Source organism: Kitasatospora sp. NPDC058184 (assembly GCF_042883725.1).
Classification (GTDB): Bacteria; Actinomycetota; Actinomycetes; order Streptomycetales; family Streptomycetaceae; genus Kitasatospora.
On sequence record NZ_JBHVVE010000008.1, the window covers coordinates 270,749 to 328,419 of the forward strand.

General features: G+C 75.7%; 31 protein-coding genes, 2 pseudogenes and 1 riboswitch (2 of these 34 running past the window's edge). Of the genes and pseudogenes, 13 read left to right on the plus strand and 20 right to left on the minus strand.

Going from position 1 to position 57,671, the window contains the following annotated elements; genetic code table 11:
* A protein-coding gene (locus ACFVXH_RS18145) for a short-chain fatty acyl-CoA regulator family protein (RefSeq protein WP_387824762.1) crosses the window boundary here: on the plus strand, positions 1 to 30 show its final stretch. It extends 1,434 nt beyond the left edge of the window; 30 of the gene's 1,464 nt are visible here — the last part of the coding sequence; its start codon lies off the left edge, out of view; it ends in the stop codon at positions 28 to 30.
* 427 nt (positions 31 to 457) lie between these two features.
* On the plus strand, positions 458 to 1,069 hold the full coding sequence (locus ACFVXH_RS18150) for a polysaccharide deacetylase family protein (protein ID WP_241852960.1): 612 nt from the start codon (positions 458 to 460) through the stop codon (positions 1,067 to 1,069).
* Between the two features lie 21 nt (positions 1,070 to 1,090).
* On the opposite strand, the gene ACFVXH_RS18155 is transcribed toward ACFVXH_RS18150, so the two are convergent.
* From ACFVXH_RS18155 to ACFVXH_RS18165, 3 genes are read right to left on the minus strand one after another with little or no spacing between them, the layout of a single operon-like run.
* Entirely contained in the window at positions 1,091 to 2,227 is a 1,137-nt protein-coding gene (locus ACFVXH_RS18155; RefSeq protein ID WP_387824764.1) for a bifunctional 2-methylcitrate synthase/citrate synthase, read from the minus strand.
* A gap of 19 nt (positions 2,228 to 2,246) precedes the next feature.
* Complete coding sequence (gene prpB / locus ACFVXH_RS18160; protein WP_387824767.1) at positions 2,247 to 3,152, minus strand: methylisocitrate lyase; 906 nt, start codon at positions 3,150 to 3,152, stop codon at positions 2,247 to 2,249.
* Positions 3,152 to 4,657 carry an MmgE/PrpD family protein gene (locus ACFVXH_RS18165; RefSeq protein WP_387824770.1) on the minus strand — a complete coding sequence of 502 codons (1,506 nt, stop codon included), beginning with the start codon at positions 4,655 to 4,657 and terminating at the stop codon, positions 3,152 to 3,154. Before ACFVXH_RS18165 ends, prpB begins: the two co-directional genes overlap by 1 nt.
* Positions 4,658 to 4,934: 277 nt before the next feature.
* Between ACFVXH_RS18165 and ACFVXH_RS18170 the strand changes: the two genes are divergently transcribed.
* Complete coding sequence (locus ACFVXH_RS18170; protein WP_387824773.1) at positions 4,935 to 5,741, plus strand: adenosylcobinamide amidohydrolase; 807 nt, start codon at positions 4,935 to 4,937, stop codon at positions 5,739 to 5,741.
* A gap of 66 nt (positions 5,742 to 5,807) precedes the next feature.
* On the opposite strand, the gene ACFVXH_RS18175 is transcribed toward ACFVXH_RS18170, so the two are convergent.
* From ACFVXH_RS18175 to aceA, 3 genes are all read right to left on the minus strand, one after another.
* On the minus strand, positions 5,808 to 6,674 hold the full coding sequence (locus ACFVXH_RS18175) for a 3-hydroxybutyryl-CoA dehydrogenase (protein ID WP_387824776.1): 867 nt from the start codon (positions 6,672 to 6,674) through the stop codon (positions 5,808 to 5,810).
* A gap of 27 nt (positions 6,675 to 6,701) precedes the next feature.
* Positions 6,702 to 8,312 carry a malate synthase A gene (gene aceB / locus ACFVXH_RS18180; protein WP_387824779.1) on the minus strand — a complete coding sequence of 537 codons (1,611 nt, stop codon included), beginning with the start codon at positions 8,310 to 8,312 and terminating at the stop codon, positions 6,702 to 6,704.
* Between the two features lie 167 nt (positions 8,313 to 8,479).
* Positions 8,480 to 9,772: an isocitrate lyase gene (gene aceA / locus ACFVXH_RS18185; protein WP_387824782.1), complete on the minus strand. Its 1,293-nt coding sequence runs from the start codon at positions 9,770 to 9,772 to the stop codon at positions 8,480 to 8,482.
* A gap of 348 nt (positions 9,773 to 10,120) precedes the next feature.
* Between aceA and ACFVXH_RS18190 the strand changes: the two genes are divergently transcribed.
* Positions 10,121 to 11,524, plus strand: coding sequence for a short-chain fatty acyl-CoA regulator family protein (locus tag ACFVXH_RS18190; protein WP_387824785.1), 1,404 nt, complete (start codon positions 10,121 to 10,123; stop codon positions 11,522 to 11,524).
* Between the two features lie 23 nt (positions 11,525 to 11,547).
* Here the strand turns inward: ACFVXH_RS18190 and ACFVXH_RS18195 are convergent, their stop codons facing one another.
* From ACFVXH_RS18195 to ACFVXH_RS18245, 11 genes are all read right to left on the minus strand, one after another.
* Entirely contained in the window at positions 11,548 to 12,798 is a 1,251-nt protein-coding gene (locus tag ACFVXH_RS18195) for a cytochrome P450 (protein ID WP_387824788.1), read from the minus strand.
* A gap of 50 nt (positions 12,799 to 12,848) precedes the next feature.
* Positions 12,849 to 14,216: an NAD(P)/FAD-dependent oxidoreductase gene (locus tag ACFVXH_RS18200; RefSeq protein ID WP_387824791.1), complete on the minus strand. Its 1,368-nt coding sequence runs from the start codon at positions 14,214 to 14,216 to the stop codon at positions 12,849 to 12,851.
* Positions 14,206 to 14,469, minus strand: coding sequence for a ferredoxin (locus tag ACFVXH_RS18205; protein ID WP_387824794.1), 264 nt, complete (start codon positions 14,467 to 14,469; stop codon positions 14,206 to 14,208). The genes ACFVXH_RS18200 and ACFVXH_RS18205 overlap by 11 nt, the downstream gene beginning before the upstream one ends.
* Positions 14,470 to 14,721: 252 nt before the next feature.
* Entirely contained in the window at positions 14,722 to 15,465 is a 744-nt protein-coding gene (locus ACFVXH_RS18210; RefSeq protein ID WP_387824797.1) for a ferredoxin, read from the minus strand.
* The gene (locus ACFVXH_RS18215) at positions 15,462 to 16,277 is read right to left on the minus strand and encodes an ABC transporter ATP-binding protein (protein ID WP_380737900.1); all 816 of its coding nucleotides are present in this window, start codon (positions 16,275 to 16,277) and stop codon (positions 15,462 to 15,464) included. Before ACFVXH_RS18215 ends, ACFVXH_RS18210 begins: the two co-directional genes overlap by 4 nt.
* On the minus strand, positions 16,274 to 17,353 hold the full coding sequence (locus ACFVXH_RS18220) for a FecCD family ABC transporter permease (protein ID WP_387824800.1): 1,080 nt from the start codon (positions 17,351 to 17,353) through the stop codon (positions 16,274 to 16,276). Before ACFVXH_RS18220 ends, ACFVXH_RS18215 begins: the two co-directional genes overlap by 4 nt.
* Positions 17,350 to 18,363 (minus strand): ABC transporter substrate-binding protein, encoded by a 1,014-nt coding sequence (locus tag ACFVXH_RS18225; protein WP_387824803.1) that lies wholly within the window; start codon positions 18,361 to 18,363, stop codon positions 17,350 to 17,352. Before ACFVXH_RS18225 ends, ACFVXH_RS18220 begins: the two co-directional genes overlap by 4 nt.
* A gap of 85 nt (positions 18,364 to 18,448) precedes the next feature.
* Positions 18,449 to 18,655, minus strand: a riboswitch (cobalamin riboswitch).
* A gap of 112 nt (positions 18,656 to 18,767) precedes the next feature.
* Positions 18,768 to 19,661: a shikimate dehydrogenase family protein gene (locus tag ACFVXH_RS18230; protein ID WP_387824806.1), complete on the minus strand. Its 894-nt coding sequence runs from the start codon at positions 19,659 to 19,661 to the stop codon at positions 18,768 to 18,770.
* Position 19,662: 1 nt separating this feature from the next.
* Positions 19,663 to 20,727: a 3-dehydroquinate synthase gene (locus ACFVXH_RS18235; RefSeq protein WP_259316404.1), complete on the minus strand. Its 1,065-nt coding sequence runs from the start codon at positions 20,725 to 20,727 to the stop codon at positions 19,663 to 19,665.
* A gap of 69 nt (positions 20,728 to 20,796) precedes the next feature.
* Complete coding sequence (locus ACFVXH_RS18240) at positions 20,797 to 21,702, minus strand: ROK family protein (RefSeq protein ID WP_387824810.1); 906 nt, start codon at positions 21,700 to 21,702, stop codon at positions 20,797 to 20,799.
* A gap of 176 nt (positions 21,703 to 21,878) precedes the next feature.
* Positions 21,879 to 22,319, minus strand: coding sequence for a type II 3-dehydroquinate dehydratase (locus ACFVXH_RS18245; RefSeq protein ID WP_074003444.1), 441 nt, complete (start codon positions 22,317 to 22,319; stop codon positions 21,879 to 21,881).
* Between the two features lie 162 nt (positions 22,320 to 22,481).
* Here ACFVXH_RS18245 and ACFVXH_RS18250 point away from each other — a divergent pair, with 162 nt between their 5' ends.
* From ACFVXH_RS18250 to ACFVXH_RS18285, 8 genes and pseudogenes are all read left to right on the plus strand, one after another.
* A complete protein-coding gene (locus ACFVXH_RS18250) occupies positions 22,482 to 23,648 on the plus strand; it encodes a DegT/DnrJ/EryC1/StrS family aminotransferase (RefSeq protein WP_380737886.1) in 1,167 nt (388 codons plus the stop codon).
* 8 nt (positions 23,649 to 23,656) lie between these two features.
* Positions 23,657 to 24,763 (plus strand): Gfo/Idh/MocA family protein, encoded by a 1,107-nt coding sequence (locus tag ACFVXH_RS18255; RefSeq protein WP_107418813.1) that lies wholly within the window; start codon positions 23,657 to 23,659, stop codon positions 24,761 to 24,763.
* A 171-nt stretch (positions 24,764 to 24,934) separates the two neighbouring features.
* The gene (locus ACFVXH_RS18260) at positions 24,935 to 25,651 is read left to right on the plus strand and encodes an HAD-IA family hydrolase (protein WP_079272307.1); all 717 of its coding nucleotides are present in this window, start codon (positions 24,935 to 24,937) and stop codon (positions 25,649 to 25,651) included.
* A 442-nt stretch (positions 25,652 to 26,093) separates the two neighbouring features.
* Positions 26,094 to 39,800 (plus strand): SDR family NAD(P)-dependent oxidoreductase, encoded by a 13,707-nt coding sequence (locus tag ACFVXH_RS18265; protein WP_387824815.1) that lies wholly within the window; start codon positions 26,094 to 26,096, stop codon positions 39,798 to 39,800.
* Between the two features lie 35 nt (positions 39,801 to 39,835).
* Positions 39,836 to 45,151: pseudogene (locus ACFVXH_RS18270) on the plus strand (SDR family NAD(P)-dependent oxidoreductase); the annotation flags it as partial.
* Positions 45,152 to 45,434: 283 nt separating this feature from the next.
* Positions 45,435 to 48,530, plus strand: a pseudogene (locus ACFVXH_RS18275) (type I polyketide synthase); the annotation flags it as partial.
* Entirely contained in the window at positions 48,527 to 49,324 is a 798-nt protein-coding gene (locus ACFVXH_RS18280) for an arylamine N-acetyltransferase (protein WP_387824818.1), read from the plus strand. The pseudogene ACFVXH_RS18275 and the gene ACFVXH_RS18280, both read left to right, overlap by 4 nt.
* The gene (locus ACFVXH_RS18285; RefSeq protein ID WP_387824821.1) at positions 49,321 to 50,952 is read left to right on the plus strand and encodes a bifunctional 3-(3-hydroxy-phenyl)propionate/3-hydroxycinnamic acid hydroxylase; all 1,632 of its coding nucleotides are present in this window, start codon (positions 49,321 to 49,323) and stop codon (positions 50,950 to 50,952) included. The genes ACFVXH_RS18280 and ACFVXH_RS18285 overlap by 4 nt, the downstream gene beginning before the upstream one ends.
* A 122-nt stretch (positions 50,953 to 51,074) precedes the next feature.
* On the opposite strand, the gene ACFVXH_RS18290 is transcribed toward ACFVXH_RS18285, so the two are convergent.
* The 3 genes from ACFVXH_RS18290 to ACFVXH_RS18300 form a co-directional block, all read right to left on the minus strand.
* Positions 51,075 to 52,316, minus strand: a complete 1,242-nt coding sequence (locus ACFVXH_RS18290) for a 3-deoxy-7-phosphoheptulonate synthase (protein WP_387824824.1) — start codon at positions 52,314 to 52,316, stop codon at positions 51,075 to 51,077.
* Positions 52,313 to 55,171, minus strand: a complete 2,859-nt coding sequence (locus ACFVXH_RS18295; protein WP_387824827.1) for an AAA family ATPase — start codon at positions 55,169 to 55,171, stop codon at positions 52,313 to 52,315. Before ACFVXH_RS18295 ends, ACFVXH_RS18290 begins: the two co-directional genes overlap by 4 nt.
* Before the next feature lie 580 nt (positions 55,172 to 55,751).
* Positions 55,752 to 56,258: a hypothetical protein gene (locus ACFVXH_RS18300; RefSeq protein ID WP_387824830.1), complete on the minus strand. Its 507-nt coding sequence runs from the start codon at positions 56,256 to 56,258 to the stop codon at positions 55,752 to 55,754.
* Positions 56,259 to 56,270: 12 nt separating this feature from the next.
* On the opposite strand from ACFVXH_RS18300, the gene ACFVXH_RS18305 reads away from it, so the two are divergent.
* Positions 56,271 to 57,671, plus strand: partial view of a BTAD domain-containing putative transcriptional regulator gene (locus ACFVXH_RS18305; protein WP_387824832.1) — the 5' portion only. 1,305 nt of this gene lie beyond the right edge of the window; the window shows 1,401 of its 2,706 coding nt (coding positions 1-1,401); its start codon is at positions 56,271 to 56,273; its stop codon lies off the right edge, out of view.

Here is a 57,671-nt window from a genome sequence, read left to right on the forward strand (position 1 = left end):
CGTGACGGCGATCGGGAGGGGCGCCGCTGACCGGTGCCGCCGAGACGTCGCACCGGCGGCGGGCGGCGGGCAGCACCCGGGTGCCGCGGTCGGGCGACGGCGACGGACCCGGCACCGTGCCGCCGACCGTGTGGCCCTGGGGCCTTCCGGGTGGTGATGTGGGTCCCTCGGGGTGAACGCCGGGAGGGGGCGTCAGGCCCGGGGGGACACCCAGAAAATGTCAGATCATCAGATTGTCTCGCGAAGGCTGATCCTGGCCGCGGCCGGGTTGTCGGTCCTCGGCGCCGCAGGGTGCGGGGGAGCACGGCGGGCCGGGGAACCCGGTACCGCGCCGAGAGGGAACGCCGGGCCGCCGCCCGCGGCCGCGCCCCCGGCGGCCGCACCGGAAGCCGCACCGGCGGCCGCGCCTGAAACCGCCCCGGAAACCGCGCCGGAGGCCGCCCCGGAAGCCCCCAGGGTGCTGACCGAGGCGGAGAGCCGGCCGCTGTTCGAACTCGCGGAGGAGGGGAAGGTGGTGGCCCTCACCATCGACGACGGTCCCCATCCGCGCCACACCCCCGACGTCCTGGCGCTGCTGGAGAAGCACGGGATCCGGGCGACGTTCTTCCTGATCGGCGAGAACGCGGCCGCCCGTCCCGACCTGGTCCGGGAGATCGCGGCGCGGGGGCACCGCATCGGCAACCACACCTGGAGCCATCCGGACCTCCGTCACCTTCCCGACGACGCCCAGGTGCGGGAGGAGCTGACGCGCACCTCCGACCTCCTCGCCGGGATCACCGGCAAGTCGCCCGTCTGGTTCCGGGCCCCGGGCGGGGACTGGGCCCCGAGGACGCTCAGGACGAGCAGGGAGCTCGGGATGCGGCCGATGGGCTGGACGGTCGACCCGGAGGACTGGGCAGAGCCGGGGACGGACGTGATCCTCGGTCGGCTCACGAAGGAGATGCGCCCGGGAGCGATCGTGCTCACCCATGACGGCGGGGGCGACCGTTCGCAGACGGTGGCCGCTCTCACGCGCTTCCTCCCCTCACTGATCGACTCCGGCTACCGCTTCACCACCCCGCGGGCCTGACCGGACGGCGGTGCCGGTCTCCTACGCGGAGGCCGGCACCGGCCGCTGTTCCGGGCCGTCGTAGGAGGCGAGCGGGCGGATCAGGGCGTTGTGGGCGAGCTGTTCGGTGATGTGGGCGGTCCAACCGGTGACCCGGCTCAGCACGAAGAGCGGGGTGAAGACCGGGGTGTCGAAGCCCATCAGGTGGTAGGCGAGGCCCGCGGGGTAGTCGAGGTTGGGGTGGATGCCCTTGCGGTCCAGCACCGCCTCGCGCAGCGCCGCGTGCAGGGCGGCCAGCCGGGTCGTCCCGGGGTCGGCCGCCAGGGCCACCAGCTCGTCGAGGGCGGCCTGCATGATCGGGACGCGGGAGTCGCCGTGCTGGTAGACCCGGTGGCCGAAGCCCATGATCTTCCGCCGGGAGGCGAGGGCGTCGTCGAGCCAGTCGGCGGCGCGGGCCGGGTCGCCGATCTCCTCCAGCATGTGCATCACGGCCTCGTTGGCGCCGCCGTGCAGCGGGCCCTTGAGCGCGCCGATCGCGGCGGTGACGGCGCTGTAGAGGTCGGAGAGGGTGGAGGTGACGATGCGGGCGGTGAAGGTGGAGGCGTTGAAGCTGTGCTCGGCGTACAGCACCAGCGAGACCTCGAAGCAGCGGACCACCTCGGGGGCGGGCACGGCGCCGAAGCACATGTGGAAGACGTTCTCCGCGTACCCGAGGTCCGGGTCCGGGGCGATCGGGGCGAGGCCCCGGCGACGGCGCTGGTCGGCGGCGACGACGGTGGGCAGTTTCGCCAGCAGGGTCAGGGACTTGGCGAGGTTGGACGCCGGGCGGCCGTCGTCCTCGGTCGGGTCCTCGGCGCCGAAGAAGCTGACGGCGGTGCGCAGCACGTCCATCGGGTGGCAGGTCTCGGGCAGTTTCGCCAGCAGCTCGGCAGTGGTGCGGTCGAGCGGGCGCAGGGCGCGTTCGCGGGCCCGGAACTCGCGCAGCTGGGCGCCGTCGGGCAGTTCGCCGTGCCAGAGCAGGTAGGCGACCTCCTCGAAGGAGCGGTGGGCGGCGAGGTCCTGGACGGGGTAGCCGCGGTAGGTGAGGGAGTTGGTCTCCGGGATGACGGTGGAGATCCCGGTGGTGTCGACGACGACACCGGCGAGGCCGCGGTGGATCCCGGGTGCGGTGGTGGGCATGGCTGGTCTCCGGTGCGGGTCAGGTGCCGGGCGGGAGGGTGAAGTCGAAGACGGCCGAGTCGAAGGCCGCGTAGTCGGCGTAGCCGAGGAGTTCGTACAGCCGGGAGCGGGTCTGCATGCGCGGCAGGAGGGACTGCTGGGTGCCCTCGGTGGCGATGGTGCGTAGCCCGTCCTCGATCGCGCCCATGGCGAGCCGCAGCAGGGTGACCGGGTAGAGGGCGATGTTGTAGCCGAGGCTCTCCAGGGTGCGGGTGTCCAGCAGCGGGGTCCTGCCGAACTCGGTGAGGTTCGCGAGCAGCGGCACGTCCACGGCCTTGCGGAACGCCTCGTACTCGGCCTCGTCGGCGAGGGCCTCGGGGAAGATCGCGTCGGCTCCGGCGTCGACGTAGGCCTTGGCCCGGTCGATCGCGGCGCCGAGTCCTTCGACGGAGCGGGCGTCGGTGCGGGCCATCAGCAGGAAGTCGGGGTCGCGGCGGGCGTCGACGGCGGCGCGCAGCCGGCGGACCATCTCCTCGCGGGGCGCGATGGTCTTGCCGTCGAGGTGGCCGCAGCGCTTGGGGTTGACCTGGTCCTCCAGGTGCAGCCCGGCCAGGCCCGCGTCCTCCAGGAGCTGGACGGTGCGGGCGGCGTTCATCGGTTCGCCGAAGCCGGTGTCGGCGTCGATCAGCACCGGGAGGTCGGTGACCCGGGTGGTCTGCTGGGCGCGGGCGGCGATCTCGGCGGAGGTGGTCAGGCCGATGTCCGGCAGGCCGAGGTCGGCGGCGAGGACGGCGCCGGAGAGGTAGACGGCGTCGAAGCCGGTGTCCTGGACGAGCCGGGCGGAGAGCGGGTTGATCGCTCCGGGGACGCGCAGCAGCCGTCCGGAGGCGAGCTGTTCACGCAGCGCCCGGCGGCGTTCGGCGGCGGTGGTGCGGGTGTGCAGCATCAGAACAGGCCCTTCGGCAGGGTGCGGTCGAACTCGCGGACGGCCTCGAAGTCGACGGCCGGGAACAGTTCGTCGAGGCCGGCGGTCGTCAGCTCGGCGAGGCCGGCGGTGGCGGTGAGGAAGCGGTCCTGGTCGGTGGGGGTGACGACGCCCTCGGTGAGGGTGCGGAACTTCCGCTGGTACGCGGGGCGGTCGAAGGGGCGGGCGCCGGCCGGGTGGGCGTCGGCGACGGCCAGCTCGTCCTCGACGACGGAACCGTCGTCCAGGGTGATCACGATCCGGCCGCCGAAGGCCCGGCGCTGCGGGTCGGGGTCGTGGTAGCGGCGGGTCCACTGCGGGTCCTCGACCGTGCTGACCTTCCGCCACAGGGCGACGGTCTCCGGGCGGTTGGCGCGCTCGGGGGCGTAGGAGCGCTCGTGGTGCCAGCCGCCGTCCTCCAGGGCGACGGCGAGGATGTACGGGATCGAGTGGTCGAGGGTCTCCCGGCTGGCCGTCGGGTCGTACTTCTGCGGGTCGTTGGCGCCGGAGCCGATCACGTGATGGGTGTGGTGGCTGGTGTGCAGCACCACCGAGCGCACCCGCTCCAGCGGCCCGGTCTTCTCGCGCAGCCGCCGGGCCAGGTCGATGACCGCCTGGGCCTGGTACTCGGCGGAGTGCTCCTTGGTGTAGGTGTCCAGGATCGCCCGGCGTGGTTCGCCGGGCTCGGGCAGCGGCACGGTGTAGTCGGCGTCCGGGCCGTCGAGCATCCAGGCGAGGAAGCCGTCCTCGCCCTCGTAGACCGGGGAGGGCGAGGTCTCGCCGCGCATCGCCCGGTCCACCGCCTCGATCGCGGCCTTGCCGGCGAAGGCCGGGGCGAAGGCCTTCCAGCTGGAGATCTCGCCCTTGCGGGACTGCCGGGTCGCCGTCGTGGTGTGCACGGCCTGCTGCACCGCCTGGTACACCGTCTCCGTCGGCAGCCGCAGCAGCGCGCCGAGCCCGCAGGCGGTGGCCGCGCTCAGGTGCGCGACGTGGTCGATCCGGTGGGCGTGCAGGCAGATGCCCTTGACCAGGGAGACGTGGACCTCGTAGGCGGCGACGATGCCGCGCAGCAGGTCGGTGCCGGTGCGTCCGGCGTGCTGGGCGACGGCCAGCAGCGGCGGGATGTTGTCCCCGGGGTGGGAGTAGTCGGCGGCCAGGTAGGTGTCGTGGAAGTCCAGCTCGCGCACGGCGGTGCCGTTGGCCCAGGCCGCCCACTCGGGGGAGACCCTGGCCAGGCTGCCGAACACCCGGGCGCCGGGCGCCCCGTGGTGCGCGAGCGCCTGGGACCGGGCCACCGCCACCGGCCGGCGCAGCAGCGACGCGACCGCCACCGAGGCGTTGTCGACGACCCGGTTGACGGCCATGCCCACGGCGGCCGGGTCCAGTTCCTCGGTGGCGGTCGCGACGGCGGCCAGCTTCCAGGCCAACTGCTCCTCTCGCGGCAGCCGGTCGGCGCTGGGGTGGACGCGGACGTGGTGCTCGATCACGGGACTCCTCGGGAGCGTCGGGACCGCCCTGACGGGCTCGTACGCTCCAGGCTGCCGCGCCGGCGGGCGGGGATCCAGCAGGCCAATCCGCGGAATCCGGACAGCTCCGGGCTGCGAATCCGCGAATCCTGCGAATCCTGCGGATCTGTGGAGCCTGCTGAACCGCGAATCCTGTGGACCGGTCTCGCGGGCTAGGATCCTCAGGGCCTCCTCCGCCGGTGATCACCGCACCTCGCCGCCGGGACCGGGCCGGCCCCGACCGCCCCCTGCCTCTGAGGTGATCACAGCGAACAGCCTGGTGTCCGAGCCGCGGCGACCCGCCGTCCTCCGGTCCGCGCGGTCGGAGGACGGCTCGTGTCGTCACCTGCTGGTGTGGAAGGCCGGCCCGGGCTGGCGGATGGTCAGCAGCGGCGTGCTGGGCGGGGGGATCGGTGAGCGCGGCTGGGTGGTGAACGCCCAGGTCCGGCCCGGCTACAGCCGGATGGACCCGGAGCGGCACCTGGCGGAGCTGGCCGAGGCCGAGGGCCTGCGCGGGCCGGGTGTCGGGCTGATGACCGCCGCGGAGGTCGACGACTGCACCTGGGGTGAGGACGGCGGCGCCGTCGCCCTGGTGACGACCGGCATCGGTGTCCCGACCTGGGCCGCGGCAGCCGCGGCACCGACCGGTCCGTACGTCCCGGGGACGATCAACATCCTCGCGGTCGTGCCCGCGCCGGTGGCCGACGCGGGGCTGGTGAACCTGCTGGCGACGGCCACCGAGGCGAAGGTGCAGGCCCTCCTGGACGCCGGCTACTCGTGCTCGGGCACCCCGTCCGACGCCGTGTGCGTGGCCGTCCGCACCCCGGTCGACGGCGAGGCGGCCGACCCCTTCGGCGGCCCGCGGTCGGTCTGGGGCTCCCGGCTGGCCCGCGCCGTCCACCGAGCCGTCCTCGACGGGGCGGAACGCGACCGGGCCCGGCGGCGGGAGGGGCCGGGCGTACCGCACCAGGGGCCCCGGCCGGACTGCCACCGGGCGGACGTCCTTTCAGCCGAAGGGGCTGGAGTGCCCCGAGAAACTGGAGCGCCCGGACGCGTCACCGTCTGAAACCACGGCGCCCCGCCGGTTCCCGGCCCTCCGCGACGGGAGCCGGGCACCGGCGGGGCGCGCTCGTCACGCCGAGGCGTGCGCGTGGAACCCCCGTCCGCTCTTGCGGCCGAGCAGTCCGGCCTCCACCATGCGGGAGAGCAGCGGCGGGGGCGCGTACAGCGGCTCCTTGTACTCCTCGTACATGGACCGGGCGATCGCCTCGACGGTGTCCAGCCCGATCAGGTCGGCGAGTTGGAGCGGCCCCATGGGGTGGGCGCAGCCGTGGACCATCCCGGCGTCGATGTCCTCGGGGCTGGCGTGGCCGGCCTCGGCCATCCGGATCGCGGCGAGCAGGTACGGCACCAGCAGGGCGTTGACGACGAAGCCGGCCCGGTCGCGGGAGTGGACGACGTGCTTGCCGAGGACGTCCCGGGCGAAGCCCTCCACCCGGTCGAGGACGGTCGGGGCGGTGTGCAGCGAGGACACCAGCTCGACCAGCGGCATCACCGGGGCCGGGTTGAAGAAGTGCAGCCCCAGGACGTGGGAGGCGCGGCCCGTGGTGATGCCGAGGCGGGTGACCGGGATGGCCGAGGTGTTGGTGGCCAGGACGGCGTCCTCGGCGACGAGCACCTTGTCCAGGGTGGTGAGCACCTCGGTCTTGACCCGTTCGTCCTCGACGACGGCCTCGACCACCAACTGGCGGTCGGCGAGCGCCTCCAGGTCGTCGGCGAACAGCAGGTGGGCCCAGGCGTCGGTGCGCTGCTCCTCGCTGATCCGGCCGCGGTCGGCGGCGCGGTGCAGCGAGCGGTCGATCCGGGCCCGGGCGGTGCGCAGGGCGTCCCGGCCGGCCTCGCAGACGACGGTGTCGAGCCCGGCGCGGGCGAAGACCTCGGCGATGCCGGCGCCCATCTGTCCGGCGCCGACGACCGCGACGCGGCGGATGTCGTTCATGGTGCACTGCCTCCGTGGTGGGGCGGCTCAGGCCGCGGTGCGGATCCGCACGAGGTGGCGGGCGTAGGCCTCGGTGGTGAGGAAGGCGGGCAGGTCGGCGCCGAGGGCGGTGTCCTCCAGGATCCGCACCGCGTCGTCCACCAGCGTCGGGTCGGCGCCCTCGGCGAGCAGCGTGGCGCGCTCCCGGTCGATCAGGCGCCGCACCATGTCCGGGGTGACGAGCGAGCCGCCGGTCAGCCGGGTGCAGTGGTGCTGCCACTGCCAGATCTGGCAGCGGGCGATCTCGGCGGTGGCGACGTCCTCCATCAGCCCGAAGACGGCGACGGCTCCGGAACCGCCGAGCCAGGCGGTGAGGTAGCGCAGGGCGACGGCGATGTTGGAGCGCAGCCCCTGGTCGGTCGGCAGGCCGGCGGACAGCCTGTGCACGCCGAGCAGGTCGGCGGCGGTGACCTCGACGTCCTCGCGGGTGCGGTCGAGCTGGTTCGGCCGGTCGCCGAGGACGTCGTCGAAGGCGGTGCGGCAGGTGGCGACCAGGCCGGGGTGGGCGACCCAGGAGCCGTCGAAGCCGTCGCCGGCCTCCCGCTCCTTGTCGGCGCGCACCTTGGTGAGGGCCACCGCGTTGGCCTCCGGGGCGCGCTGGGGGATGGCGGCGGCCATCCCGCCGATGGCGTGGGCGCCGCGCCGGTGGCAGGTGCGCACCAGCAGGTCGGTGTAGGCGCGCAGGAAGGGCTGGGTCATGGTGAGGGTGGCGCGGTCCGGCAGGACGTAGCGCGGGCCGTGCTGGGCGAAGTTCTTGATCAGGCTGAACAGGTAGTCCCAGCGCCCGGCGTTGAGCCCGGCGGCGTGCTCGCGCAGCTCGTAGAGGATCTCGTCCATCTCGAAGGCCGCGGTGATGGTCTCGATCAGCACGGTGGCCCGGATCGTGCCGTGCGGGATGCCCAACTCGGCCTGGGCGAAGGCGAAGACCTCGTTCCAGAGCCGGGCTTCGCGGTGGTCCTCCAGCTTGGGCAGGTAGAAGTACGGGCCGCTGCCGCGCTCGGTCTGCCGCTTGCCGCAGTGGAAGAGGTAGAGCCCGAAGTCGACCAGCGCGCCGACGGCGGGGCGGCCGTCGACCAGCAGGTGCTGCTCGTCGAGGTGCCAGCCGCGCGGGCGGACGACGATGGTGGCGGGGGAGTCGCCGATGCGGTAGCGCTTGCCCTCAGGGGTGGTGTCGTCGATCCGGCGTTCGACCGCGTCGACCAGGTTGAGCTGCCCGGAGACCAGGTTGTGCCAGGTGGGGGTGGTGGCGTCCTCGAAGTCGGCGAGCCACACCCTGGCACCGGAGTTGAGCGCGTTGACGGTCATCCGGCGCTCGGGCGGGCCGGTGATCTCCACCCGGCGGTCGGCCAGGCCCGGCCCGGCGCCGGCCACGCGCCAGGTGCTGTCCTCGCGGACGGCGCGGGTCCCGGGGAGGAAGTCGAGGCTGCCGCCGTCCGCCAACTCGGCGCGGCGCCGGTCGCGTTCGGCGAGCAGCGCGGTGCGACGGGCGGCGAACCGGTCGTGCAGACGGGCGAGGAAGGCGAGCGCCTCGGGGGTGAGGATCTCGTCGAAGCGGTCCTCGTGTTCTCCGAGGACCTCGATGCGGCTGGGCTGGCTCATCCGGTGCTCCAGGGGCGGGTGGAAGGCGCCCGGGGCCTCGTCCCTCAACGAGGCCCCGGGCGGCGGGGTGGGCGGCGGCCGCTCCCCAAAGCGGCCGCCAGGGTGGCTCGGTGGTGCTGTCCTTCCGGCTCGGCGGCCCGCTTCGGGCCCGGCGGCCTCCTTCGGACTCAGTGGAACTGCTCGGCCTCGGTGGAGCCGGTCAGGGCGAGCGTCTCGGCGTTCGGGTTGAGCGCGGTGGAGACCAGGTCGAAGTACCCGGTGCCGACCTCGCGCTGGTGCTTCACGGCGGTGTAGCCGTCCGGCACGGCCGCGAACTCGGCCTCCTGGAGGTCGACATAGGCCGTCATCCCGTGCTCGGCGTAGCCGCGGGCCAGCTGGAACATCGAGTGGTTGAGCGCGTGGAAGCCGGCCAGCGTGATGAACTGGAAGCGGTAGCCCATCGCCCCCAACTCCCGCTGGAACTTGGCGATCTGGTCGTCGTCCAGCGCGGCCTTCCAGTTGAAGGAGGGCGAGCAGTTGTAGGCGAGCATCGTGTCCGGGTGCTCGGCCTTGACCGCCTCGGCGAACTCCCGGGCCTGCTCCAGGTCCGGGGTGCCGGTCTCCACCCAGAGCAGGTCCGCGTACGGGGCGAAGGCCAGGCCGCGCGAGATCACCGGCGCCATGCCGGGCTCGACCCGGTAGAAGCCCTCGGCCGTCCGCTCGCCGGTGCAGAACCGGGCGTCGCGCTCGTCCACGTCGCTGGTCAGCAGGTTGGCGGCGAGCGCGTCGGTGCGGGCGACGATCAGGGTCGGCACGTCGGCGATGTCGGCCGCGAGGCGGGCGGCGTTCAGGGTGCGGATGTGCTGGGCGGTGGGGACGAGCACCTTGCCGCCCAGGTGGCCGCACTTCTTCTCCGAGGCCAGCTGGTCCTCGTAGTGGATGCCCGCCGCGCCGGCCGCGATCATGCCCTTGGTGAGCTCGAAGGCGTTCAGCGGGCCGCCGAAGCCGGCCTCCGCGTCGGCGACGATCGGCACCAGCCAGTCCGGGCCGCCGTTGCCCTCCGCCGTGTCGATCCCGTCCGCCCGCAGCAGCGCGTTGTTGATCCGACGCACCACCTGGGGAACGGAGTTGGCGGGGTAGAGGCTCTGGTCCGGGTACGTCTGCCCGGCCTGGTTGGCGTCGGCCGCGACCTGCCAGCCGGACAGGTAGATCGCCTGCAGCCCGGCCTTCACCATCTGCACGGCCTGGCCGCCGGTCAGCGCGCCGAGCGCGTGGACGTAGTCCTGCTCGTGCAGCTGCCGCCACAGCCGCTCGGCGCCGCGCCGGGCCAGGGTGTGCTCCTCACGCACCGTCCCGGACAGCCGGACGACGTCGGCCGCCGTGTACGTGCGCTCGATGCCCGCCCACCGCGGGTCGGAGGCCCACCGGGCGGCGAGCTCCGCCGCCTGCTGCTCCTGCTGCTGCCGGACCGACTGAGTCATGGGTCTGCTCCCCAGGGGTGCTTGTTGCGAAGGATGTGACGCACCTCACCGCGAGGGCGAGTAAGCGGCCGGACGGTGCCGGGCTGCGGTGGCGCACCGCGGGACGTGGAGGCCCGGATAGCCCACCGGACCGCGAGCGACCTGGTGTTCTGCGGCTGTCCTGCACACCTCCCGGCCGCAGCACCGACTCTGGCACCCCCGCCGAGCCGCCGTCACCGGTGGACCGCGGCCAACTTCTGCGAACGCTTCCCGGTGAATCCGCGAAGGTTGCGAAGGCCTGACCGGCTGCCCTGCGGCTAGGCTGCCCGCGCCGGATCGACCGATGCGCACAGCGGGGAGAGCGACACCATGGGAAAGGCCTTCGCCGGTGCCAGGCTGCGCCGCCTGCGCGAGGAGCGCGGCCTCAGCCAGGCCGCCCTCGCCCGGCTGCTCGACCTCTCGCCCAGCTACGTCAACCAGTTGGAGCACGACGCCCGGCCCCTCACCGTGCCCGTCCTGCTGCGCCTCACCGAGGCCTTTGGTGTCGAGGCCGGCTACTTCGCCCCGCCCGACAGCGCCCGGCTCACCGCCGAACTGCGCGACGCGCTCGGCGAGGAGGTCACGGCCGGCCGGATCACCGGCGGGGACCTCGACGAGCTCGCCGCCCGACTGCCCTCCGTGGCACGGCTGTTGAGCGACCTGGCCCGCGGCCGCCGGGACGCCGCCGAGCAGCTCGCCGTCCTCGCCGGGGACCGCGGCCTCGGAGTCGACACGCACACCCCGCACGAGCAGGTCCGCGAGTTCTTCTACCGCCGCCGGAACTACCTCCACGAACTCGACACGGCCGCCGAGGACTTGGCGACGTCCATCGGCCTGCGGCGCGGCGAGGTCAGGACGGTGCTGGCCGAACGGCTCGCTACCGGGCACCGGGTCCGGATTGCCACCGGAGGCGGACAGCTGCACCAGTACGACGAGCCGACCCGGACCCTCCGGCTGTCCGACCGGCTGCGCCCCGGCCAGCAGGCCTTCCGGATGGCCACGCAACTGGCCTACCTGGAACACGACTCCCTGCTGTCCGAACTCTCCTCCCAGGACAGCCCGGAGGGCTCCACCACCTTCGCGCTCACCCGCATCGGCCTGGCCAACTACTTCGCCGCCGCCCTCGTCCTGCCCTACACCGCCTTCCACGCCCAGGCGGAGGCGGCCCGCTACGACATCGAGCACCTCGCCGACCACTTCGGCGTCGGCTACGAGACGGTCTGCCACCGGCTCAGCACCCTCCAGCGCCCCGGCCTGCGCGGCGTGCCGTTCTCCTTCGTACGCGTCGACCGGGCCGGGAACGTCTCGAAGCGCCAGTCCGCCACGCCCTTCCACTTCTCCCGCACCGGCGGCACCTGCCCGCTGTGGAACGTCTACGACGCCTTCGCCGCCCCCGGGCGCGTCCACGTCCAGGTCGCCGCCATGCCGGACGGCCGCCGCTACCTCTGGACCGCCCGCGCCGTCACCCGCTCGCCCGGCGGCTGGGGCCGCCCCGGCAAGACCTTCGCCATCGGCCTCGGCTGCGAGATCCGGCACGCCGGCCGACTGGTCTACTCCGCCGGCCTGGACCTCGGCGACGAGGCGGCCGCCACCCCGATCGGCCTCGGCTGCAAGGTCTGCGAACGCCCGGCCTGCCCGCAGCGCTCCGCCCCGGCCATCGGCCGACCGCTGGCCGTCGACGAGCACACCAGCACCTTCGTCCCGTACGCCGCGCTGCCCGGCCCCCGGGACTGAGGGCGCCCGGACGGCTGGCGCGCTCAGTCCCTGATGCCGGAGACCGCCAGCGGCAGGTGGCGGGGCCCGCGCAGGATCGGGCTGCGGCGGTACACGGGTGGGTCCTGGAGCAGGCGGGGGTCGTCGAGGCGGCGGACGAGCGCGGTGAGGGCGATCTGCCCCTCGACCCTGGCGAGCGGCGCGCCGAAGCAGCTGTGCACGCCGCTGCCGAAGCCGAGGTGCTGGTTGTCCTGCCGGGTCGGGTCGAAGCGGTCCGGGTCGCGGAACCGCCGCGGGTCCCGGTTGCCGGCGGCGAGGACCAGGACCAGCGGCGCGCCCTTGGGGATGGTGACGCCGTCGACCTCGACGTCGGTCAGCGCGGTGCGCTGCGGCAGCAGTTGGACCGGGGGCTCGTAGCGCAGCACCTCCTCCACCATGCCCGGCATCAACTCGGGCCGTTCACGCACCAGTCGGAGGGCCTCGGGGTGGCGCAGCAGGGTGAGCACGCTGTTGGTGACCAGGTTGACGGTCGTCTCGTGCCCGGCGATGAGCAGCAGGACGGCGGTGGCCATCAGCTCCGGCCGGGTGAAGCCGCCGTCCGGGCCGGGGTCGTTGACGAAGGCGGAGAGCATGTCGTCGGAGGGCCTGCCGCGGCGGCTCTCGGCGAGTTCGCCGAGGTACAGCCCCATCTCCGTCCGGGCCTGGAGGGCCACCCGCTGCCGCTCGGCCGGGTCGGTGCCGGGGGTGGGGTCGAAGCCCTCGATCAGGGTCTCGGACCAGGCGTGGAACCGGGGTTCGTCCTCGCGCGGCACCCCGAGCAGCCGGCAGATCACGGTGACGGGGAGCGGGTAGGCGAAGTCCTCGACGAGGTCGATCCGGTCGCGGCCGCGCAGCCCGTCGATCAACTCCCCGGCGATCGCGGTGATCTCGTCGTGCATGGCGTCGACCCGGCCGGGCGCGTGGGGCGGGCCGAAGGGCCGCATGGCCAGGTTGCGCAGCCGCTCGTGCTCGGGGTCGTCCCGGCCGATGAAGGCGACCGGGACGACCGGCACCTCGTCCGGGTCGGTGCGGTTGCGGCGGTCGGAGCTGATCCGCGGGTCGTGGAGCAGCGCGGCGACCTCGTCGTAGGTGCCGACCAGGTAGCCGCCGTCGTCCTGGCGGGCCACGCCGTGCTCGCGCAGTTCGGCGTAGAGGGGGTAGGGGTCGGCGCGGTTGGCGTAGTCGGTGATCCGGCGGTACAGGGTGCCGGCGGAACCGGTGCCGGTGCTGGTGCCGGGGGTGTCGGTGGTGGCCATGGCGGGCTCCTCGGGGGTGGCGGCGGCGGTCTGCGGCGCCGGGACGGTGCTCAGCCGTCCCAGCGCCGAAAGGTCAGCCGCCGGTCGGGCAGGTGACCGGTGAGCGCGACGGTGGGACCGTGCGAGAGCACCTTCGGATCGGGCACGTCGGACGGGACGGGGGCGCGGGAGGGCGGTGGCTCCACGCCGACCCAGTCGGGCGGGAACGGGGCGGCGGTCTCGATCAGCCCCTGGTAGTGCTCCAGCCACTTGGCCCGGTTCACGCTCACGGCGGCCGTGATCCGGCCCCGGTACCCGTAGACCGCGACGAACCGCCGCTCCTCCGGCGAGCCCTGGGCAACCACCACGTGGTCGGAGAAGGTCGGCACGCCGACGGACTTGATGTTGAGGCCGAACTGGCTGGACCAGAAGGCGGGCACGCTCAGGTGCGGCAGCCGGCGCGGCCCCGGGTTGACCATGTTGTGGGCCGCCACCGCGGCCTGGGCGACCGCGTTGCCCCAGTGTTCGAGGGAGAGCAGCTGGTACTCGAAGAGGGGGTGCGGGAAGCGGGCGACATCACCCGCGACGAAGACGTCGTCGGTGACGATCCCGTACATGTCGAAGGCACGGCAGCCGGCGTCGCAGGCGATGCCGCGTCGACCGGCGGCGAGCCCGGAGTCGGCCAGCCACTCGGTGTTGCGGACGGCCCCCAGGGCGACCACGGCGACGTCCGCCTCGATCCGGCTGCCGTCGGAGAGTTCGGCGCCGGTGAGCCGACCGTCCCGGCCGTGGAGCGCGGTGACGGTCACCCCGCAGCGCAGGTCGACCCCGTGGGCGCGCTGGACCCTGGCCGCGAAGGCGCCGAAGGCCCCGCCGAGGGCGCCGACCAGCGGGGCGGGGCCGCGCTCCGCGACCGTCACCGCCACGCCGCGTTCCCGGCAGGCGGAGGCGATCTCGGAGCCGGTGAACCCGGCACCGATCACCAGCACCCGCCGCGGGCCGGCCGCCAGCCGCTCGGCCAGCCCGGCCGCGTCGTCGGCGGTGCGCAGCGTGAACACCCCGTCGAGGGCGGCCTGCGCGGGGTCCGGCCAGGGCCTGGCCCGGGTGCCCGTCGCGATCAGCAGCCGGTCGTAGGGCAGCCGTTCGCCGGTCGCGAGCAGCACCTGCTTGGCCGCCCCGTCCACGCCGGTCGCGCGGACGCCGAGCCGCCAGTCCGCGTCCACCTCGCGGCGGCGCGGCAGCGCGGTCTCCTCGGCGCGCACCCGCCCGAGCAGCACCTGCTTGGACAGCGGCGGACGGTCGTACGGGGGGCGGCGCTCCTCGCCGACCACGGTCAGCCGCCCGGCGAAGCCCTCGTCGCGCAGCGTCTCCGCGGCGCGCAGCCCGGCCAGCGAGGCGCCGACGACGACGATCCGGCCACTCCGGAGGTCAATGCACACCGGACCGGCCCTCCCCGCCGGGGCTGTCTGGGCCGACGGCCCCGGCCCCGGCGAGGTCCTCGGCGCGGTCCTCGACCAGGATGGCCTGCACCGGACACGCCGCAGCGGCCCGCAGGACGCGCTCCCGCTGCTCGACGGCGGGCTGCGGGGTGTACATCAGGGCCTCCTCGCCGTGCAGCTCGAACACCCGGGGCGCGAGGAACACGCACTGCGCGTAGCCCTGGCAGCGGTTGAGGTCGACGACGATCTTCACGGACACTCCTCCCGGCCGGGTCCGTATCCGTCCTACCGCCGCCGCCCCGGCCGCGCGCCCGGGGGTGCTCCGCGGGAGCGGTCGCGGAGCGTGGCCGCCCGCGTCGGCGTGGCGTCGGCAACGACGGGTGCGACGGTCCGTACCACGCGGTACGGACCGTCGCTCCCGTCGTTGCCGTCGGCCGAGCCCGGCAGGTCGGCGCGGGCACGTCGCCGTGGGCCGGGAACGGAGGTCCCGGGCCGGTGGCCGCGATCAGTCGTCGTGGTGGTCCGCCCGCTCCCTCCGGTGGCGGGGGAGGCGGTGGGACGCGAGCGGTCGTCCGCCGGCGAGGTGCTCGGTGACGATGAGGGCGGCGGTGGCCGGGTCGACGTTGCCGTACCAGACGTCGTCCGGCTGGACGCTGACGACGGGGGCCTGGTTGCAGGGGAACTGGCAGCCCGTCTGGGTGACGAGCACGTCGTCGTCGCCGAGGCCCTGCTCGGTCAGTCCCTGGACCAGGGCGCGCAGTCCTTCCTCCACGCCCTTGGCCGCGCAGCGCGGGCCGCGGCACACCATGACCTGGTGCCGGTGGCCGGGCACGTCCTCCCAGGCCGCGGAGGTGAGGCCGGGCTCTGTGCCGGTGACGGCCTTCGTCGCCGCGGCCACCGTGGGGACCGCGTCCGGCGAGTCGGCGAGGCGGGTGGCGACGAGGAGTTCGGGACGGTGTCCCGCGCGCTCGCGCCACCAGTGCGCGGCGATCCGCCGGAGCCAGGACTGGCCCGGGCCGGAATCCGTGAGGCGGACGCCGACCAGCACCACGGTCCCGGTGCCCGCGTCGGCCAGCCTGGTCAGCTCGGCCGACAGGGAGGGGTCCGCCAGCTGCAGGAACGCGATCGAGGCCCGGTGCGACGCCGCCGCCCGGAGGAGTTCGTCACGGCGGACGGCCTCCCCGGCCGACATGCCGACCAGGACCACGGCACTGCGGTGGGCGGGGGCATCCGGGGCGGGGGAGGTCATGGCGTCGTCCTTTCGTGGAGCAGTCCGTTCCACCGGATGTGCGGTCTGTCGTGCCGGGGGTGCCGTTCCACGGTGACGTCGACGCCGTAGACCTCCGCGATCGTGCGCGAGGTGAGCACCTCGGAGCCGGGCCCGTGGGCGACCAGCCGGCCGTCGAGCAGGACGGCGACCTCGTCGCAGTAGGCGGCGGCGAGTTCGAGGTCGTGCAGCGCGGCGACCGTGGTGATGCCCAGCCCGCGGACGGTTTCGAGGAAGCCGAGTTGGTGGCGCAGGTCGAGGTGGTTGGTGGGCTCGTCGAGCAGCAGCACGTCGGGCTCCTGCGCCAGCGCCCGGGCGAGCTGGACCCGCTGCCGCTCGCCGCCCGACAGCGTCGGCCAGGAGCGGTCGAGCAGGTGGCCGACGTCGGCCGCGGCGACGGCGTCGGCGACCACGGACCGCTCGTGGGCGTCGGCGGCGGAGTCCGTCGGCACGGGCCAGCGGCCGCGGTGCGGCGTGCGGCCGAGCTCGATGACCTGACGAACCGTCAGCGACAGCCGGGTGTCCGCCTGCTGTTCCATGAAGGCCACCCGTCGTGCCCGCCGGCGGGCCGTGAGGGCGTGGAGGTCCTCGCCGTCCAGGAGGACCCGGCCCGCGCTCGGCCGGGTCAGTCCGGCGACCGCGCGCAGCAGGGTGGTCTTCCCGGCGCCGTTGGGCCCGAGCAGGCCCGTGATCCGGCCGGGGCGGAAGGCGATCGAGACCGCGTCCAGCAGGGTGGCTCCGCCGATGCGGACACCGAGTCCCTCCGCGCGCAGCCCGACAGGCGTCGTCGTCACTGCGCCCTCCCGTCGGCCCGCCCCTGGCGCCACAGCAGCCAGGCGAAGAACGGCGCTCCGAGCCCGGCCGTGACGACGCCGACGGGGATCTCCCGGTCGGGGAGGACCGAGCGCGCCACGACGTCGCTGCCCACCAGGAGGGACGCGCCGACCAGCGCCGACACGGGCAGCAGGAGGGCGTGGCGCGGGCCGCAGACGAGACGGACCACGTGCGGGACGACTAGGCCGAGGAACCCGATGACGCCGGTGTTGGCGACCAGGCACGCGGTCACCAGCGCGGCGGTGGCGACGAGGACCCAGCGGGTGCGCTCGACGTGGACGCCGAGGGAGCGGGCGGCGGTCTCGCCGAAGGCGAAGGCGTCCAGGTCGCGGGCCGAGGAGGCCAGGACCGTGACACCGACCAGCGCGACCGCCAGCAGGAAGACGGCGGTGGGCCACCGCACGCCGGCGACCGAACCCAGCGTCCACTCCATGACCCCGCGCGCCGCGTCGCGGTCCCCGAGGACCATCACGACGAACGAGGTGTAGGCCCCGCACATCTGGCCCACCGCGATGCCGGCGAGCACGGTCCGGGTGGTGGGCAGCGACCGGGTTCGGGCGCCGGCCAGGGCCAGGACGACGATGGCGGCGAGCAGGGCGCCGGCGAAGGCCGCCGTCGCCACCGTGCCGGTGCCCACGGCGCCGGACACGCCGACGCCGAGGACGATCACGGTGACCGCGCCGGCGGCGGCTCCGTCCGAGATCCCGAGTAGGAAGGGATCGGCCAGGTCGTTCCCGGTCAGCGTCTGCAGCACCGCGCCGCAGACCGCGAGGCCGGCGCCGGTGGCGGCCGCTCCCAGCACCCGGGGCAGCCGCAGCTGCCAGACGATCTGGTCGTCCAGCAGCGTCACGTGCGGGTCGCCCAGCCGGAGACGGCGCGCCACGACCTCGATCACCGTCCCGACCGACTCGTGCTGCGAGCCCACGGCCAGGCCGAGGAGCACGGTGCTCAGGAGCAGGGCCGCGGCGACGGCCAGGGCCGCCGTCGCGCGGCCCGGACCAGCGGGCCGCACGACGGGGTGGGGCGCGGCGGTCATGAAGCCGGGTGCAGTCGGCCCAGCCCGTCGGACACCCGGGCGGCACCGTCGGCGAGCAGCACGCCGGGCGTCGACTCGGAGAACGGCACCGTCACGAAGGCCTTGCGCTGTACGGCGGTGAGCTTGCTCAGGACCGGGTCGTTCTCCAGGTAGTCGATCTTGGACTGGGCGGTGTCCCAGTCGGCGTCCGCGACCACGATGGCGTCCGGGTCCGCCGCGACGACCTTCTCCCAGCTCACGTTCTGCCAACTGCCGGGCAGGTCCCCGAAGACGTTGCGGGCGCCCACGGCGTCGAGCACGAGTTGGGGCCCGCCCTGGCCGGCGCCGACGAACGGCGTCTTGGTGTCCGAGTCGAACCACAGGACCTTCAGGCCCTTGCCCGCGGCCGTCGCCGTGAACTGCGCCAGCTGCTGCTCCTGCTGCCGCTGGATCGCGGCGGCCCGCTCCGGGACGCCGAAGACCTTGGCGACGTCGTTCAGCTCGCCCCACGCCGCCTGCCAGGTCGTCGGCGGCACCTGGCTCTTGTCCGAGCAGCCGAACGGGGACAGGTACGACGGGACGCCCTGGCCGCGCAGCTCCTCCCGGGTGCCCGCGACCTTGTCGGTGAACGCGCTGGAGTAGGAGGCGTACAGGAAGTCGGGACGGGCCGCGAGGAGGTTCTCCTTCGTCGGGTACTTCTTGGAGAGCACCGGGACGGAGTCGTAGGCGGCCTTCCACTTCTCCGGGACGGAGTCGTCGAGGTAGGCGGTACCGGCCATGCGGGACTGCAGCCCGAGGGCCAGGGCCACCTCGGTGGCACCCTGGTTGAGCGTCACCAGCCGCTCGGGCGGCGCGCCGACCGTCACGGTGGTCCCGCAGTTGTCCACGCTGACCGGCGCGGCACTCCCGGTCGCCCCGCCGGACGCGACGGGCGCGGGGGCGCCCGCGCAACCTCCGAGCACGCCGACGAACAGCAGGGCCGCGACGGCCCGGCCGACGCGTGTCGGACCTGTGGGACGTACGGGACGCATGGAGCGCGCGGAGCGCGTGGAACGTATGGATCGGACCGGATGCGGGTACGGCTGACCGCTGGGCACGTGTTCTCCAAAACCCTCGTGGAACATGTCGCGCCGTGGCCGGTCTCCTGGCTTCCGCATCAACACGCCGCGACCGACCTTCCCGAGCGGCTCTCCCAGCCCGCCCAGTGGCCCTGACCGCTGGCGAAAGCCGGTCAGCGAGGGCCGCGGAACTCCGCGGCAACAGTGGCGAGGGCCGCACCGGACTCAGACCGGTTTCCCGAACACCACGGCGATGGCACGGTATCAGGCGTGGTCAGGTCGGTGGCGACCGGCCGGTGGGATGATCGTTTGGATCGTTCCCGGGGACGGGGGAGGGAGCGGCCACGGGGGTCGGCCGGCTCCGGAGGGACGGGGGATCACCCCGGAAGGCGGAAGAAGGAGCGGTAGAGCGGCAGCTGCTCGGCGAGCATGTGGATGCCGGGGTGGGTGGCGAGGCCGAGGGCGGCGGCGGTGCGCAGCAGCGGGGTCTCGGCGGGCGTCATGATGATGTCGGCGACCAGCGCGCCGGGCGCCAGCGGTGCCGGGTCGAAGGGGAGCGGGTCGGCCGGGTCCAGGCCCAGCGGGGTGGCGTTGACCGCGAGGTCGACGTCGGCGGGCGGGCGCGGGGCGGCGGCCACGCGGCCGGGCCAGCGGGTGCCGAGCCGCTCCAGCAGGGCGTCCACCCGGCCCCGGTCGGGATCGGTCACGGTGAGTGCGGCGGCCCCTTCGGCGAGCAGGGCGGCGGCGATGGCGAGCCCCGCGCCTCCGGCGCCGGCCAGTGCCACCCGCAGCCCGGCCGGGTGGTACCCGGCGGCGGCCAGGCCCCGGACGAACCCGGCGCCGTCGAAGTTGTCGCCGTACCAGCGGCCGTCCGGCTCGCGGCGCAGCGCGTTGGTGCTGCCCAACAGGGCGGCGGCGTCGCTGAGTTCGTCGGCGTGCCCGCACATCGCCAGCTTGTGCGGGACGGTGACCAGCAGCCCGTCCAGGTTGGCGACGGCCTTCAGCCCGCGGACGACCTCGTCCAGCCGGTCCGCCGGGGCGTGCACGGGGACGAGCACGGCGTCCACGCCGCTCGCCGCGAACAGCGGGTTGAGCAGGGCGGGCGCCTTGGCCTGTGCGACCGGGTCGCCGAGCACCGCGAACAGCCGGGTGCGGCCGGAGATCGGCGGACGGGCGGCCGGCGCGTCGGGGGCCGGTGCGTCGGGTGCGTCGGAGGCCGGTGCGTCGGGGGTCGGCAGGTCGGGGGTCGGCAGGTCGGGGTGAAGGGACATCTCAGGCCTCCCCGGCGGCGGCGCGCGGCATGGCGTCCAGCGTGCGGGCGACCAGCGACTCGGGGACGTCGCTGACGAGTTCGGCGCCGCGCGGGCCGTCCAGGACGAAGGAGAGCCCGTCGACGGCCTTCTTGTCCAGCCGCATGAGGGCGATCAGCGCCCCGGTGCCGACCTCGGGCGGCAGCGCGGTCGGCAGCCCGTAGTGGGCGACCACCTCGTGGTGCTCGGCGACCCGCTCGGGGCCGATCCGGCCGAGCGCGCCCGCCAGCCGGCCGGCGAAGACCGTGCCGACGCCGACCGCCTCGCCGTGGCGCAGCCGGAAGTCGGTGGCGCGTTCCAGCGCGTGGCCCAGGGTGTGGCCGTAGTTGAGGATGTGCCGCAGCCCGGTGTCGCGCTCGTCGGCGGCCACCACGGCGGCCTTGCGGGCGACGCTCGCGGCGATCTGCTCGGGCAGCGGCAGGTGGCGGAGGTCCCCGGCGCCGATGAAGTGGCAGCGGGCGATCTCCCCGTAGCCGTTGACGCGTTCGCGCGGCGGGAGGGTGTCGAGGTAGTCGGTGTCGCAGAGCACGGCGGACGGCTGCCAGTAAGCGCCCACCAGGTTCTTGCCCTCCGGGAGGTTCACCGCCGTCTTGCCGCCGACGCTCGCGTCGACCTGGGCCAGCAGCGAGGTGGGCAGGTGCACCACGGGCACGCCCCGGTGGTACAGCGCGGCGGCGAGCCCGACCGCGTCGGTGGTGGTGCCGCCGCCGCAGGAGACCACGGCGTCCGCCCGGCCCAGGCCGAACGCGGTGAAGCGGCTGCACAGTTCGGCCACCCAGGCGAGGGACTTGCCCTCCTCGCCGTCCTTCGCCTCCACCACCAGGGTGTCGAGGCCGGTGTCGGGCAGCCACTCCGCGGGCCGGGCGCTGACCACCGCGACCCGGCGGGCGCCGATCCCCGCGAGCACCCCGGCCAGCCGGTGGCGGGCGCCGGGGCCGATCAGCACCGGGTAGCCGCGCTCACCCAGCTCCACGTCGATGCGCCGCAGCCCTCCGTCCGTACGGACGAGGGTTTCTGTCGTGGTCAACTCGGCTCCCAGGGCTGGTCGGTGAGGTGGTGTGCGGTGTCGCTCGATGGGGGTGTGGCCGGGTGCGCTTCAGGCCGCGGGCTGCAGTCGCGCCAGCGCGAGGGCGCCGTGCAGCGAGGACAGCCCGCCGAGCACGGCCGGCCGGATCGCGGGGACCGGGCCGCCGGGGCGGGCCAGCGCGGCGGCGTGCGCCTCCACCCGCGCCGTGAAGCCGGGCAGCCCGTCCGCGAACCCGCCGCCCAGCACGGTCAGTTCGGCGCGGAACAGCTCGCCGAGCGAGACGGCCGCGGCCGCCAGCGCGGCGCAGGTCTCCTCGACGGCCTCCACCGCCCACGGCGCGCCCTCGGCCAGCCCGGACCGCAGCTCCGGGTACTCGACCGGCGCGCCGCGCAACAGTTCCGCGCGCCGCAGGGTCGCCGGACCGGAGGCGGTGGCCTGCAGGCAGCCGCGCCGTCCGCAGTCGCAGACCGGGCCCCGGCGGTCGACGATCAGGTGGCCCGCCTCGCAGGAGCCGCGTCCCGGGCCCGGCAGCGGCGCGCCGCCGTGCACGACGCCGCCGCCGATGCCCGTCCCGACACCCAGGTAGACCACGTGCCCGGACCCGGCGTGCACCGCCTCGGCGAGCGCGGCGAGGTCGCCGTCGTCCGCCCAGGCCAGGGCGGCGGCGGGGAAGAGCCGCCGCAGTGCCGGGACGAGGTCGAAGCCGCGCCAGTCGGGGCGGCCGGGCCAGGCGAGCACCCGGCCGTCCGGGCCGAGGGTCGCGGGCACGGCCACCCCGACCGCCGCGAAGTCGCCCTCCCAGCGCTCGCGCAGGTCGGCGACCGTGCCGGCCAGCGCCGTCCAGTCGGCGTAGGCGCCGGCCACCCGGGCGCCGGGCCAGCGCAGCACGGCCTCCTCGGTGCGGACCGGCCCGCCGGGCGGACCGTCCTCGGCGCGCAGCGCGACCTTGGTGCCGCCGATGTCGATGCCGAGCACGCCCCGGGCGGCCGTCGGGGCCTGAGCCGTGGGGGCCTGAGCTATCGGGGCCTGCGGCGTTGGGCCCTGAGCCGCGGGGCCCTGAGCCGTCGGAGCCTGAACCGCGGGACCCGGCGCCGCCGCGGCCCGCGTCGTCGTGGTGGTGCCCCCAGCCGGGGCGCCCGTCGCGAAGCCCATCAGGACGCCGGGACCTTCGCCAGCAGCGCCTGCGCGGCGAGCCGGTAGCCGAGCGCGCCGAGCCCGACGATCACGCCCGAGGCGATCGGCGCCAGTACCGACTCGTGCCGGAAGGACTCGCGCGCCCAGACGTTGGACAGGTGCACCTCGACGAACGGCCGCGGGTAGGCGGCGAGCGCGTCGCGCAGGCCCCAGCCGGCGATCATCAGCGCGCCCGGGTTCACGATCGCCCCGACGGAGCCGTCCCAGGCGTCCTGCACCGCCTCGATCAGCTGGCCCTCGGACTCGCGCTGGACGGAGACCACCTTCCAGCCCCGGCCGGCCACCTCGGCGGCGACCGCGGCCTCGATGTCGGCCAGGGTGTCGGTGCCGTAGACCTCCGGCTCGCGGCGGCCGAGAATCCCGAGATTGGGGCCGTTCAGCAATAGCAGTTCGCTCATATTCCGGTTATAGCAGCGAATTCCCCGGACGAAACCGGAGAGGGTTGCCGAACTGCAGGACAAGGGCTTTGTAGGGGGGTGCGTAGGGGAGGTGACGGGCCGGATTTCCTGGGTTAGCGTCCCGTTCCACGGTCCCCCCGACAGGAAAGGCTGCGCGGAATCATGAGTGCCCAAGGACGTCCGGCCCCGGAGTTCCCGGTCTGGCCCCAGTACGACGATGCCGAGCGCGAAGGACTGCTCAGGGCCCTGGAGCAGGGCCAGTGGTGGCGGATGGGCGGCAAGGAGGTCGACACCTTCGAGCAGGAGTTCGCCGAGTACCACGGCGCCGCCAAGGCGCTCGCCGTCACCAACGGCACCCACGCGCTGGAGATCGCCCTCCAGCTGCTCGGTGTCGGCCCGGGCACCGAGGTCATCGTGCCCGCGTTCACGTTCATCTCCTCCTCCCAGGCCGCCCAGCGGCTCGGCGCCACCGCGGTGCCGGTCGACATCGACCTCGACACCTACAACCTGAGCCCCGAGGCGGCCGCCGCCGCGATCACCCCGCGGACCCGGGCGATCATGCCCGTCCACATCGCCGGCCAGATCGCCGACCTGGACGCCCTCGACAAGCTCGCCGCCGACTCGGGCGTCTCGATCGTGCAGGACGCCGCGCACGCCCACGGCGCCCGCTGGCGCGGCCGCCGGGTCGGCGAGCTGGGTTCGATCGCCGCGTTCAGCTTCCAGAACGGCAAGCTGATGACGGCCGGCGAGGGCGGCGCCGTCACCTTCCCGGAGACCGCCCAGTACGACGAGGCGTTCCTGCGGCACAGCTGCGGCCGCCCGCCGACGGACCGGAAGTACTACCACCAGACCTCCGGCTCCAACTTCCGGCTCAACGAGTTCTCCGCGAGCGTGCTGCGCGCCCAGCTCGCCCGCCTGGACGGCCAGATCAGCGTCCGAGAGGAGCGCGCCAAGCTGCTCAAGAGCCTGCTGACGGAGATCCCCGGCGTGGTGCCGCAGGGCCACGACGAGCGGGCCGACCGCGTCCCGCACTACATGGCGATGTTCCGGGTGCCCGGCCTCGGCGAGGACCGGCGCAACGCCCTGGTCGACGACCTGATCGCGCGCGGCCTGCCCGCCTTCGTGGTCTTCCGCGCCATCTACCGCTCGGACGGCTTCTGGGAGTCGGCCGCGCCCGACACCACCGTCGACGCGCTGGCCGAGGCCTGCCCCAACAGCGAGGCGCTCACCGCCGACGGCATCTGGCTGCACCACCGCACCCTCCTCGCGAGCGAGCGGGCGATCGAGGACACCGCCCAGATCATCGCCGACGCCCTGGCCGCGGTGTGAACGCGCGGGTGAGCACCGCCGGACGGGGGCCGGACGCCCCGGTACGGGTGGCCGTCGTCGGCCTCGGCTGGGCGGGCCGCACCATCTGGCTGCCACGCCTGACAGCCCACCCGGCCTACCGGGTCACCGCCGTCGTCGAGCCCGGCCCCGGCGGCGCGGAGCACGTGCCGGCCGGCGCCGCGCTCCTCGCCGACGCCGACCTGCTCGGCCCCGACGTCGACCTCGCGGTCGTCGCGGTGCCCAACCACCTGCACACCCCCGTGGCCGAACGCCTGCTCGCCCGCGGCATCCCGGTGTTCCTGGAGAAGCCGGTCTGCCTCAGCTCCGCCGAGGCGGACCGGCTGGCCGCCGCCGAACGCGCCGGCGGGACCGTCCTGCTGGCGGGCAGCGCCGCCCGCTACCGGCCGGACGTCGCCGCCCTCACCGAACTGGCGGCGGACCTCGGCCCGATCCGGCACGTCGACCTCGCCTGGGTCCGCGCCAGCGGTGTCCCCGACGCCGGCGGGTGGTTCACCAGCCGGCGGCTCTCCGGCGGCGGCGCCCTGGTCGACCTCGGCTGGCACCTGCTGGACACGGCCCAGGCCGTGCTCGGCGGCGACGTCCGGTTCCCGTCGGTGCTCGGCTCGCTCTCCGCCGACTTCGTCAACGACGGCAGGCGCGGCGCCGGCTGGCGCGGCACCGAGGGGCCGGACGGCGCGGGCGACGTCGAGGACACCGCCCGCGGCTTCCTGCTCACCGACACCGGCGTCTCGGTGGCGGTGCGGGCGAGCTGGGCCTCCCACGAGTCCGTCGACACCACCCGGATCACCGTGGAGGGCGCCACCGGTTCCGCGACCCTGGAGTGCACCTTCGGCTTCAGCCCGAACCGCCGGGTCCCGCGCCTCACCCGGACCCGCGACGGCGTCACCACCGAGGTCCCGCTGCCCGGGGAGAACGTCGGCACCGAGTACGTGCGCCAGCTCGACGAGCTGCCCGCCGTGCTCGCCGACCCGGCCTCGCGCGGCGCGGCCGTGAAGCGAGCCCACCACACCATCTCGGTCATCGAGCGGCTCTACGCGGCGGCCCGCGCCCCGCGGCCGCGGCTCGCCGACGAGGCCGCGGCACTCGCCGTCTGACCGTCGTCGGCGTCCGACCGCCGTCCCCGCCGTCCCCGCCGTTCCCCGCCGAGCCGCGGCTCCACCCGAGCAGCCCCGTGCCCCGGCCCCGGAGGCCGTGCCCATCCCCTCGGCCCCGGGGCGCCAGGCCCGGTCACCCGTCCGGGCAGCCCCTCGTCCCATGGAGATCCCATGCCGATCGACCAGCTCGCAGCCACCGCCCCGACCACCGGGCCCGACGGCCACGCGCTCGCCGCCCGCTCCCCGCTGCGCGCCGTGGTCTTCGACCTCGACGGCGTCATCGTCGACAGCTTCGACGTGATGCGCCGGGCGTTCCTCACCGCCTACGAGGAGGTGGTCGGCGACGGCAACCCGCCGTTCGAGGAGTACTGCCGCCACCTCGGCCGCTACTTCCCGGACATCATGCGGATCATGGGGCTGCCGCTCGCCCTGGAGGAGCCCTTCGTCCGGGAGAGCTACCGGCTCGCCCCCCAGGTCACCGTGCACGCCGGGGTGCGGGAGCTGCTCGTCGACCTCAACCGGCGCGGCATCCGGCTGGCCGTGGCCACCGGCAAGAGCGGCCCCCGGGCCCGCTCGCTGCTCGACCAGCTCGGCCTGCTGCACCACTTCGACCACGTGCTCGGCTCCGACGAGGTCCCCCGGGCCAAGCCCGCGCCCGACATCGTGCTGCGCGCCCTGGAACTGCTCGACGTGCCGGCCGAACGGACCGTCATGGTCGGCGACGCCGTCACCGACCTGGCGAGCGCCCGGGGTGCCGGGGTCGGCGCGATCGCCGTGCTGTGGGGCGAGAGCGACGAGGCGGCGCTGCTCGCCGAACGGCCCGACGCGGTGCTGCGCCGGCCCGACGACCTGCTCGCCCTGCTGCCCGAACCCGTCCCGGCCCACTGACCGGCCGCGAGCCCGCCCCACCCGGCCGCCCCACCGGCCGGGCCGGGCCGGTCCGCCCTCCCCGCCCCGCCGCGCCCACGCCCGGCGGGGCGGCGCCGTTCCCACCCACCGCTCAGCCGCCGGCCGTGCCCGCTACCCCTGCCCCGTCCACCGTGATTAGGGCCCGTATAGGGGGTCGGATAGGGGCGGCCCGGAGCCCCCGCCGCACGAGACTGTGACCGGCGGGAATTCGCGTACGGCCGCCCCGGAAAGGCCGCCCGGCAATTGCGCCGGCCCCGTACCGCGACATTCCGGCCCGGAAATGCCATCCCATTCCGCCGCCGCCCACCCCCGGTGCCGGGCGGAAATCGAATTCCCCCGCCCGAGGCCCGAACCGGGCCGACCGGAACAGACCCCGAACCGACCCCGAACCAGCCCTGAACCGACCCAAGGAAGTGACGGCATGTTGCGCACCGAGCTGATCCGGCCGCTGCCCGAACTGCTGGCCGAGCACGCCCGCGACAGCTCGGACAAGACCGCGTTCCGCGACGCCGTCCGCGGCGTGACCTACGGCGAGCTCCACGCCCGAACCGGCCGGATCGCCGGCCACCTCGCCGACCTGCGCCTCCAGCCCGGCGACCGGGCCGCGATCCTGCTCGGCAACAGCGTCGAGGTGGTGGAGGCCTACTTCGGCATCCTGCGCGCCGGCGCCATCGGCGTCCCGCTCAACCCGCACGCCACCGAGGCCGAACTCACCCACCTGCTGGACGACAGCGGCGCCCGCGTCGTCATCACCGACGCCGCCCGCGCCGCCGGCCTGGACGCCCTCGCCCGCGGCCGGGCCGACCTGCGGGTGATCGTCACCGGCGAGGGCCCCGTCCCGGCCGGCACCCTCTCCTTCGAGACCCTGGCCGGTACCGACCCCGCCACCCCCGCACGCGACGACCTCGGCCTCGACGACCCCGCCTGGATGCTCTACACCTCCGGCACCACCGGCCGGCCCAAGGGCGTGCTGTCCACCCAGCGCAACTGCCTCTGGTCGGTCGCCGCCTGCTACGTGCCGGTGCCCGGCCTGAGCGCCGAGGACCGGGTGGTCTGGCCGCTGCCGCTGTTCCACAGCCTCTCCCACATCGCCTGCGTGCTGAGCGTCACCGCGGTCGGCGCCACCGCCCGCATCCTCGACGGCTTCGCCGCGCGGGACGTCCTGGAGGCCGTCCGCGAGGAGTCCGCGACCTTCCTGGCCGGCGTGCCCACCATGTACCAGCAGCTGGTGCGCGCCGCCCGGGAGGACGGCTTCACCGCGCCGGCCCTGCGGATGTGCCTGGTCGGCGGCGCCATGACCACCGCCGCGCTGCGGCGCTCCTTCGAGGAGGCGTTCGGCGCGCCGCTCATCGACGCCTACGGCTCCACCGAGACCTGCGGCTCGATCACCGTCAACTGGCCCACCGGCGCCCGCGTCGAGGGCTCCTGCGGCCTGCCCGTCCCCGGTCTGGGCGTGCGCCTGGTCGACGTGGAGACCGGCCTGGACGCCGCCGACGGCGAGGAGGGCGAGGTCTGGGTGCGCGGCCCGAGCGTGATGCTCGGCTACCACAACCAGCCCGAGGCCACCGAGCAGGCGCTGCGCGGCGGTTGGTACCACACCGGCGACCTCGCCCGGCGCGACGGCTCCGGCTACTTCACCATCACCGGCCGGATCAAGGAACTCATCATCCGCGGCGGCGAGAACATCCACCCGGCCGAGGTCGAGGAGGTGCTGCGCGGCGTGCCCGGCGTCGCGGACGTCGCCGTCGTCGGCAAGCCCCACGAGGTGCTCGGCGAGGTGCCGGTGGCCTTCCTGGTGCCCGGCCCCGGCGGCCTCGACCCGGAGGCCCTGCTGGCCGCCTGCCGGGAACGGCTCTCCTACTTCAAGGTCCCCGAGGAGCTGTACGAGACGGAGCGCATCCCGCGCACCGCCTCCGGCAAGATCACCCGGCACGTGCTGCTCGACGCGCCCGCCCGGCTGCGGGCCGCCGGCGGCAGCCACTACGAGCACCTGTTCCGCGTCGACTGGCTGCCGCTCTCCTCCGTCCCCGGCGCCCGCTCCGCCGCCGGCACCTGGGCGGTGCTCGGCGCGGACGCCTTCGGCCTCGCCGACGCCCTCGGCGCCGCCGCCCACCCCGACCCGGCCGCGCTGGCCGCGGCCGGCCCGCTGCCCGATGCCGCCGTGCTCGGCGTCGGCGCCGGCCTGCGCACCCCCGGGCCGCTCGCCGCCGACGTCGAGGAGGCCGTGCGCGCCCTCGACGGGCAGCTCACCGCCTGGCTCGCCGAGGAACGGCTCGCCGACACCGCGCTGGTCGTCGTCACCCGGGGCGCCGCCGGACCGGGCGGCGCCACCGACCTCGTCCAGGCCGCGCTGCGCGGCGTGGTCCGCGCCGCCCGGGTGGCGAACCCCGGCCGGTTCCTGCTGGTCGACCTCGACGCGGAGGAGAACGCCGCCGACGCCCTGGCCACCGCCGTCGCCTCCGGCGAACCCGAACTCGTCGTCCGCTCCGGCGTGGCGCTGCGCCCGCGCGCCGCCCGGGTGTCCGCCGCGCTCGCCCACGGCGAGCCCGGCGCCCGCTTCGACCCGTGCCGCACCGTCCTGGTCACCGGCGCCGACGGGCCGGCCGCCGCCGCCGTCGCCCACCACCTGGTGGCCGGACGCGGCGTGCGCCGGATCCTGCTCACCAGCCCCCACGGCCCCGCCGACCGGGCCGCCGCCGAACTCGCCGGGCGGCTCACCGCCGCCGGCGCCGAGACCACCCTCAGCGCCCTCGACCTCGCCGACCGCGACGCCCTCGCCGACTGGCTGGCCGGCCCGGGCACGCGCTTCAACGCCGTCGTCCACACCCCCGGCGCGGCCTTCCCCGGCCTCGGCGCCGCCCTCGCCGCCGCCGTCAACCTGCACGAACTGACCGCCGGCACCGAGCTGTCCGCCTTCGTCGTGCACACCCCCACCGTCGGACCGCTCGGCACCCCCGGCGCCCCCGGGGAGGCCGCCGCCGCGGCGTTCCTGGACGCCCTCGCCCACCACCGCAGCCGCCACGGCCTGCCCGGCCTCGCCCTCATCACCGGCCCCGCCGACGGGGACGGACGCCCCGTGCCGCCCGGCCTCGGCCGGCTCACCGCCCAGGAGAGCGCCGCCGCCTTCGACGCCGCCCACCTGGCCGACCACACCTCCCTGCTGCTGCTCCGGCTCGACCCCGAAGGGCTGGACGCCCTCGCCCCGCAGGACGTCCCGGCCCTGCTGCGCGACCTCATCGACACCCCGGCCGGCCCGAGCGCCCCGGACACCGCGACCGCCGCCGCGCTGCGCCGCCGGCTGGCCGGCCGCCCGGCCGCCGACCGGCAGCGCGAGCTGCTCGACCTCGTCCTCGCGGAGACCGCCGGGCTGGCCGGCGACGGCCCCGACCCGATCCGCCCGGACGGCCCGTTCAAGGACCTCGGCTTCACCTCCGCCACCGCCGTCGAACTGCGCGGCCGCCTCACCGCCGCCACCGGCCTGCGGCTGCCCGCCACCCTCGCCTTCGACCACCCCAACCCGACCGCCGTCGCGGCCTTCCTGGTGAACGCGCTGACCGGCCGTCCGGCCACCGCCGCCCGGCCCGCGCCCGTACCGCGCACCGTGCCGCCCGCCGAGGACCCCGTCGTCATCGTCGGCGCCGCCTGCCGGCTGCCCGGCGGCGTCGCCTCCCCGGCCGACCTGTGGCGGCTGGTCGCCGAGGGCACCGACGCGATCACCCCCTTCCCCGCCGACCGCGGCTGGGACCTCGACGCCCTCTACGACCCGGACCCGGCCGTCCCCGGCACCTCCTACGCCCGCCACGGCGGATTCCTGCACGACGCGGGCGAGTTCGACGCCGCCTTCTTCGGGATCTCCCCGCGCGAGGCGCTGGCGACGGACCCGCAGCAGCGGCTGCTGCTGGAGACCTCCTGGGAACTGCTGGAGCGCGCGGGCATCGACCCGACCTCGCTCAAGGGGCAGCCGGTCGGCGTCTACGCGGGCCTGATGTACCACGACTACGCCACCGACCTCGCCGAGGTCCCGGACGGCCTGGAGGGCTACCTGGGCACCGGCAACGCCGGCTCGGTCGCCTCCGGCCGCATCTCCTACACCCTCGGTCTCGAAGGCCCGTCGGTGACGGTGGACACCGCCTGCTCCTCCTCCCTGGTGGCCCTGCACCTGGCCGCGCAGGCGCTGCGCGACGGCGAGTGCACGCTCGCCCTGGCCGGTGGCGCCGCGATCATGGCCCGGCCCACCTCCTTCGTCGAGTTCTCCCGCCAGCGCGCGCTCTCCGCCGACGGCCGGGCCCGGGCCTACGCGGACGGCGCCGACGGCACCGCCTGGGCCGAGGGCGTGGGCCTGGTGCTGCTGGAGCGGCTGTCGGACGCCCGGCGGCTGGGGCACGAGGTGCTGGCGGTCGTCCGGGGTTCGGCCGTCAACCAGGACGGCGCGTCCAACGGTCTGACCGCCCCGAACGGCCCCTCGCAGGAGCGGGTGATCCTCGCCGCCCTCGCCAACGCCGGGCTGACACCCGCGGACGTCGACGCCGTCGAGGGCCACGGGACGGGGACCTCGCTGGGCGACCCGATCGAGGCGCAGGCGGTGCTGGCCACGTACGGGCAGGGCCGTCCGGCCGAACAGCCGCTCTGGCTGGGGTCGTTGAAGTCCAACATCGGCCACGCCCAGGCCGCCGCCGGCGTCGCCGGCGTGATCAAGATGGTCGAGGCGCTGCGCCACGGCGTGCTGCCGAAGAGCCTGCACATCGACGAGCCCAGCACCAAGGTGGACTGGGAGTCCGGCGCGGTCGCCCTGCTCACCGAGGAACGGGCCTGGCCCGAGGTCGACCGGCCGCGCCGGGCCGCCGTCTCCTCGTTCGGCGTCAGCGGCACCAACGCCCACGTCGTTCTGGAGCAGGCCCCCGCCCAGGAGCCGGCGCACCGGGCGGTGCCCGCCGGACTCGACGGCGAACCCGACGCCGGCTCCGGCACCCCGGTGCCCTGGCTGCTCTCCGCCCGTTCCCCCGAGGCCCTGCGCGAACAGGCCGAACGGATCGCCGGGTTCACCGAGGCCAGGCCCCTCGCCGAGGCGCCGGCCGTCGCCCGCGCGCTCGCCGGCTCCCGGGCCGCGCTGGAACGGCGGGCCGTCGTGGTCGCCGCCGACCGGGCGCGGGCGCTGAGCGGGCTGCGGGCCCTGGCCGAGGGGGAGGCCACGGCCGGGCTGGTGTCCGGGCGGGCGGAGGTGAGCGGTCGGTCGGTGTTCGTCTTCCCGGGCCAGGGTTCCCAGTGGGCCGGGATGGGGCGTCGGCTGCTCGCCGAGTCCGCGGTGTTCGCGCGGGCTCTGGAGGAGGCCGCGGAGGCGCTGAAGCCCTATGTCGACTGGTCGTTGCTCGATGTGGTGAACCAGGTGCCGGGTGCCGCTTCGCTGGAGCGGGTGGACGTGGTACAGCCGGTGTCCTTCGCGGTGAACGTCGCGCTGGCGCGCCTTTGGGCGTCGCTGGGCGTCGTCCCTGACGCGGTGGTCGGCCACTCCCAGGGCGAGATCGCGGCGGCGCATGTCGCCGGGATCCTCTCGCTGGACGACGCCGCCGCTGTGGTGGCGTTGCGGTCGCAGGCCATCGCCCGCGGTCTGGCCGGACGCGGCGGCATGGTGTCGATCGGGCTGCCGCTCGCCGAGGTGGCCGACCGGCTCCCGGCCGGGGTCGAGGTCGCGGCCGTCAACGGCCCCTCCTCGGTCGTCGTCGCCGGTGACCCGGCCGGCCTCGACACCGTGGTGGCCGCCTTCGAGGAGCGCGGTGCCCGGGTGCGCCGGATCCCCGTCGACTACGCCTCCCACACCGCCCACGTCGAGTCCATCGAGGCCGAACTCGCCGAGCTGCTGGGTTCGGTGAAGCCGCAGCCGGCCGTCGTCCCGTTCCTGTCGACGGTCGAGGGCCGCTGGTTGGAGGGCCCGGAGTTGGACGCCGGGTACTGGTACCGCAACCTGCGGCAGACCGTCCGCTTCGCCGAGGCCGTCGAGACCCTGGCCGGTGACGGTTTCCGGGCGTTCGTCGAGGTCAGTGCGCACCCCGTGCTCGCCCACGCCGTCGTCGAGGCCCTGGAGGAGGCCGTCCAGGCGCCGACCGTCGTCACCGGGACCCTGCGCCGCGAGGACGGCGGCTGGGACCGCGTCCTGCTCGCCGCCGCCGAACTCCATGTCCGCGGCCTGCCCGTGGACTGGTCCACGGCCCACGCCGGGGCCGACACCGTCCGCCCGTCCGAACTGCCCACCTACCCCTTCCAGCACCAGCGCTACTGGCTCCGGCCGGGCCGCTCCGCCGGCGACCTCGCCGCCGTCGGCCTGGACAAGGCCGGCCACCCGCTGCTGGAGACCGAACTGCTGCTCGGCACCGAGGAAGGCGCCGTCTTCACCGGCCGGATCACCGAACGCACCCTGCCCTGGCTGGCCGACCACCGGGTCGGCGGCGCGACGCTGCTGCCCGGCACCGCGCTGCTCGACGCCCTCGCCCACGTCGGCCACCGGCTCGGCGCGCCCACGGTCGAGGAACTGACCGTCTCCGCCCCGCTCGTCGTCCCGGACGGCGGCGGCCTCGACCTCCAGGTCCACGTCGGCGAGGCCGAGGACGGCCGCCGCGCCGTCCGGCTGCTCACCCGCACCGGCCCCGGCCTGCCGTGGCACGCCAACGCCACCGGAACGCTCGCCCCCGAGGGCCCGGAGCCCGCCACTGCCGACGACCTGACGGTCTGGCCGCCCGCCGGAGCCCGCCCGCTCGACACCGACGGCCTCTACGACCGGCTCACCGTCGCCTACGGCCCCGCGTTCCACGCCGTCGAGGCCGCCTGGCTCGCAGACGGCCGCCTCTACGCCCAGCTCCGCCTCCCCGACACCACCACCGACGCCGCCGCCTACGGCCTGCACCCCGCCCTGCTGGACGCCGCCCTCCACCCGCTCGGCGAGGCCTGCCTCCTCCCGGGCGCCGACGTGCCCAGGCTCGCCTTCTCCTGGGCCGGCGTGCGCCTGCACGCCACCGGCGCCGAGGCGCTGCGCGTGGTCGTCACCCCCGTCGGCCCCGACACCCTCACCATCCGGGCCGCCGACGACACCGGCGCCCCCGTCGTGGACGTCGAAGCCCTCACCGTGCGGCCGGTGGACCCGCGCGGCCTCACCGCCGGTCCGGCGGACGACGCGGCCCTGTTCGAGGTCGACTGGGTCCCCGCACCCGAGACCGCCGACGCGCCCGCCGACACGCCCGCGGACTGGACCCTCCACAGGGACCTGCCCGAGGACGGCGCCCTGCCGCCCCTCGTGGTCCTCCCCGCCGGCGTGGGCGCGCCCTCCGACACCGTGCCCGAGCGCGCCCACGCCGTCGGCCACGACGTCCTGCGGGCGCTCCAGGCCTGGCTGGCCGACGACCGGACGGCCGACTCCCGGCTCGTCGTCGTCACCCGGCGCGGCGAACTCGTCCAGGAACCCGTCCGGGGCCTGGTGCGCACCGCCCAGTCGGAGAACCCCGGCCGCTTCGTTCTCGTCGAGGCCGACGACCCGGCCGACGCCGCCCGGGCGGTGGCCGCCGCACCGGACGACGAACCGCAGCTGGCGCTGCGCGACGGGCGACGGCTGGTCGCCCGCCTGCGCCGCCCGGCCGCCCGGCCCGCCCCCGCGCAGGACGCGCCGTCCCCGCTGGCCGGCGGCACCGTCCTGGTCACCGGCGCCAACGGCGGCCTGGGCCGCCTGGTGGCCCGTCACCTCGCGGCGGTCCACCGCGTCGCGGAACTCGTGCTCCTCTCCCGCTCCGCCGTGCCCGCCGACCTGCTCGAAGAACTCGCCGCGCACGGCACCCTGGTCCGCGCCGAGGCCGTCGACACCGCCGACCGCACCGCGCTGGCCGCCGTCGTCGACACCCTCGCCGACCGGCTGACCGGCGTCGTCCACGTCGCCGGGATCGTCGACGACGGCGTCATCGAAGCGCTGGACGCCGCCAAGTGGCACAGCGTGCTGCGCCCGAAGGTCGACGCCGCCTGGCACCTGCACGAGCTCACCGCCGGCCTCGACCTGGCCGCTTTCGCGCTCTACTCCTCCGCCTCCGGCGTCCTCGGCGGCTCCGGCCAGGGCAACTACGCGGCCGGCAACGCCTTCCTCGACGGCCTGGCCGCCCACCGGCGCTCGCTCGGACTGCCCGCCGTGTCGCTCGCCTGGGGCCTGTGGGCCGAGGCCGCCGGCATGGGCGGCCGGCTCAGCGACACCGACCTCGCCCGGATGGCCCGGGTCGGCACCCGCCCCCTCTCCGCCGACCAGGGCCTCGCCCTCCTGGACGCCGCACTCACCGGCGAGCCCGCGGCCGTGGTGCCGATCAGGCTCGACGTCACCGGCGTCCGCACCGAGGACCTCCCGCCGCTGCTGCGCGACCTGGCACCCGCCGCCCGCGCACCCCGCGCCCTGCGCCGGGCCGCCGCCCGCACCGCCGCGGACGGCGCCGGCACCCTCGCCCGGCGGCTCGCCGGACTCTCCGCCGCCGACCGCGACGAGCTGCTGACCGCCCTCGTCCGCGACACCGCCGCCGCCGTCCTCGGCCACGGCTCGGCCGCGGCACTGGACATCGACAAGGCGTTCAAGGAGCTCGGCATCGACTCGCTCACCGCCGTCGAACTCCGCAACGCCCTCGGCACCGCCACCGGCCTGCGCCTGCCCGCCACCCTGGTGTTCAACTACCCGACGCCCAAGGCCCTCGCCGCCCACCTCGCGACCGAACTCGTCGGCGAGGAACCGGCCCCCGCCGCCCCCGCCGCCCCCGCGGCACAGGCCGCCGGGACCGAGGACGACCCGATCGCGATCGTCGCCGTCGGCTGCCGCTTCCCCGGCGGCCTCGACTCCGGCGAGGACCTCTGGCGCTTCGTCGCCGCCGGCGGCGACGCCGTCACCGGCCTGCCCGCCGACCGGGGCTGGGACCTCGACGGCAGCTACGACCCCGACCCCGACGCCCCCGGCCGCACCTACGTGCGCGGCGGCGGATTCCTGCCCGGCATCGCCGACTTCGACGCCGCCTTCTTCGGCATCAACCCGCGCGAGGCCCTGGCGATGGACCCGCAGCAGCGCCTGCTGCTCGAAGTCGCCTGGGAGACCCTGGAGCGCGCCGGACTCGACCCCACCGCCCTGCGCGCCACCCCGACCGGCGTCTTCATCGGCACCCACGGCCAGGACTACGGCACCCAGGGCACCGGCGGCGCCGCCGACGAGGGCTACCTGGTCACCGGCAACGCGGGCAGCGTGCTCTCCGGCCGCCTCTCCTACGCCCTCGGCCTCGAAGGGCCCGCGATCACCGTCGACACCGCCTGCTCCTCCTCGCTGGTCGCCCTGCACCTCGCCGCCCAGGCGCTCCGCGCCGGGGAGTGCACGCTGGCCCTGGCCGGCGGCGCCTCGGTGATGTCCACGCTCGAAGGCCTGGTCGGCTTCTCCCGGCAGCGCGGCCTCGCCGCCGACGGCCGGAGCAAGGCCTTCGCCGACGCCGCCGACGGGTTCGGGATGTCCGAGGGCGTGGGCCTGCTGTTGCTCGAACGGCTCTCCGACGCCCGGCGGTTGGGGCACGAGGTGCTGGCCGTGGTCCGGGGTTCGGCCGTCAACCAGGACGGTGCGTCCAACGGTCTGACCGCCCCGAACGGTCCCTCGCAGGAGCGGGTCATCCGGGCCGCGCTCGCCAACGCCCGCCTGACGGCCGCCGACGTCGACGCCGTCGAGGCGCACGGCACCGGCACCCCGCTCGGCGACCCGATCGAGGCACACGCCCTGCTCGCCACCTACGGCAAGGACCGTCCGGCCGAACAGCCGCTCTGGCTCGGGTCGGTGAAGTCCAACATCGGCCACACCCAGGCCGCCGCCGGTGCGGCGGGCGTGATCAAGATGGTCGAGGCGCTGCGCCACGGCGTGCTGCCGCAGACCCTCCACATCGACGCGCCCTCCTCGCACATCGACTGGTCCTCGGGCGGCATCGCCCTGCTCACCGAGCAGCGGGCCTGGCCGGAGGCCGACCGCCCGCGCCGGGCCGGCGTCTCGGCGTTCGGTGTGAGCGGGACGAACGCGCACGTGATCCTGGAGCAGGCGGAGCCGGCCGGCGGCGCCGAGCCCATCGACGGAGCCGCAACGCCCGTCGGTGCCGGGGAGAACGTGGTTCCCTGGGTGGTCTCGGCCGCCTCGGAGGCGGCGCTGCGTCAGCAGGCCGCGCGGCTGGCGGCCTTCGCGGAGGGGCAGCCGGCGCCGGACCTCGCCGCCACCGCCCGGGCACTCGTCACCGCGCGCACCCGGTTCACCGAGCGTGCCGTGGCCGTCGGCGCCGACCGGGCCGCGCTCGTCGCCGCCCTGAAGGCCCTGGCCGAGGGGGAGGCCGCGGCCGGGCTGGTGTCCGGTCGGGCGGAGGTGAGCGGTCGGTCGGTGTTCGTCTTCCCGGGGCAGGGTTCCCAGTGGGCCGGGATGGGGCGTCGGCTGCTCGCCGAGTCCGTGGTCTTCGCGGAGGCGCTCGGTGAGGTCGACAGGGCCTTGAAGCCCTATGTCGACTGGTCGTTGCTCGATGTGGTGAACGAGGTGCCGGGTGCCGCTTCGTTGGAGCGGGTGGACGTGGTGCAGCCGGTGTCGTTCGCGGTGAACGTCGGCCTGGCGCGCCTCTGGGCGTCGCTGGGTGTGGTGCCGGACGCGGTGGTCGGTCACTCCCAGGGGGAGATCGCGGCGGCGCACGTCGCCGGCATCCTCTCCCTGGAGGACGCGGCGGCGGTGGTGGCGTTGCGGTCGCAGGCCATCGCGCGGGGCCTGGCCGGACGCGGCGGCATGGTGTCGGTCGGGCTGCCGCTCGCCGAGGTGGCCGACCGGCTCCCCGCCGGGGTCGAGGTCGCGGCCGTCAATGGCCCCTCCTCGGTGGTCGTCGCCGGTGACCCGGCGGGCCTGGACACGCTCGTCGTCGCGTACGAGGAGCAGGGCGTGCGCGTGCGGCGGATCGCCGTCGACTACGCCTCGCACACCTCGCACGTGGAGTCGATCGAGGCTGAACTCGCCGAGCTGCTGGGCTCCGTGAAGCCCCAGCCCGCCGCGATCCCCTTCCTCTCCACCGTCGAGGGCCGCTGGCTGGAGGGCCCGGAGCTGGACGCCGGGTACTGGTACCGCAACCTGCGGCAGACCGTCCGCTTCGCCGACGCCGTCGAGACCCTGGCCGGCGAGGGCTTCCGGGCCTTCGTCGAGGTCAGCGCGCACCCCGTGCTCGCCCACGGCATCGTCGAGGCCCTGGAGGAGGCCGTCCAGGCGCCGACCGTCGTCACCGGGACCCTGCGCCGCGAGGACGGCGGCTGGGACCGCGTCCTGCTCGCCGCCGCCGAACTCCACGTCCGCGGCCTGCCCGTGGACTGGTCCACGGCCCACGCCGGAGCCGGCACCGTCCGTCCCTCCGAACTGCCCACCTACGCCTTCCAGCACCAGCGCTTCTGGCTGGAGCCCGTGGCCGCCACGGGTGACGTGACCGCGTTCGGGGTCGCCGCCGCCGAGCACCCGCTGCTCGGCACCCTGGTCGAACTGCCCGACGGGGGTGAGGTGTTCACTGGGCGGCTGTCGATCCGATCGCACCCGTGGCTGGCCGGCCACGCCGTTTCCGGGACGGTCCTGCTGCCCGGCGCGGCCTTCCTCGAACTCGCCCTGCGGGCGGGGGAGCGGACCGGTCTCGGCCGACTCGACGAGCTGGTCGTCGAGGCGCCCGGGATCCTGCCCGAGCGCGGTGGCCTCCAGGTCCGTGTCACGGTCGACCCGGCCACCGCCGACGACGACCGCCGGGCCGTCCACGTGCACTCGCGGCCCGAGGACGCGGAGGGCGGCGGGTGGACCCGGCACGCCACCGGCTTCCTGGCGGCCGAGACCGCACCGGAGTTCGGCTACGAGGCGTGGCCGCCGGCCGGCGCGGAGCCGGTCGCCCTGGACGGCTTCTACGAGCGGCTGGCCGAGGCGGGCTACGAGTACGGCGACGCGTTCCGGGGCCTGCGGGCCGCCTGGCGGTCGGGCGAGGAGGTGTTCGCCGAGGTCGCGCTGCCGGAGGAACTGACGGACTCCGCCGGGCGGTTCGGACTGCACCCGGCCCTGCTGGACGCGGCCCTGCAGTCCGCCAACCTGGGGGCGGCGCCGGTGGCCGGACCGGGGGAGGTGCTGCTGCCGTTCGCCTGGAACGACGTGGCCCTGTACGCGTCCGGGGCCACCGCGCTGCGGGTGCACTCCCGCCGGGAGGGCCCGGACAGCGTCTCCTTCGCGCTGACCGACCCGGTCGGCCGGCCCGTCGGTGCCGTCGGGGCGCTGGTCCTGCGGCCGGTGGCGCCCGAGCGGCTGTCCGCCGCCCGGGACACCGCCGCCGAGCACCTGTACCGCGTCGACTGGGCGCCCGCCGACCTGCCGCGGGCGGCGGACCGCCCGTCCGGGGACGATGTGCTCGACCTGACCCGCGTCCCCGAGGGGCTGTCGGTGCCGCGGGCGGCCCGGGCGCTCGTCGGCGCCGCGCTCGGCGGGATCCAGGAGCACCTGGCCGGTGACTCCGCCGGCCCGCTCGCGGTCCTGACCGCGCACGGCGCCGGGGACCCGGCGGCGGCCGCCGTCCGGGGCCTGGTCCGCACCGCGCAGCTCGAACACCCGGGCCGGATCGTCCTGGTGGACACCGACGGCTCGGCGGTGCCCGCCTCACTCGTGGCCGACGCGCTCGCGTCCGGCGAACCCCATGTCGCCTGGCGCGACGGGACCGCGGTGGTGCCGCGCCTGGCGCGTGCCGAGGCGCCCACCGGCACCGGCCCGGTCCTGGATCCGGCGGGGACGGTGCTGGTGACCGGTGGTACGGGGACGTTGGGCGGGTTGGTGGCCCGGCATCTGGTGGAGTCGCACGGGGTGCGGCGGCTGCTGTTGGTGAGCCGTCGCGGCGTGGCGGCGCCGGGTGCGGCGGAGTTGGTGGCCGGACTCGAGGCGCTCGGTGCCGAGGTGGAGGTGGTGGCCGCCGATGTGTCGGACCGTTCGGTGGTCGACGACCTGGTGCGTCGGGTCCCGGTGGAGCGTCCGCTGACGGCGGTGGTGCACACCGCCGGCACGCTGGCCGACGGCGTCTTCGAGACGCGGTCGGCGGAGGAGCTGGGGGAGGTGTTCGCCCCGAAGGCGGACGCGGCCTGGCACCTGCACGAGGCGACCGCGGGCCTGGGTCTGGCGGCCTTCGTTCTCTTCTCCTCCGGCGCGGGCGTGTTCGGCAGTGCCGGGCAGAGCCTGTACGGGTCGGCGAACGGCTTCCTGGACGGCCTGGCCGGGTGGCGCCGTGAGCGCGGTCTGCCGGCGGTGTCGCTGGCCTGGGGCCTGTGGGCGCAGGCCAGCGGCCTGACCGGGCACCTGGACGAGGCCGATCGCGCCCGGCTGGCCCGGGGCGGCCTGGCGGCCATGGCGACGGAGGAGGCGCTGGCGCTGTTCGACGCCGCGCTGCGTTCTCCGGAGGCGCTGCTGGTCCCGACCCGGCTGGACCGTGAGGCGCTGCGCGGGCAGGCGGCGGGCGGCGAGTTGAACCCGCTGCTGCGCGGCCTGGTCCGCACCCCCCGCCGCACCGCCGCCACCGCCGGGGCACCGGCCGGCGACGGCCGTGAGGTCCTGTTCCGCAGGCTCTCCGCGGTGGGCGAGGCCGAACAGCTCCGGCTGCTCCTGGACCTGGTCCGGGCCAGCGCGGCCAAGGTGCTCGGCCAGAGCATCGACGAGACGGTGAAGCCCGCTCAGGCGTTCAAGGACGTCGGCTTCGACTCGCTGACCTCGCTGCGGATCCGCACCAGCCTCACCGAGGCCACCGGTGTCCGGCTCCCGGCGACCCTGGTCTTCGACCACCCGACCCCGGCCGCCGTCGCCGAGCACCTGCGGGACCGGCTGGGCCTGGCGGGCTCGGTGGCCGTGCCGCCCGTCCTGCTCGAACTCGACCGGCTGGAGCAGGCGTTGGCGGCCACGACCGGGACGGCCGGGGCGCCCGACGGGCTGCGCGCCCAGGTGGCCGCCCGGCTGGAGGCCCTCACCGCCCGCTGGGCGGAGTCGGGCGAGGAGCCCGAGGCCGAGGGCGTCGACCTGGGCGCCGCCTCGGACGACGAGCTCTTCGACCTGATCGACAACGAACTCGGCCTTTCCTGATGACGGATACGAGGAAGAACCCCATGTCGAACGACGACAAGCTGCGCGACTACCTCAAGCGCGTCACGGCCGACCTCCAGCAGACCAGGCGCCGCCTGCGCGACGTCGAGGCCCGGCGCACCGAGCCGATCGCCATCGTCGGGATGGCCTGCCGGCTGCCCGGCGGCGTCGCCTCCCCGGCCGACCTGTGGCGCCTGGTCCACGACGGCACCGACGCCATGGCCCCGTTCCCCCGCGACCGGGGGTGGGACGTGGACGGCCTGTACGACCCCGACCCGGACGCCGCCGGGAAGACCTACGCCGAGGAGGGCGGCTTCCTCGCCGACCCGGGCGGCTTCGACGCCGCGCTCTTCGGGATCTCCCCGCGCGAGGCGCTGGCGACGGACCCGCAGCAGCGGCTGCTGCTGGAGGCCTCCTGGGAGGCCCTGGAGCGGGCCGGCATCGACCCGGCCTCGCTCAAGGGGCAGCCGGTCGGCGTCTACGCGGGGCTGATGTACCACGACTACGCGCACCACGTGCTCAACCTCCCGGAGGGCCTGGAGGGGTACTTCGGGATCGGCAACTCGGGCTCCGTCGCCTCCGGCCGGGTCTCCTACACCCTCGGCCTCGAAGGCCCGTCGGTGACGGTGGACACCGCCTGCTCCTCCTCGCTGGTCGCCGTCCACCTGGCCGCGCAGGCGCTGCGCGACGGCGAGTGCACGCTGGCCCTGGCCGGCGGGGTCGCCGTGATGGCCACGCCGGAGGTGTTCGTCGACTTCGCCACCCAGCGCGGCCTGGCGCGCGACAGCCGCTGCAAGGCGTACGCGGACGGCGCCGACGGGACCGGGCTCGCCGAGGGTGTCGCCGTCCTCCTGCTGGAGCGGCTGTCGGACGCCCGGCGGTTGGGGCACGAGGTGCTGGCCGTGGTCCGGGGTTCGGCCGTCAACCAGGACGGCGCGTCCAACGGCCTCACTGCCCCGAACGGCCCCTCGCAGGAGCGGGTGATCCGGGCGGCCCTCGCCAACGCCCGGCTGACGGCGGCGGACGTCGACGCCGTCGAGGGCCACGGGACGGGGACCTCGCTGGGCGACCCGATCGAGGCGCAGGCGGTGCTGGCCACCTACGGGCAGGGCCGTCCGGCCGAACAGCCGCTCTGGCTCGGGTCGTTGAAGTCCAACATCGGCCACACCCAGGCGGCGGCCGGTGCGGCCGGTGTCATCAAGATGGTGGAGGCGCTGCGGCACGGCGTGCTGCCGAAGAGTCTGCACATCGACACACCCACCTCGAAGGTCGACTGGGACTCGGGCGCGGTCGCGCTCCTCACCGAACGCCGTGACTGGCCGGAGGTCGACCGCCCGCGCCGGGCCGCCGTCTCCTCCTTCGGCGTCAGCGGCACCAACGCCCACGTGATCCTGGAGCAGGCCCCGGTCGGGGACGCCCCGCAGCCGGACGCCGAACCGACCGGTGCCGCACTGCCGTTGGTACTGTCGGCCGCCTCCGAGGACGCCCTGCGGGCCCAGGCCGGCGCCTGGGGCCGGCTCCTGGCCGAGCAGCCGGACACCGGCCTGGCCCGTACCGCCCGCACCCTCGTCACCGCGCGGGCCGCGCTGGAGCAGCGCGCCGTGGTGGTGGCCGCCGACCGCGCGGACACGGTGGCGGCGCTGGACGCGGTGGCACGGGGGGAGGAGGCGGCGGGTGTCGTCTCGGGTCGGGCGGAGGTGAGTGGTCGGTCGGTGTTCGTCTTCCCGGGGCAGGGTTCCCAGTGGGTGGGGATGGGGCGTCGGCTGCTCGCGGAGTCGGCGGTGTTCGCGGAGGCGCTCGGTGAGGTCGACAAGGCTCTGAGGGTTTATGTCGACTGGTCGTTGCTGGATGTGGTGAACGAGGTGCCGGGTGCCGCTTCGTTGGAGCGGGTGGATGTGGTGCAGCCGGTGTCGTTCGCGGTGAACGTCGGCCTGGCGCGCCTCTGGGCGTCGCTGGGTGTGGTGCCGGACGCGGTGGTGGGTCACTCGCAGGGGGAGATCGCGGCGGCGCACGTCGCTGGCATCCTCTCGCTGGAGGACGCGGCGGCGGTGGTGGCGTTGCGGTCGCAGGCCATCGCCCGTGGTCTGGCCGGACGCGGCGGCATGGTGTCGATCGGGCTGCCTCTCGCCGAGGTGACCGGCACGCTGCCGGACGGTGTCGAGGTCGCCGCGGTCAACAGCCCCTCCTCGGTGGTCGTGGCCGGTGACCCGGCCGCGCTCGACACCCTGGTGACCGGGTACGAGGAGCAGGGCGTGCGCGTGCGGCGGATCGCCGTCGACTACGCCTCGCACACCTCGCACGTGGAGTCGATCGAGGCCGAACTCGCCGAGCTGCTGGGTTCGGTGAAGCCTCAGCCGGCCGTCGTCCCGTTCCTGTCGACGGTCGAGGGCCGCTGGCTGGAGGGCCCGGAGCTGGACGCGGGGTACTGGTACCGCAACCTGCGGCAGACCGTCCGCTTCGCCGAGGCCGTCGAGACCTTGGCCGGTGACGGTTTCCGGGCGTTCGTCGAGGTCAGCGCCCACCCCGTGCTCGCGCACGCCGTCGTCGAGGCCCTGGAGGAGGCTGTCCAGGCGCCGACCGTCGTCACCGGCACGCTGCGCCGCGAGGACGGCGGCTGGGACCGCGTCCTGCTCGCCGCCGCCGAACTCCACGTGCACGGCCTGCCCGTGGACTGGTCCACGGCCTTCCCGGACGCCGCCCTCCTTCCCGCCTCCGAGCTGCCCACCTACCCCTTCCAGCACCAGCGCTACTGGCTGGAGACCCGCCCCGCCACCGACGTGGGCGCCGCCGGGCTGGCGCCCGTCGGGCACCCGCTGCTGGGCGCGGCGGTGCAGCTGCCCGAGGGCGGGGCGCTCCTCACCGGGCGGCTCGACCCGAAGGACCACCCGTGGCTCGCGGACCACGCCGTCGCCGGTACCGTCCTCGCCCCGGGGGCCGCGCTGCTGGAGCTGGCCTCGCGGGCCGGCGACGAGGCGGGCACGCCCACCGTCGAGGAGCTGGTGATCGAGGCCCCGCTGCTCGTCCCCGGGCGCGGCGCCCTGCACCTGCACCTGCGGGTGGACGCGCCGGAGGACGACGCCGCCGGCGGCCGGCGGCCGTTCGCCCTGTACTCGCGGCCCGAGGACGGCGAGGGCGGTGCCTGGACCAGGCACGCCACCGGTTTCCTGGCGGCCGAGACCGCACCGGAGTTCGACTACGAGGCGTGGCCGCCGGCCGGCGCGGAGCCGGTCGCCCTGGACGGCTTCTACGAGCGGCTGGCGGACCGCGGCTTCGGCTACGGACCGGCGTTCCAGGGGCTGCGGGCCGTCTGGCGGCTCGACGGCGAGGTGCACGCCGAGGTGTCCCTGCCCGCCGGCCGGGCCGCCGAGGACTTCGGCATCCACCCGGTGCTGCTGGACGCCGCTCTGCAGGCCACCAACTTCCTGGGCATCGCCGAGCCGGAGCCGGGCCACGTCCTGCTGCCGTTCGCCTGGAACGACGTGGCCCTGTTCGCCACGCGTCCCACTGCTCTGCGGGTGCACGCCCGGCAGACCGGCCCGCACGCGTTCTCGCTCGTCCTCACCGACCCGACCGGCGGACCGGTGGCCTCGGTCGGCTCCCTGTCGCTGCGGCAGGTGCCGGTCGACCGGCTGGCCGGCCTCGGCGGGGCCGGTACCGACCACCTCTACCAGGTGGGCTGGACGCCTCTCGTCCTCCCCGCCGGCGCGGCTGGTCTCGCCGCCCCGGCGGTGCTGGACCTGACCGCCGGGACGGCCGAGGGGCCCGAGGGCGCCCGGGCGCTGGTCGGCCGGGTCTCGGAGTTCCTGCACCAGGGACTCACCGATCCCGCCCGGAGCGGGGCGCCGCTGGCGGTCGTGACCGGGCCCCCGGACGCGGACCCGGCGGTCAACGCGGTGTGGGGGCTGGTCCGTTCGGTCCAGCAGGAGCAGCCCGGCCGGATCGTGCTCCTCGGCGGCGAGGGGACGGGTTTCCCCGCCGCGGCGGTGGACCCGTCGGTGGTGGGCGGCCTGCTGGCGTCGGGCGAGACCCAGGCGCTCTGGCGCGACGGCGGTGTGGTGGTGCCGCGTCTGGCGCGTGCCTCCGCTCCGGCCTCCGCCGACGGGCACGGCGTCCTGGATCCGGCGGGGACGGTGCTGGTGACGGGTGGTACGGGGACGTTGGGCGGGTTGGTGGCCCGGCATCTGGTGGAGTCGCACGGGGTGCGGCGGCTGCTGTTGGTGAGTCGCCGCGGCGTGGCGGCGCCGGGTGCGGCGGAGTTGGTGGCCGGGCTCGAGGCGCTGGGTGCCGAGGTGGAGGTGGTGGCCGCGGACGTGTCGGACCGTTCGGTGGTCGACGACCTGGTCCGTCGGGTCCCGGTGGAGCGTCCGCTGACGGCGGTGGTGCACACGGCCGGTGCGCTGGCCGACGGTGTGTTCGAGGGGCAGCCCGCCGGGCGGCTGGGGGAGGTGTTCGCGCCGAAGGCGGACGCGGCCTGGCACCTGCACGAGGCGACCGAGGGCCTGGGTCTGGCGGCCTTCGTCCTCTTCTCCTCCGGCGCCAGTGTGTTCGGGAACGCCGGGCAGAGCCTGTACGGGTCGGCGAACGGCTTCCTGGACGGCCTGGCGGGGTGGCGTCGTGAGCGCGGTCTGCCGGCGGTCTCACTGGCCTGGGGCCTGTGGGCTCAGGCGAGTGGGCTGACCGGGCACCTGGACGAGGCGGACCGGGCCCGGCTGGCCCGGGGTGGTCTCAAGGCCCTGGCGACGGAGGAGGCGCTGGCGCTGTTCGATGCCGCGTTGCGTTCTCCGGAGGCGGTGCTGGTCCCGACCCGGTTGGACCGTGAGGCGCTGCGCGGGCAGGCGGCGGGCGGCGAGTTGAACCCGCTGCTGCGCGGCCTGGTCCGCACCCCCCGGCGCACCGCCGCCACCGGTGCGCCCGCCGACGACGCGGCGGACTTCGCCGCCCGGCTGGCCGCGCTGCCGGAGCGCGAGCAGCACCGCGAGGTCCTCGACCTGGTGCGCTCCGCCGCCGCCGCCGTCCTCGGGCACCCGTCCAAGAACGCCGTCGCCGCCGCCCAGGCCTTCAAGGAGGCCGGGTTCGACTCGCTCGGCGCGGTGCAGCTGCGCAACCGGCTGGCCCGGGCGACGGGCGTCCGGCTCCCGGCGACCCTGGTCTTCGACCACCCGACCCCGCTCGCGCTCGCCCGCCACCTGCGGTCCGAGCTGCTGCCGGAGCCGGTGGCGGGCCCGGCGGCCGTGCCCCCCGAGCCGCGCGCGGCCGGCCCGGACGCGGGACCGGTGCCCGTGGACGGGCCCGCCATCGCGGACCTGGACATCGACGGCCTCGTCGCCCGCGCCCTGCGCGGCCGCGGCTGAACCGCCCGCCCGACCGCGCCCGACCCGACCGTGCCCGACCCGTCCGCGCCCGACCCGACCGCGCGGACCCACCGCGCAGACCCACCGAGCCGACGCACCGCGCTCACCGACCCGCGCCCGTTCGTCCGCGCTCGGCGCCCGGCGCACCATCCGAAAGGCTGACATGACCACCACCACCAACGACGGCGCGGCCGCCCTCGACCAGACGGCGAGGCTGGTCGAGGCACTGCGGGCCGCGCTCCAGGACAACGAACAACTCGCCTCCGAGAAGGCCGCGTTGGAGGCGGCGGCCGGTGAGCCGATCGCCATCGTCGGGATGGCCTGCCGGCTGCCGGGCGACATCGCCTCCCCGGCCGACCTGTGGCAGCTGGTCGCCGACGGACGCGACGGCGTGGCCGAGTTCCCCGAGGACCGCGGCTGGGACCTCGACGGACTCTTCGACCCCGACCCGGACCGGCCCGGCCGCTCCTACGTCCGCGAGGGCGGATTCCTGCACGGCGCCGCCGACTTCGACGCCGCCTTCTTCGGGATCTCGCCGCGCGAGGCGCTCGCCATGGACCCGCAGCAGCGGCTCCTGCTGGAGACCTCCTGGGAGGCCCTGGAGCGGGCCGGCCTGGACCCGGCGGGCCTGCGCGGCACGGCCGTCGGCGTGTTCTCCGGCGTCATGTACCACGACTACGCCACCGGACTGCGAAGCGTGCCCGCCGGGCTCGAAGGCTTCCTCGCCACCGGCACCTCCGGCTCCGTGGCCTCGGGCCGGGTCGCCTACACGCTCGGCCTGGAGGGGCCCGCGATCACCGTCGACACCGCCTGCTCCTCCTCGCTGGTCGCCGTCCACCTGGCCGCCCAGTCGCTGCGCAGCGGCGAGTCCACGCTGGCGCTGGCCGGCGGCGTCGCGGTGATGTCCCAGCCCTCGCCGTTCGTGGAGTTCTCCCGGCAGCGCGGCCTGGCGACCGACGGGCGCTGCAAGGCCTTCGCGGACGCCGCCGACGGCACCGGCTGGGCGGAGGGCGTGGCCGTCCTCGTCCTGGAGCGGCTGTCGGACGCCCGGCGGCTGGGGCACGAGGTGCTGGCCGTGGTCCGGGGTTCGGCCGTCAACCAGGACGGCGCGTCCAACGGCCTCACCGCGCCCAACGGGCCCGCCCAGCAGCGGGTGATCCGGGCAGCTCTCGCCAACGCCCGGCTGACGGCGGCGGACGTCGACGCCGTCGAGGGCCACGGCACCGGCACCCCGCTGGGCGACCCGATCGAGGCGCAGGCGGTGCTGGCGACGTACGGGCAGGGCCGACCGGCCGAACAGCCGCTCTGGCTGGGGTCGTTGAAGTCCAACATCGGCCACACCCAGGCCGCCTCCGGCGTCGCCGGCGTGATCAAGGTGGTCGAGGCGCTGCGCCACGGCGTGCTGCCGCGCACCCTCCACGTGGACGCGCCGACCACCCAGGTCGACTGGTCGGCCGGGGAGGTGCGGCTGCTGACGGAGGCCCGGCCGTGGCCGGCGGCCGACCGCCCGCGCCGGGCCGCCGTGTCGGCCTTCGGGGTGAGCGGCACCAACGCCCACGTCATCCTGGAGGAGGCGCCCGCCGCAAAGCCCGCCGCCGAGCCCACCGCCCCCGAGGCCGCCGCCGTCCCCTGGCTGCTGTCCGCCGCTTCCACCGGCGCCCTGCGCGCCCAGGCGGAGCGGCTGCTCGACTACACCGAGGCACGCGGCCCGGCACCCGCCGACGCGGCCCGCACGCTGGCCGAGGCCCGGACCCTGCTGGCGCACCGCGCCGTCGTGGTGGCCGACGCGCTCGACGGTCACCGCACCGGCCTGGCCGCGCTCGCGGGCGACGCCGCCTCGCCCGCCCTGATCACCGGCACGGCGGACGTCGCCGGGCAGACCGTCTTCGTCTTCCCGGGCCAGGGTTCCCAGTGGGCGGGGATGGGGCGTCGGCTGCTCGCCGAGTCCGCGGTCTTCGCGGAGGCGCTCGGTGAGGTCGACAAGGCCTTGACGTCCTATGTCGACTGGTCGTTGCTGGATGTGGTGAACCAGGTGCCGGGTGCCGCTTCGCTGGACCGGGTGGATGTGGTGCAGCCGGTGTCGTTCGCGGTGAACGTCGGCCTGGCGCGCCTCTGGGCGTCGCTGGGCGTGGTGCCGGACGCGGTGGTCGGCCACTCCCAGGGCGAGATCGCGGCGGCGCACGTCGCCGGCATCCTCTCCCTGGACGACGCGGCGGCCGTGGTCGCGCTGCGGTCGCAGGCCATCGCGCGGGGTCTGGCGGGCCGGGGCGGCATGGTCTCGGTCGGCCTTCCCCGGGAGCGGGTGGCGGGCGCGCTGCCGGACGGCGTCGAGATCGCGGCCGTGAACGGCCCCTCCTCGGTGGTCGTCGCCGGTGACCCGGCCGCGCTCGACACCCTGGTGACCGGGTACGAGGAGCAGGGCGTGCGGGTGCGCCGGATCCCGGTGGACTACGCCTCGCACACCTCGCACGTGGAGTCCATCGAGGCCGAACTCGCCGAGCTGCTGGGCTCGGTGAAGCCCCAGCCCGCCGCGATTCCCTTCCTCTCCACCGTCGAGAACCGCTGGCTGGAGGGTCCGGAGCTGGACGCGGGGTACTGGTACCGCAACCTGCGGCAGACCGTCCGCTTCGCCGAGGCCGTCGAGACCCTCGCCGCCGCCGAGTACCGGGCGTTCGTCGAGGTCAGCGCCCACCCCGTACTCGCCCACGGCATCGTCGAGGCCCTGGAGGCGGCCTCCGTGCGCGACGCGGCCGTCACCGGCACCCTGCGGCGCGACGAGGGCGGCTGGGACCGCGTCCTGCTCTCGGCCGCCGCGCTGCACGTCCGCGGCGTGGAGGTCGACTGGTCGGCCTCCTACGCGGGCGCCGGCACCCTCCCCGCCTCCGAGCTTCCGACCTACCCCTTCCAACACCGGCACTACTGGCTGGAGTCGGTGCCCGTGACGACCACCCCCGCAGGAGATTCCCCGATGGCCACCGAGACCGAGCCCGACACCACCACCGAGGAGGCGCCCGGCGCCGTCCTCGCCCGCCGGCTGGCGGACGCCGACCCGGGGGAGCGCCTGGCCGTGCTGGTCGACGTGGTCCGCACGGAGGTCGCGGCCGTCCTCGGGCACGAGGGCACCGACGAGATCGGGGCGGACGCCGTCTTCTTCGACATCGGCTTCGTCTCGCTGACCGCCGTCGAGCTGCGCAACCGCCTCCAGAACGTCACCGGGCTCGAACTGCCCGCCCTGCTCGCCTTCGACCAGCCCACCCCGGAGCGGATCGCCGGCCACCTCCTCTCCCTGCTCGACGAGACCGGCTCCGGCGAGACCGCGCCCGACGAGACCGAAGCCTCCGAGACCGTGCCCGCCGAGCAGCGGACCGAAGGGAAGTGACCGCCGTGTTCAACACCGCCGCCTACCTCAAGGCCCTCGACTACGACGGCCCGCTCGACCCCACCGCCGACACCCTGCGCGAGCTGCACCGGCGCCACCTGATCGCCATCCCGTACGACTCCTCGCTCAACACCGCCCGCGGCGAGGCCCTGTGGGCGGGCGTCGACATCGACGTCGACGCCGTGTTCGACGCCGTCGTGCTCGGCGGCCGGGGCGGCGTCTGCTACGAACTGAACGGGCTCTTCCTCGCGCTGCTGCGCGAACTCGGCTACGAGACCGGGCTGTTCTCGGCCGGGATCCGTCAGGTGGACGACAGCTTCGGGCCGGACCTGGAGCACGTCCTCGGCTTCGTCCGGCTGGACGGCGACCTCTGGCTGGTCGACGTCGGCTTCGTCGGCCCGTCCTACCTGGAGCCGCTGCGGGTGGTGCCCGACGAGGTGCAGCCGCAGTTCGGCACCGACTTCCGCGTCGTGCGCGCGGACACCGGCCACCACGTGGTGCAGCGCCGGGGCCGGGTCGGCGACTGGCGCGCCGTCTACCGGTTCCACCCGCGGCCGCGCGCCTTCGCGGACTGGCTGGTCCCCTCGCCGGAGTTGGACCGGTTCGCCCGGGCCCTGGCCGGCTCCGGCATCGTGGTGCGCGGCCGGGCCTTCGAGGGCGGCCAGCGGATCCTGATCGGCACCCGCCTGGTCGTCGTCGAGGACGGCACCGAGCGGCTGCGCGGCCTCGCCGACCCGGAGGAGCACGCCCGGGTGCTCGCCGAGATCCTGCGGAAGGACGCGGCCACCGCATGAGCACCCCCGTCCACACCGAGACCGCCGCCACCGCCGCCGTGGGCAACGGCGACGGCTTCGACACCGACGTCGCGATCGTCGGCTACGGGCCGGTCGGCCAGACCGCCGCCCTGCTGCTGGCCGCCCGCGGCCACCGGGTCACCGTCCTGGAGCGCTTCCCCCGGCCGTACCCGATGCCGCGGGCGGTCTCCTTCGACGGCGAGTCCGCCCGCATCCTCGCCGCCACCGGCGTGGGCGCGGCCCTGGACGAGCACGTCGAGTCCTCCCGGGACTACGTCTGGCACAACGCCGACGGGCAGACCCTCTTCCGGGTGGACGTCGAGGACGCCGGCCGCTCCGGCTGGCCCGACTCCAGCGCCGTCTACCAGCCGGGCTTGGAGGCCGCGCTGGCCGCCCACGGCGAGCGGTACCCCACGCTGCGCGTCCTGCGCGGCCACCGGGTGACGGCGCTCGCCGACCGCGGCGACGCGGTCACGCTCACGGTCGAAGGACCGCGGACAGGACCGTCGGGCGGACCGCTCACCGCCCGCTGGGTGATCGGCTGCGACGGCGCCAACAGCGTGGTGCGCGAGGAGGCCGGGCTGACCGCCACCGACTTCGCGTTCTTCAACGACTGGCTGACCTGCGACGTCGTCCCGCACGACGGCCGGGAGTTCGTCCCCAACAACCTCCAGGTCTGCGACCCGGCCCGGCCGCGCACCGCCGTCTCCGCCGGGCCGGGCCACCGGCGCTGGGAGTTCATGCGGCTCGACCACGAGCAGCCCGAGGAGTTCGGCGGCGAGGCCAACGTCTGGAAGCTGCTCTCGCTGTTCGACATCGACCCCGGCAACGCCACCCTGCTGCGGCACGCCGTCTACACCTTCCAGGCGCGCTACGCGGACCAGTGGCGACGCGGCCGGGTGCTGATCGCCGGGGACGCCGCCCACCTGATGCCGCCGTTCGCCGGGCAGGGCATGTGCTCGGGCCTCCGGGACGCCGCCAACCTCGCCTGGAAGCTGGACCTGGTGCTCACCGGCCGGGCCGGCGAAGGGCTGCTCGACAGCTACACCGCCGAGCGGCGCGAGCACGTGCGGCACGCGCTCACCATGTCGATGGACCTGGGCCGGGTCATCTGCCAGACCGACCCGGCCGCGGCCCGCGACCGCGACACCGTCATGCTGGCCGCCCAGGAGCGCGCCCGGCGCGGCGCGGAGGTCGGCGCGGCCCGGCCGCGCACCCCGGTCCAGCCGCTCACGGCGGGCCTGCGGCACGGCGGCGGCCCGGCCGGCGACCTGGTCGTCCAGGGGCGGGTGACGGCGGCCGGCCGGCCCGCCGGGCTCTTCGACGACGTGGTGGGGCGCGGCTTCGTGCTGCTCACCACCGAGCCGCCGGAGAGCCTGCTCACCGCCGGGGACCGCGCCTGGCTGGCCGACCTCGGCGGCCACGCGGTGAGGGTGCTCGCGGCCGCCGACGAGGAGCCCCCGGCGGGCGCGGTGGGCGACACCGACGGGGTGTACCTGCCGTACCTGGCCGAGGCCGGGGCGGTCGCGGTGCTGGTCCGGCCCGACTTCTACGTCTACGGCGCGGCGGCGGACCGGACGGAGCTGGCAACGCTCCTCGAAGCGCTCCGCACCGACCTCGCTCCCTGACGGCCCGTCCGCCGGAACCCGCCGGAACCCGCAGGGAGTTGACCGCCTCCTCCCGCGCACGTGCTGACGGCCCGCTCCCCCTCCGCGTGGAGGAGCGGGCCGTCGGTCCGGGTGGGCGGTCCTCAGACCGCCACGGGCGCCCGCCGGGCGGAGTGCTCCAGCAGGATCTCCGCCACCACGCGCGCCAGGTCGAGGGTCTGGCGCCCGTTCAGCCGCGGGTCGCAGCCGGTCAGGTAGCGCTCGGGGAGCTGCTCCTCGCGCAGGTCCTCGCGACCGCCGAGGCACTCGGTCACGTCGTCGCCGGTCAGTTCCAGGTGCAGGCCGCCGGGGTGGCCGCCTATCGCCCGGTGCACGGCGAAGTACCCGCTCACCTCGGCGGCGATCCGGTCGAAGCGGCGGGTCTTCAGCCCGCCGGCCGCCGTCTCGGTGTTGCCGTGCATCGGGTCGCAGAGCCAGACCACCGGGTGTCCCGCGTCCGCCACCGCCTCCACCAGCGGCGGCAGCACGTCGGACACCCGGTCCGCGCCCATCCGGCTGATCAGCGTCAGCCGGCCGGGGACGCGGTCCGGGTCCAGCGCCTCGGCGTAGGCGACGGCCTGCTCCGGGGTGGTGGACGGGCCCAGCTTGAGGCCCAGCGGGTTGGCGATCCGGCGGGCCAGGGCGACGTGCGCGCCGTCGAGCTCGCGGGTCCGCTCGCCGATCCACAGGAAGTGGCCGGACAGCGCGTACCCGTCGCGCACCAGCGGCACCTCGTAGTCGAGCAGCAGGGCCTCGTGACCGGCGAACAGCTCGGTGCGGGTCGCGTCGGCCACCGAGTCCAGCACGTCGAGCGCGGCGCCGGCGCCGTCGTACGCGGTGAGCATCCGCCGCGGGTCCGGTGTGCGGGCCTCGGCCGTCGCCGCGAGGCCGTTGACGATGTCGCCCCGGTAGGAGGGCAGCCCGTCCGGGCCAGTCGGGCTGGAGCGCGGCTTGGCGTACTGCCCGGCGACGCGTCCGACCGGCACCACCGGCAGGCCGGAGGCGACCTCGAACAGGGTCGCGCAGTGCAGCAGGGCGTGCAGGTTGGCGCGCACGTGCTCGGGGGTGTTGCCGGCGAAGGTCTCGGCGCAGTCCCCGCCCTGGACGACCAGGGCCCGGCCGAGCGCGGCCTCGGCCAGGCGCTCCCGGAGCCGGTCCACGGCGGCGGGCTCCACCAGGGGCGGCAGGGCGCCGAGCGCGGCGCGCACCTCGCGCACCCGTTCCTGATCGGGCCACCGCGGTTGCTGGCCGGCGGTCAGGCCCGCCAGGGCCCGGGCGAGGTCGGGCCCGGTGCCGTCGTGCACCGTCAGGCTGGTGGCGGTCGGCGTGGTCATCGGCGTCGTCATCCCGTCTTCCTCAGGTTGGCCCACAGATCGGCGGGCAGGTCCTTGCGTCGGCGTACCCCGAGCTTGCGGTAGACCCGGGTGAGGTGCTGTTCCACGGTGCTCGCCGTGACGTACAGGCGTCCGGCGATCTCGCGGTTGGTGTAGCCGAGTACGGCGAGCGAGGCGACCCGCCGCTCGGACTCGGTGAGCGCGTCGACCCCGCCCGGCTCCCGTGCGTCGGCGGCGGGGCCGCTCTCGCCGAGGTCCGCCGAGACCGACAGCAGCTCCTGGACGAGCGGCCGCAGGGCGCACATGTTCGCCACGTGCAGGGCCTGGCGCAGCAGCAGCCGGGCCCGGCGCCTGTTGCCGGAGCCCTGGTGCACCCGGCTCAGGTCGGTGAGCACCCGCACCTGCTCGTAGCGGTCGCCGGAGGCCTCGGTGAGGTCGACGGCCTCGGTGAGCAGGGGGCCGCGCCGCCCGGCCGGCCCGGCCGCGGCGAGCAGCCGCAGCGCCGGGCCGCGGTTGTGCGGCAGGTCGGCGTCGGCCCGGCTGAGCTGTTCGTGGATCAGCCGCCAGGCGCGGTCCCGGTTGTCCAGCCGCAGCCAGGCGTCGGCGGCCTGGGTGCGCCAGGGCACCACCCCGGCGCCGTCCAGGCCCCAGGTGCGCAGCAGTTCGCCGCAGGACAGGAAGTCGGCGAGTGCCGCGTGGCCGTGCCGGGTGGCCTGGTAGTGCTCGCCGCGGGCGAACAGGTAGTGCAGCCCGTACAGGCTCTGGAACATCGCCTCACCGACGGCGTGGGTGAGGTGCTTGGCGGCCGAGCGGTGCTCGCCGGTGCGGCTCTCGGCGATGACCAGCGTGCCCAGCGGCAGGCCCACCGCGATGCCCCAGGAGGTGGGGCTGAGGTGGGTCAGCGCGGCCCGGCTGTGCTCGGCCGCCGTGGTCGGCTCGCCGAGCCGCAGGGCCGCCTCGGCGTGCGCCGCCGAGTACAGGGCCGTCGCGGTCGGGGCCTCGCGGCGCGCGGCGGTGCCGAGCAGCCGTTGGCTCCAGACCGCCGCGGTGTCGGCGCGCCCGGCCTGGAGCAGCACCCGCAGCGCGAGCAGCGCGGCCTCCTCGGCCCACGCGGTGCGGCCGTGCAGGTGGGCGTCGTGCAGCACCTGCTGGGCGTGGTCGACGGTCTCCGTGGCCCGTCCCCGGGTGAGCGCCCCGGCGAGCGCGGCGGCGGCCCGCAGCTGCGGGTCGACGTCCGGGGCGACCGTGTGCCGCAGGTCGGCGGGCAGCACCGGGACGCGGCGGCCCCGGGCCAGGCCCGGGTGGGTGTAGGCGAGCCAGGTCTCGACGTCGCGCAGCGCGCCCGTCTCGGCGGGGGAGGCCGGTCCGGCCGGTCCGGTCCGGGCGCGCAGCAGGTCCAGGACGGCCAGCGCCTCCTCGCCGCGGCCGTGCCACAGCAGGTACCGGACGAGGACGAGCGCCTCGGCGAGCCCGAGGTGCCCGGCCCGGACCGCGGCGGTGAGCGGCACCAGGTGCCGGGCCGCCGCCGAGGGGTTGAGCTGCCACTCGGCCTGCGCCAGCCGGTGCCGGAGCACCGCCCGGTCGTTCTCCTCGGCGGCCTCCTTGTGGGCCAGGCTCAGGCAGGCGACGGCGGTGCGGTGACGGTGGTCGAGCAGGGCGTGCTCGGCCGCCTCGGTCAGCGCGGCGACCGCCCACGGCGCGGGCGCCCGCCCGGCCTCGACCAGGTGCCGGGCCACCTCGGCGGCGGGGCTGCCCGTCTCGTGGGCCAACTGGGCGGCCCGCAGCCGCAGTTCGGTGCGCTCGTGCGGGGCGAGGTCCTCCAGGACGGCGGCGCGGGCGGCCGCGGTGCGCAGCCGTCCCTCGCCGTCCAGCAGCCCGGCGGCGGTGAGCGTGGCGCGGGTCCGGGCGACCGCGTCGGCGCTCTCCCGCTCGCCGAGCAGCCGGGCCACGTCCTCGGCCGGGGCCTCCTCGCCGAGCACGGCCTGGGCCTGGACGACCCGCAGCACGCCGGGGCCGGCCCGGTGGAGGCAGCTCAGCAGGGCCGGGCCGTAGCGCGGTTCGGGCTCGTCGGCGCGGTCGAGGTGCTCCTCGACGAGGGCGTGCAGCAGCAGCGGGTTGCCGCCGGCCACGTCCACCAGGCCGGGGCCGCGGTGCCGGGCGTCCTCCTCGCCCAGGCCCTCGGTGACCAGGCGCAGCGCGCCGGCCCGGGACAGCGGGGCCAGTGCGAGGCGGTGCGCGTGCGGGTGGCGCAGCAGTTCGGCGTGCAGCCGGCGCCGCGCGGGCCACGGGGTGCTGCCGTCGGTGAGGACCAGCAGCACCCGGCTCTGCGGCAGGTGGCGGACGAGGTGGCGCAGGAAGTGCAGGGACGCCTCGTCGGCGTGGCCGATGTCCTCGACGCAGAGCAGCACCGGGGTGTCGGCGGCGGCCGCGAGCAGGGCGGTGGTCAGGTCGCGGCAGGCGCGCAGCAGCGCCGGCGACGGTGCGCCGGCCGGGTCGCCGGCCGCGCCGCTGCCGTTGAGGGCGGCGCCGTTGAGGGCGGCGCCGCGGGCACTGTCGGCCGGGTCGGCGAGGACGGCCGGGTCGGCCAGCGCGGCCAGCCGCTCGGCGTGCTTGGCGGGCCAGCCGGGGGAGTGGGCGATCCGGTCGGCGATCCCGAAGGGCAGGTCCCGCTCCTGGGCGGAACAGCCCGCGCCCACGACCAGGACTCCGCGCTCGGCGGCCCGGGCGGTGAACACCCGCAGCAGCTCGCTCTTGCCGCTGCCGAGGGGTCCGTCGACCAGTGCCACCCGGCCCGCGCGGCCGAGACATTCGGCGAGCAGGTGGTCGAGTCTGTCGATGTGCGCGTCACGTTCCAGCAGGGAAGGCACCGGGTACCCCCGACCTCGTCTCTTGTAGGCGTCCGGCCGCCGGTCCCCGGCGGCTCCCCCGGGGCGGTGGCGATGGCCACCCGCTCCCGGTCGAACCCATCATGGGGACACCCCGCCCATCGCCCGGGAACTGATCGCTCATGGGCGGGCCACTGCCGCCGGGGCGGCCGGGTGGGCAGGGCTGGTCCAGGGTCCTGACGATCTTTCATCGTCCCTGCTCAGGGGCGTGGAGGAGGACGAGTGGGCGGGTGAGGGGCCGACCGGAGGCGTGGCGGAGGCCGGCCGCGATGCCGGTGCGGCCGTGGTCGCGGAGGGTGTTGATCGCGGACGGCGTTGATCGCGGGGTCGCGCGGGGTCGCCGTGTTCCCGGGCCCGTGGCCGGTGCTGATCTCGGGGGCGTCCTCGCGGAAGGCGGTGTCGCGGACGGAGCGGAGCCGGGGTCTCGACCATGCGGATCACGCGGTCCACGGGGATCACGCGGTCCACGGGGATCCACCGGCAACGCCGGCCGGTCCAGCAGGCCGGCGCCGTTACGACGCCCCCATGGCCCGCACGCCTGCCCGATCACCGCGACGTCGAATCAGCCCGGCCGGTCGGCGGCGGCGAATTCGCCTCGGGGAATACCGGCAGGGGGGTCGCCATCGATAGCGTAGATCGAAGTCGACGTGCGGTCAACGGAAGGCCCCGGATCGATCTGATGTACCATCGGGCACATTCTCCGGAATGGCTTTCTCCGGAATCGCAGGGAATCAAGGGGGTAGGGGTGCGATTCAACGTTCTGGGGCCGCTTGAAGTGCTCTCCGACGGCACCGACGTGCCCATTCGCGGCCTGCAGCAGAGGGCTCTGCTCGGTGTTCTGCTGCTCCGCGCGAATAGCGTGGTGGGTATCAACGAGATAGTCGCCGCACTCTGGGGCGATGACCGTCCGTCCACGGCGCGGAAAATGGTGCAGAACTCGGTGGCCGGGCTGCGCCGCGCATTCCAGGCGGTCGGGGAGCCGGCGGACGGGAAACCCGCGCTGAATACCACTGTGCCCGGATACGTGCTCAGAATCGAGCCTGAACAGCTCGATCTCACGGAATTTCATGAGCTTGTCACATTGGGCCGGGCCCGACTGGCGGCCGGCGACTGGACGCGGGCCTCGGAACTGCTGCGCCGCGCCCTCGGCCTGTGGCGCGGCCCGGTGCTCGCCGACGTGAGCGACGCCGGGCTCACCTGGCCCGAGCTGGCCGCCCTCCAGGGCACCCGGCTCGCCGTCCACGAGGACTGCATCCAGGCCGAGTTGGCGATGGGGCGGGACCGCGAGCTGATCGGCGAACTGGAGTCCATGCTGGAGGCCGAGCCGACCCGGGAACGCCTGGTCGCCCAGCTGATGGTCGTCCTCTACAACTGCGGGCGCCAGTCCGAGGCGCTGGACCGCTACCGGCGCACCCGGGACCTGCTCGCCGACCGCTTCGGCCTGGAGCCCGGCCGCGACCTGCGACGCCTCCAGCGCGCGATCCTCAGCCACGACCCGGCCCTGGCGCTGCGGCTCACCACCGCCCCGGGCGGTGCGGCGGACTTCCCGCCCCCGGCCGGACCCCGGCCCGCGGCCGCCGCCCCGCAGCCGCCGCGCCCCCGGCCGGCCCCCGCCCCGCCCGCGCGCGCCGACGACCGCGCCGACGACAGCCGCGCCGACGACAGTGGCGCCGGCCGCGCCGGGACCGCCGCCGCCCCGGCCGCCGAGCACGCCTTCCGCGCGTCCTGGGAACGGGTCGAGCGGCGCGCGGCCAGCGTCGTCATGGTCCGCGCCCAGTGGACGGCCGACGGCGGCGCCCTCGCCCCCGAGCGCGTCGACCACGCCGTCAAGGAGCTGACCGCCGACATCCGGCGCGAGATGGCGCCCTTCGGCGGACACGTTCGCCGCGCCTTCGGCTCGGTGTGGCTGGTCGTCTTCGGCGTCCCCCGGGCCCACGAGGACGACGCCGAGCGGGCCCTGCGCGCCGCCCTCGCCCTGCACCGCCACTTCGAGGCGCCCGGACCGGCCGCCCCCGGGGCCACCGCGGCCGGACCGGTGCCCGGCAGCGGGGCCGCCGCCACCCGGCCGGTCACCCACCTCGTGGTCGGCACCGGCGAGGTGGTGGTCACCTACGACGACAGCGCGCCCGAGCCCGTGGAAGTCACCGGCGAGGTCCTGGACGCCTGCCACCACCTGCTGCTGCAGGTCCCCCGCGGGGAACTGTGGGCCGCCGACGCCACCGTCGAGACCGGCGGCGCCGACCTCGGCTTCGCCCCGGTCCCCGGCGTCCCCGGCGTCCACCGCCCCGCGCCCGCCCGTCGCGACGGCCGCGGGCCGTCCGGGCACCCCGCCGAACCGCCGTTCCTGGAGCGCACCCACGAGCTGAACCTGCTGCGCGGCGCCTACCAGGACAGCGTCCGGCGCCAACTGCCGTACCTGGTCACGGTGCTGGGCGAGCCCGGCATCGGCAAGACCCGGCTGATCGGGGAGTTCGCCGCCGCG

Coding starts and splice junctions, on each gene's coding strand:
- ACFVXH_RS18190 (WP_387824785.1), top strand. CDS start 10,121: ATGGGAAAGGCCTTCGCCGGTGCCAGGCTGCGCCGCCTGCGCGAGGAG.
- ACFVXH_RS18225 (WP_387824803.1), bottom strand. CDS start 18,363: ATGCGTCCCGTACGTCCCACAGGTCCGACACGCGTCGGCCGGGCCGTC.
- ACFVXH_RS18155 (WP_387824764.1), bottom strand. CDS start 2,227: ATGCCCACCACCGCACCCGGGATCCACCGCGGCCTCGCCGGTGTCGTC.
- ACFVXH_RS18230 (WP_387824806.1), bottom strand. CDS start 19,661: ATGTCCCTTCACCCCGACCTGCCGACCCCCGACCTGCCGACCCCCGAC.
- prpB (WP_387824767.1), bottom strand. CDS start 3,152: ATGCTGCACACCCGCACCACCGCCGCCGAACGCCGCCGGGCGCTGCGT.
- ACFVXH_RS18245 (WP_074003444.1), bottom strand. CDS start 22,319: ATGAGCGAACTGCTATTGCTGAACGGCCCCAATCTCGGGATTCTCGGC.
- aceB (WP_387824779.1), bottom strand. CDS start 8,312: ATGAGCCAGCCCAGCCGCATCGAGGTCCTCGGAGAACACGAGGACCGC.
- ACFVXH_RS18220 (WP_387824800.1), bottom strand. CDS start 17,353: ATGACCGCCGCGCCCCACCCCGTCGTGCGGCCCGCTGGTCCGGGCCGC.
- ACFVXH_RS18290 (WP_387824824.1), bottom strand. CDS start 52,316: ATGACGACGCCGATGACCACGCCGACCGCCACCAGCCTGACGGTGCAC.
- ACFVXH_RS18260 (WP_079272307.1), top strand. CDS start 24,935: ATGCCGATCGACCAGCTCGCAGCCACCGCCCCGACCACCGGGCCCGAC.
- ACFVXH_RS18195 (WP_387824788.1), bottom strand. CDS start 12,798: ATGGCCACCACCGACACCCCCGGCACCAGCACCGGCACCGGTTCCGCC.
- ACFVXH_RS18300 (WP_387824830.1), bottom strand. CDS start 56,258: ATGAAATTCCGTGAGATCGAGCTGTTCAGGCTCGATTCTGAGCACGTA.
- ACFVXH_RS18175 (WP_387824776.1), bottom strand. CDS start 6,674: ATGAACGACATCCGCCGCGTCGCGGTCGTCGGCGCCGGACAGATGGGC.
- ACFVXH_RS18265 (WP_387824815.1), top strand. CDS start 26,094: ATGTTGCGCACCGAGCTGATCCGGCCGCTGCCCGAACTGCTGGCCGAG.
- ACFVXH_RS18210 (WP_387824797.1), bottom strand. CDS start 15,465: ATGACCTCCCCCGCCCCGGATGCCCCCGCCCACCGCAGTGCCGTGGTC.
- ACFVXH_RS18285 (WP_387824821.1), top strand. CDS start 49,321: ATGAGCACCCCCGTCCACACCGAGACCGCCGCCACCGCCGCCGTGGGC.
- aceA (WP_387824782.1), bottom strand. CDS start 9,772: ATGACTCAGTCGGTCCGGCAGCAGCAGGAGCAGCAGGCGGCGGAGCTC.
- ACFVXH_RS18250 (WP_380737886.1), top strand. CDS start 22,482: ATGAGTGCCCAAGGACGTCCGGCCCCGGAGTTCCCGGTCTGGCCCCAG.